Below are 57,671 nucleotides of genomic sequence, written 5' to 3'. Positions count from 1 at the left end.
AGAATACGGCCGTTTTCAATGAACAGCGTCAGGTGCCAGTTTTTGTCGATCCCTTTCACCCAGCCAATGCGATCACCACGACTGGTAAATTCGTATGGACGGATTGGTTCAAATTTGATCCCCGCGCGGCGCTCTACTTCAGCTTTGAAGGTGTCGACGCCAACGCGCTCAAGCGTGTACTTCGTCTTGGCATTTTTACGGTCGGTACGGTTACCCCAATCACGCTGGGTGGTCACCACCGCTTCCGCCACCGCCAGGGTGTGTTCCAGCGGCAGGAAGCCAAACTCACTCGCCGTGCGGGCGTAGGTTTTCTTGTTGCCGTGTTCGATAGATAAACCGCCGCCTACCAGCAGGTTAAAGCCTATCAGCTTGCCGTTTTCCGCGATTGCCACGAAGTTCATGTCGTTGGCGTGGAGATCGATGTCGTTCTGCGGCGGGATCACCACGGTAGTTTTAAACTTACGCGGCAGATAGGTTGCACCGAGGATCGGCTCTTCATCGGTCGTCGCCACTTTCTTTTGATCGAGCCAGATCTCCGCATAAGCGCGAGTGCGCGGCAGCAGATGTTCAGAAATCTTCTTCGCCCACTCGTAGGCTTCGGCGTGCAGCTGCGACTCGTACGGGTTGGAAGTACACAGCACGTTTCGGTTCATGTCGTTCGCGGTCGCCAACGCATCAAGACCGACCGAATGCAGCATTTGGTGCACCGGCTTAACGTTCTTTTTCAGAATCCCGTGGAACTGGAACGTCTGACGGTTAGTCAGGCGGATGCTGCCGTAGATGGTGTTATCAGCGGCAAATTTATCGATCGCTTTCCACTGCGTAGGGGTGATAACCCCACCCGGCAGACGGCAGCGCAGCAGCATCGCGTGGCGCGGCTCCAGCTTCTGCGCGGCACGTTCAGCGCGGATATCGCGGTCATCCTGCTGGTACATGCCGTGAAAACGGATCAGCAGGAAGTTATCGCCGTGGAAGCCGCCGGTCAGGCCGTCGTTGAGATCTTCCGCGATGGTACCGCGCAGGAAGTTACTCTCACGCTTCATACGCTCGGCGTCAGTCAGTTTGCCTTCGACCACTAAAGGCCCTGGGTGTTTTTCGCTCATTAGTAGACATCTCGCTGATAACGGCGCTCAACGCGCAGCTCACTTAAAAATTCATCCGCCGCTTCGATGTCCATTGCACCGAATTCAGCAATCACTTCCAGTAATACCTGCTCGACGTCTTTCGCCATGCGATTGGCGTCGCCGCAGACATAAATGTGGGCACCGTCATTAATCCAGCGCCACAGTTCTGCGCCCTGTTCGCGCAGTTTGTCTTGTACGTAGACTTTTTCTTTTTGATCTCTGGACCAGGCCATATCAATACGGCTCAGTACGCCTTCTTTTACGTAGCGCTGCCACTCAACCTGATAGAGGAAATCCTCGGTGAAGTGCGGGTTGCCAAAGAACAGCCAGTTTTTACCTTCCGCGCCATCGGCAGCACGCTGCTGCATAAAAGCGCGGAACGGTGCGATACCGGTGCCAGGGCCAATCATAATGACCGGCGTCTGCGGGTTGGCAGGCAGGCGGAAATTATCGTTGTGCTCGATAAACACGCGCACTTCGCCCTCTTCTTCCACGCGATCGGCAAGGAAGCTGGAAGCGCCGCCCGCACGGGCACGGCCTTCAATGTCATAGCGCACCACGCCCACGGTGACATGCACTTCGCTCTCGACCTCCGCCTGTGCAGACGCGATAGAGTACAAGCGCGGCGTGAGGGGTCTCAGCAGGCCGATTAAGGCTTCGGCATCTAGTTGCGCTGGAGAAAAACGAACCATATCAACGATTGGCGTCGTTGCCGCATACTTTTGTAATTGCGCCTTATCGCCCACCAGCGGCAGCAAAGATTCGCTGCGGGTCAGCGTGGCGTAATTTTCAACAATATTGGCGGTGTTGACCGTCAGTTCGAAGTGCCACTGTAGCGCTTCGGCCAGCGGCAGAGTTTTACCTTCCACGGTGACAGGCTCATCACCTTTCAGCCACAGCAGCTCAACCAGCTCTTTCACCAGCTCTGGGTCGTTTTGATACCACACGCCCAGCGCATCGCCAGGCTGATAGCGTAGGCCAGAATCACCGAGGTCAATTTCAATATGGCGAACGTCTTTTTCTGAATCGCGGCCGGTAATTTTCTGGTTAACTGATAAGGATGCGGTCAACGGGGCTTCTTTGGTATACGGGCTGCTATGAATATCATTTACCGCCCCACTCGCCGCGACGGCAACCGATGTTGCCACCGGAGCGCGGGCTTTCAGCACCTCAACCAAACGCGCACGCCATTCGGCTGCCGCCGGCTGGAATTCCACATCGGCATCCACACGGTCAAGAAGGCGCTCACCGCCTAACTCGGCCAGCTTGCTGTCGAAATCTTTCCCAGCCTGGCAGAAGAATTCATAAGACGTGTCGCCAAGACCCAGCACCGCAAAAGCGGTATCGTTGAGTTTCGGCGCTTTTTTCGAGAACAGGAACTTATGCAGCGCAACGGCTTCTTCCGGCGCTTCCCCTTCACCCTGTGTGGAAGCCACGATGACCAGCAGTTTTTCTGACGCGATTTGTTTGAATTTATAATCCCCGGCGTTGACCAGGTTCACGTTCAGTTTTTCTGCCAGCAGGTCATCACGCAACGCTTCCGCAACCCGACGAGCGTTGCCCGTTTGCGAGGCGGAAATAAGCGTAATGGCCGGTGCTTCAACGGCGGCCGGCGCCGGCGCTAACGCCGCGGCACCCGGCTGCTGATTCAGCACGCCCCAAAAATAGCCGGAAACCCAGGCAAGCTGGGTTGGTGTTAAATCAGTGGTTGCCGCCTGTAGGCGAGCCAGCTGTTCCGTGTTGAGCGGAAGCAAAGCTGAAGGGGGAGACTGTGTTGTCATGCGTTGTTATGTTCCAGTAGCAAAGCTGTTTTCTAAACAGGAAAAACAAAACTGAATGTAAGGTTAACGACGACGATAATAACAATTAAAGAAGGGATAGAAATATCAAATAACCAAATGGACTAACCTGTTTTCCTGGTAGTTTATAGCGATAAAACAGGTTGAATAACCCATTGATATAATTAAATAATAAATATATCAACGGCTGATTTTTGTACTCATTGCCTATTTGGCCGTTTTAGTTAATGCAGAAAAATGTGCTTTCCGGTACTATGCGGCGTTTTTTTCCGCAAGACTGAGAGTTCATGATGTCCACTACACTGTTTAAAGATTTCACCTTCGAAGCCGCCCACCACCTACCGCACGTACCGGAAGGACATAAGTGCGGGCGCTTGCACGGGCACTCGTTTATGGTGCGTCTTGAGATTACCGGTGAAGTCGATCCGCATACTGGCTGGATCATGGATTTCGCCGAACTGAAGGCGGCGTTCAAGCCGACCTACGATCGTCTGGATCACTATTACCTGAATGATATCCCGGGCCTTGAGAATCCAACCAGCGAAGTGCTGTCCCGCTGGATTTGGGAACAGGTAAAACCGGTTGTGCCGCTGCTGAGCGCGGTGATGGTAAAAGAAACCTGTACTGCAGGCTGTGTTTATCGCGGCGAATAAATTCGCCCGCTCGCGGGGAGCCCATTCGTGACTCCCCCCGCTCCTTCCAGAAATTCGCTATCACATTCATTTCCCTTATTTTTCATTATGCGGCACGTAACCCGGAAAAAGGGTGAAGTTGTGCCAGACTCATTGGGTTGGTCAATACATAATGAGGAAATAGGGATGAAGAAAACGTTTCTTGCCGCGGTTCTGCCCGCACTGTTTTTCGTTTCGGCCGCAGCTCAGGCACAGACCCCACCGGATGGGTATCAGCTCCAGCAGGTTCTCATGATGAGTCGTCATAACCTTCGCGCGCCGCTAGCCACCAACGGCAGCGTGCTTCAGCAGTCAACGCCGAAAAGCTGGCCTGAATGGGAAGTTCCCGGTGGTCAGCTAACCACCAAAGGTGGCGTGCTGGAAGTGTATATGGGCCACTATATGCGTGAGTGGCTGGCGCAGCAGGGACTGGTCACCAGCGGTGAATGCCCGGCACCCGAGACGGTTTATACCTACGCCAATAGCCTGCAGCGTACCGTTGCCACCGCCCAGTTCTTTATCAATGGTGCTTTCCCGGGCTGCGATTTCGTCGTCCATCACCAGGACAAAATGGGCACGATGGACCCAACCTTTAATCCGGTGATTACCGATGAGTCCACGGCTTTCCGCGACCGCGCAGTCCAGGCGATGGAAAAAGAGCGCCAAAGTCTGAAGCTTGATGAGAGCTACAAGCTACTGTCGCAGATGACTGACTATCAGAACTCGCCGGCCTGCAAAGAAAAGCAGGAGTGCTCATTGAGTGAGGCGAAAGACAGTTTTAGCGCCAACTACCAAAAAGAGCCCGGAGTAAAAGGACCGTTGGCTATCGGTAACTCGCTGGTTGATGCCTTTACGCTGCAATATTATGAAGGCTTCCCGCTCGATCAGGTGGCGTGGGGGGAAATCAAAACTGACCAGCAGTGGCGCGTACTGTCACAGTTGAAAAATGGTTATCAGGATAGCCTGTTCACTTCCGCAGACGTCGCACGCAACGTAGCGAAACCGCTGGTGAAATACATTGATAACGCGCTGGTTACCGATGCGGCGAAGACGCCAAAAATCACCGTGCTGGTTGGGCATGACTCCAATATAGCCTCAATGCTGAAAGCCCTGGATTTTGATACCTATACGCTGCCGGGCCAGTATGAACGCACGCCGATTGGTGGGAAAATTGTATTCCAGCGCTGGCACGATACGAAAGCTAATCGTGAATTGATGAAAATTGAATATGTCTATCAAAGCACAGAGCAGCTGCGTAACGCCGATAAACTGACGCTGGAAACCCCACCGCAGCGCGTCACGCTGGCGCTGAAGGGCTGCCCGGTTGATGCCGACGGATTCTGCCCGATGGATACCTTCGCAAAAGTCATGAATACTGCGGCGAAGTAACGTGTGATTGCAGCGTTTCCCGAAGTCGGCACAGGCTGCCGGCTTCGGGCTACGATTCATTTGGGCAGACGGAACACATTGAGCGACGCCGGAACTCCCGGCGTCAGTATCATCAGGCAATATTCAGATACTTGTGCGTCTGCATCGACAGACGCCAGTTGCGCGCAATGCAGGTTTCAATGCACAGACGCGTAGCATCATCTTTCTGGCTGATGGGCTGCAGCGCAATGATACGCGGCTTATCGTCAGAGAGGGTTTCCAGCAGCTCGTCCAGTGCTTCAATATCGCGCACGCGGCCCACTGGGTGCTTGATTTCATCAGCGCGGAGCAGCGCCTGTGACAGCACATCATAACCACCGCGCATATTCACCTTCGGTGATACGGTCACCCAGGTATTGTGGCTGCAGCGCACTTCATGGGTGCCGCTGGTTTCAATCTGGCAGCTGTAGCCGTTTTGCTCAAGCAATTCCGTTAGCGGGATTAAATCGTGGATGCAGGGCTCTCCGCCGGTGATCACCACGTGGCGCGCGGTCCAGCCCTGACGGCCAATAATCGCCAGCAGATCTTCACTGCTCGCCGCGCCCCATTTGTCGCTCTCTTTGGTTTTCGCCAGGATACTGAACAGAGACACTTCCCGATCGCTAAGCTTTTCCCAGGTATGTTTGGTATCACACCAGGCACAGCCCACTGGGCATCCCTGAAGACGAATAAAAATGGCGGGGACGCCGGTAAAATAGCCTTCACCCTGCAGGGTCTGGAACATTTCGTTAATCGGGTACTGCATCATCGACTCTTCAGTAATAGTAAACCGTTATTATTGCATACTTCGTGCTAACGATCCCGCGCACTTCTTGCGCAACTTGCAATCCATCCCTGGCATCTCGTTCTTGAAAACAGAGCGCTCGCGCGACGTTCTGTGATGAACGTGGTTTTTTTGATGAAAAGTAACATTTTAATTACACAAACTTTTGCAGCTTTTCACTGTTCAGCAAGTTCAGATGTTAATCAAATTGGTATGACACATTTGCAAATGTAATATCCACGACCGGCTACATATCATACCAATTATAATTTTTGACAAGGAAAAAGGATGAACGCGTTCGCTGAAGCTCTGCCGGTGATCTGGGTCGCCCTGGGCGTTGTACTGCTACTTATTCTCAATATGAGATTTAAAATCAATGGCATGCTAGCACTGCTGCTTGCCGCTATTTTTGTCGGCGTCTGTGAAGGGCTACCGCTGGAGGCCATCGGCAAATCCATAGAAACAGGCATTGGCAGCACCCTGGGCCATTTGGCGTTGATTATTCTCTTCGGCGCCATTTTGGGCAAACTGATGGTTGATTCCGGCGCCGCACAGCGCGTTTCTTCCACGCTGCTGCAAAGCTTTGGTCCGAAAAAGGTGCAGTGGGCCATTATGGTCATTGGTCTGATTTTCGGCCTGGCTATGTTCTATGAGGTCGCTTTCCTAATTCTGGCGCCTTTGGTTATCAGTATCGCTCGCGAGGCCAAAATTCCGTTCCTGAAGTTAGGCATCACTATGGTTGCGGCAGCAACCACTGCTCATAGCTTATTCCCACCACAGCCAGGCCCCACAGCACTGGTCGCGGCGTTCCATGCTGATATGGGTATGGTCTATATCTACGGTATTATTGTTGCCATTCCAACAGTCATCTGCTCCGGCATTCTGCTGCCTAAACTGCTAGGTAATCTGGATCGCCCAGTTCCACAGCTGCTGGAGTCACAAAAGGTGTTTCGGGATGATGAAATGCCATCTTTCGCTACTAGCCTACTGGTACCGCTGATCCCGGCTGTCATTATTACTGGTGTGACCATCATTAAGCTGTTTGTTCCTGCAACAGCCAGCATTACATCATTCCTTAATTTTATTGGCAGTGCGCAAATCAGTATGCTGATAGCCGTGCTGGTGGCGCTATATGCCTTCGGTACTGCGCGTGGTAGATCCATGAGCGAGGTGATGAGCTCCTACTCCACAGCTATAGAGAAAGTCGCACTGGTGGTTTTTATCATCGGTGCGGGCGGCGCGTTCAAGCAGATAATTATGGATACTGGGGTGGGTGATTACATTGCCGATATGATGCGAACCTCTTCAGTTTCGCCCCTCATCATGGCGTGGTTTATTACCGTACTGCTACGTCTGGCAACCGGTGCTGGCACCGTCTCTGCGATTACCGCTGCTGGGATCGTCGGCCCGATGATCACCACTTTTAACGTTGACCCTGCCCTTATGGTGCTGGCAACCGCGTCAGGGAGCAACACGCTGACTCACGTTAACGATGCCGCATTCTGGCTGTTTAAAGAGTATTTTGGTCTGTCAATTAAAGACACCTTTAAAACCTGGGGTCTTTTAGAATTAACTAACTCCGTTGTCGGTCTATTGATTGTTTTATTGCTCAATTTAATTATCTAGATAAATATAATTTATATCACCGCCTCTAACCCGTAGTTTTTTGCTACGGGTTATCTATATTAAACCTTCTAAACATTCATATTTGATGTAACAAAAAATGTTGTTTTTTACAGTTAAGAAATAACAATTAAGAATTAAAATCATTCAAAAACAATACGTTAATAATTAACTGAATCTTTTCATTCAATTCAATGTCGAATACAATCCATATTAACACTCAACCTTAAAATTATCTTAAGACACCTCTTCATCTCACTACCAGTTATTTAATCGCCGTTTACTTTTCTCATCCTAGAATCCGAAAAACCAACCATGATGAGAAAATACTCATGAACACATTATTAATCACAGGCGTTACCGGTTTTCTGGGTGGCGCGGCACTGGAAGCTATCTTTAATAGCCAGCGGCACTTTACTTTATTGCTGTTAGTGCGTGCGCGGGACGCGGAGGCGGGCCTGGATCGTGTTAGGGAAAACATGCGGAAATTCAACGTCAGTGAACGTGAATTGGCACTATTAAACGTAGAGAATATCCTGCTCGGTGACCTCGCCACACCTGAAGCCTTTCTTAACGACTCGCGGCTAGAGCGAGTCACCCATGTGTTGAACTGCGCGGCGGTCGCCTCATTTGGCAACAATCCACTCATCTGGAAAGTGAACGTCGAAGGAACACTGCTGTTTGCCCAGCGCATGTCGCAGGTTGAGGGGTTGAAGCGATTTCTGCACGTGGGTACTGCAATGTCCTGCTCACCGCAGCCTGACACACTGGTGGCGGAAAATGCTGTGCTGCGTGAACGTGCGGAACACCTCGTTGAATATACGCATTCTAAATCCACGATTGAGCAGTTAATGCGAGAACGCTGCCCGTCGCTACCGCTGGTTATTGCTCGTCCTTCCATTGTGGTCGGCCACACTCACCACGGCTGTCAGCCCTCCAGCAGCATTTTTTGGGTATTTAGCATGGGGCTCATGCTGCAAAAGTTCATGTGTTCTATGGAAGACAGAATTGACGTTATTCCGGTGGATTATTGTGCCAGAGCGCTATTGATGCTGCTGAGTGCCCCTATTGCCCAGGGCGAAGTGGTGCATATTTCGGCCGGGGAAGAAAATAGCGTCAGGTTTGCTGAAATTGATAATGCCATGGCGATTGCGCAGGAGAAGGCACCGGTTGGCGATAACTATGCGCAGGTAAGCTATGAAACGCTGGTCAAAATGCGCCGCGAGCTGAAAACCATCTTTGGCCCCTGCAACGAACGCTTGATGCTTAAGGCCATGCGTCTGTACGGCGCGTTTGCCACCCTCAACGTCCGCTTTAGCAATGATAAGCTGCTGAGCATGGGAATGCCGAAACCGCCCCGCTTTACCGACTACATCGGCCGCTGCGTCCAGACCACTCGCGGGCTGTCGATTCCACAGCAGATGGCCGTCGATTTTAAATAAAAAAAATGCCAGCCCGAAGGCTGGCATTTTCACATCAGAGAAAGAGCAGGCTTATGCCTGACCTTTGATCTCTTTGCGACCGTTGTACGGAGCGTGTTCACCCAGAGCTTCTTCGATACGAATCAGCTGGTTGTATTTAGCAACACGGTCAGAACGGCTCATAGAACCAGTTTTGATCTGGCCTGCAGCGGTACCAACAGCCAGGTCAGCGATGGTAGCGTCTTCAGTTTCGCCAGAACGGTGAGAGATGACAGCAGTGTAGCCAGCGTCTTTCGCCATTTTGATCGCAGCCAGAGTTTCGGTCAGGGAACCGATCTGGTTGAATTTGATCAGGATGGAGTTAACGATGCCTTTTTCGATGCCTTCTTTCAGGATCTTGGTGTTGGTTACGAACAGATCGTCACCAACCAGCTGGATTTTGTCGCCCAGTACTTTGGTCTGGTATGCGAAACCAGCCCAGTCAGATTCGTCCAGGCCATCTTCGATGGAGACGATTGGGTACTGTTTGGTCAGATCTTCCAGGAAGTGAGTGAATTCTTCGGAGGTGAATGCTTTGTTGCCTTCGCCAGCCAGAACGTATTTACCGTCTTTGTAGAATTCAGATGCTGCACAGTCCATCGCCAGAGTGATGTCGGTGCCCAGGGTGTAGCCAGCAGCTTTAACCGCTTCAGCGATAACAGCCAGAGCTTCAGCGTTGGAACCCAGGTTTGGCGCATAGCCACCTTCGTCACCAACTGCAGTGTTCATACCTTTAGCTTTCAGAACTTTAGCCAGGTTGTGGAACACTTCGGAACCCATACGTACGGCTTCTTTCAGGGATTTAGCGCCAACTGGCTGAATCATAAATTCCTGGATGTCGACGTTGTTGTCAGCGTGCTCACCACCGTTGATGATGTTCATCATCGGAACCGGCATGGAGTATTTGCCCGGAGTACCGTTCAGTTCAGCGATGTGCGCGTACAGTGGCAGGCCTTTGGCAGCTGCTGCTGCTTTGGCGTTAGCCAGGGACACAGCCAGAATGGCGTTAGCACCGAAGTTGGATTTATTTTCAGTACCGTCCAGATCGATCATGATCTTGTCGATGCCAGCCTGATCTTTAGCATCTTTACCCAGCAGAGCCTGAGCAATTGGGCCGTTTACCGCGCCAACAGCTTTCAGTACGCCTTTACCCATGAAACGGGATTTGTCACCATCGCGCAGTTCCAGTGCTTCACGGGAACCAGTAGAAGCACCTGACGGGGCTGCTGCCATACCGACGAAACCACCTTCCAGGTGAACTTCTGCTTCAACAGTCGGGTTACCACGGGAGTCGATGATTTCACGACCGATGATTTTAACGATTTTGGACATTAGGTTTTCCTCAGTACAAGTTAAACTAAAACTCCAGACAAACAACGCCCCTCGTGGGGCGCTGCCGTTCTAACTTTTCTTACTTCGCTTGACGCTTCTGGTACTCGGCCGCGGCTTTCACAAAGCCAGCAAACAGCGGGTGCCCATCACGCGGCGTCGAAGTAAACTCCGGATGGAACTGACAAGCAACGAACCACGGGTGATTCGGTACTTCGATGATCTCGACCAACTGATCATCACCGGAACGGCCCGCAACGCGCAGACCTGCAGCTTCAATAGGTTTCAACAACATGTTGTTGACTTCATAGCGGTGACGGTGACGTTCAACAATGGTTGGTTCGCCGTACAGCTGGCGTACCAGGCTGTCATCGCCAAGCTGGCACTGCTGTGCGCCGAGGCGCATCGTGCCGCCGAGATCGCTCTTCTCAGTACGAACTTCGACATTGCCTTCTTCATCACGCCATTCAGTAATGAGCGCCACAACCGGGTACTTACAGTCTGGCACAAATTCCGTAGAGTTGGCGTTCTCCATCCCCGCAACGTTGCGCGCAAACTCAATCAGCGCAACCTGCATACCCAGGCAGATGCCCAGATAAGGAATTTTGTTTTCACGCGCAAAGCGTGCGGTAGCAATTTTACCTTCAACACCACGATAGCCGAAGCCACCTGGGATCAAAATAGCATCCAAATCTTTCAGAATTTCGACGCCGCGCGTTTCTACATCCTGCGAATCAATCAGCTTGATGTTAACGGTCACGCGGTTTTTCAGGCCACCGTGTTTCAGCGCTTCGATCACTGATTTATAGGCATCTGGCAGTTCAATATACTTGCCAACCATACCAATCGTGACTTCACCTGCCGGGTTAGCTTCTTCGTAGATAACCTGTTCCCATTCTGACAGATTTGCTTCCGGACAGTTCAAGCTGAATCGTTTACAAATATAATCGTCCAGCCCCTGAGATTTCAACAGGCCTGGAATTTTATAAATGGAATCGACATCTTTCATTGAAATAACGGCTTTTTCTGGCACGTTACAGAACAATGCAATTTTTGCACGTTCGTTGGCCGGAATCGCACGGTCAGAGCGGCAAACCAGGATGTCAGGCTGAATACCAATGGACAGCAGTTCTTTTACAGAGTGCTGGGTCGGTTTGGTTTTGACTTCACCGGCCGCGGCCAGATAAGGCACCAGGGTCAGATGCATAAACAGCGCGTGTTCACGACCGATATCCACTGCCAGTTGGCGAATCGCTTCAAGGAACGGTAAGGACTCGATATCACCGACGGTACCGCCGATTTCAACCAGCACCACGTCGTGACCTTCGCCACCTGCCAGAACGCGCTCTTTAATCGCGTTGGTGATGTGTGGAATAACCTGTACGGTTGCGCCCAGATAGTCGCCACGGCGCTCTTTGCGCAGGACGTCTGAGTAAATACGACCGGTAGTGAAGTTATTGCGGCGAGTCATTTTGGTGCGGATGAAGCGCTCATAGTGACCCAGGTCCAGGTCGGTTTCAGCGCCGTCTTCAGTAACGAACACTTCCCCGTGTTGGATCGGGCTCATGGTGCCAGGATCGACGTTAATATACGGATCCAGTTTCATCATGGTCACGTTGAGGCCACGGGCTTCAAGAATGGCTGCCAGGGATGCTGCGGCAATGCCTTTACCCAGAGAGGATACGACCCCGCCGGTCACAAAAATATAGTTCGTTGTCATGCTGGACCTGAGAAGTTAGGGTGAAACGATGGAATAACCAAGACGGGAAAGTAGTATACCCGAACATGGCGAGCGCCACAAACTTTCATTCTCGCTCCTCAATCGCCGCAGAAACAAACATGGGGAGTGAGAAAATAGCCCCTTTTGGGTAAATGTTTTTGACGTAAATCAAGCGCTTGTCATTTAAGATTTCGCACTTTTCGCCCTTCCCCGCAAAAATTCTTTAGAGATCATATTCCTGCCGTTTTACCTGTTGCCAAACTTCTTCCATGACATCCAGATCCACACCGGTCATTTCCAGGCCACGCGAGGCCACAATCCGCTCAACTTCGCGAAAACGACGCTCAAACTTTTCATTGGCCTTTTGGAGTGCGGTCTCCGCTTTCACCCCTAAATGCCGGGATAAATTGACCGTCGCGAACAGCAGGTCGCCAACCTCCTCCTCCAGTTTAGCTTCATCAACCACAGCCTGCCTGGCTTCATCCATGACTTCATCAATTTCTTCGTACACTTTATCGAGTACCGGCCCCAACGTTTTCCAGTCAAACCCCACCGCCGAGCAGCGCTTCTGAATTTTGTGCGCCCGCATCAGCGCCGGGAAAGCACGGGGGATATCGTCCAGCGCCGAATGCAGTGCCTTTTCAGCACGCTCAGCGGTTTTAATTTGCTCCCAGCGGGTTAGCACTTCCTGGCTATTGCTGGCGCTGGCATCACCGAAGATATGCGGATGGCGACGCTCCAGCTTGTCGCTGATGGCAGCGCAGATATCGTTGAAATCAAAGCGCCCTTCTTCCTGTGCCATCTGTGCGTAAAACACCACCTGGAACAGCAGATCGCCCAACTCCCCACGCAGATCGTCGAAATCCTCGCGCGCAATCGCGTCCAGGACTTCATAAGTCTCCTCAAGGGTATACGGCGCAATAGAGCTAAACGTCTGCTCTTTGTCCCACGGGCAGCCATTTTCTGGGTCACGCAGGCGCTGCATAATCCCGAGCAGTCGGTCGATTTGGTTCATGGTGGATCCTTGCTAAATAAAAGTATTTACCCTCTCCCGGCAGGGAGAGGGTGAAGGGAGTATTAACCGCCGTGCAGACGACGCGCGTCGATAACGTCAGGGACCTGATTGAGCTTACCGAGCACCCGGCCCAATACCTGCAGGTTGTAGATCTCGATGGTCATGTCGATAGTCGCCATCTGCTGCTTGGTATCGCTACGGCTGGCAACGCCCAAAACGTTCACCTTCTCGTTGGCGAGAATGGTGGTGATATCGCGCAGCAAGCCGCTGCGATCGTTCGCCTGGACGCGTACCACCAGCGAGTAGCCCGCCGAATAGCTTTCGCCCCATACCGCATCCACGATACGTTCCGGCGCATGCGATTGCAGCTCTGCAAGCTGGTCGCAGTCTGCCCGGTGTACGGAAATACCGCGGCCCTGGGTGATAAAGCCAACAATCTCATCACCCGGAATCGGCTGACAGCAGCGCGCAATATGGTGCATCAGGTTACCAACCCCCTCTACCACCACGCGGCCGTTATCTTTGCTGCGATTGTTCTGCGGCGTGTAGCTTTTCTGCTGTAGCTGCTTCAGCGCCGCGGCATCCTGTTCGGCGGCGCTTGGCTTGTTAAACTGCGCCTGCAGGAAGTTAACCATCTGGTTGAGACGAATATCACCGCCGCCGATGGCCGCCAGTAGCTCTTCCACTTCGTTGAAGTTGTAGCGTGGCAGCAGATATTTTTCCGCTTCCTTAAGACTGATTCCCAGATGCTCCAGCTCGTCGTCAAGGATTTGACGCCCTGCCAGCACATTCTTGTCTTTATCCTGCTTGCGGAACCAGGCGTGGATTTTCGAGCGTCCACGGCTGGTTGTCACATAGCCAAGATTCGGGTTTAACCAATCGCGGCTTGGGTTCGGCTGTTTCTGGGTGATAATTTCAATCTGATCGCCCATTTGTAACTGGTAGGTGAACGGCACGATACGACCGCCGATCTTCGCCCCAATGCAACGGTGCCCAACGTCGCTGTGAATGTGGTAGGCAAAATCCAGCGGCGTGGAGCCGGCCGGCAGATCGACGACATCCCCTTTTGGCGTAAACACATACACCCGATCGTCAAAGACCTGGCTACGCACCTCATCCAGCATTTCGCCAGAATCTGCCATCTCTTCCTGCCACGCAATCAGCTTACGCAGCCAGGCGATACGGTCTTCATAGCCCGAACGCAGGCCCGTTGCGGTGCCTTCTTTGTATTTCCAGTGCGCGGCGACGCCCAGCTCAGCATCTTCATGCATCTGCTTGGTTCGAATTTGGATTTCAATGGTTTTGCCGTTCGGCCCCAGTACCACGGTGTGAATGGACTGATAGCCGTTGGGTTTTGGATTCGCGACGTAATCATCAAATTCATCAGGCAAGTGACGATAGTGAGTGTGCACTATCCCCAGCGCGGCATAGCAGTCCTGGAGACGTTCAGCGACGATACGCACCGCGCGCACATCAAACAGCTCGTCGAAGGCGAGGTGTTTTTTCTGCATTTTGCGCCAGATGCTGTAGATGTGTTTTGGCCGCCCGTAAACTTCGGCTTTCACCCCTTCGGTCTTCATTTCGCTGCGTAGGTGGCCGACAAAATCGTTAATGTACGATTCCCGGTCGATACGACGTTCGTGCAGCAGTTTGGCAATACGTTTGTACTCTGCCGGATGCAGATAGCGGAAGCAGTAATCCTCCAGCTCCCATTTGAGCTGGCCGATGCCTAAGCGGTTGGCGAGCGGCGCATAGATATTGGTACACTCTTTTGCTGCCAGTACGCGTTCATCTTCCGGCGCATCTTTCACTTCACGCAGGTGGGCGATACGTTCGGCAAGCTTAATCACCACGCAGCGGAAGTCATCGACCATGGCCAACAGCATCCGGCGGACGTTATCGACCTGTTCTGAAGAGACGGCATCAGTATGGGTGGCTTTAAGCTGGCGAATGGCCGCCATGTCGCGCACGCCGTGAATCAGGGCCACCACCGACTGCCCGGCGCTTTCGCTCAGCACCTCTTCGCTGACCACGTTAGCATCGACTAACGGAAACAGCAGCGCCGCGCGCAGCGTGTCGTTATCCATGCTCAGCGTCGACAGAATTTCAACCATCTCCACGCCGCGCCACAGCATCAGTTCGGCGTCAGCGCGTCCCACGGTTTGGCGACGACAATAATCCCAGGTTTCGGCTAAGCGCTCACACGACTGCTGGCTGGAAATTCCCAGACTGGTGATCCATTTCTGCGGGTCAAATTCCCCAGCTTTGTTTAAATGTGCACTTCTTACCGCAACCATTGTCCTCTCCTTTCAGGGACAGGCCTGCCGAAGTCGGCAAGCCAAGTTATTACTTACGCTCAAACAGCACCATCGATTCCAGGTGCCCAGTGTGCGGGAACATATCAAGCATTGCCAGACGCTGAATTTGGTAACCCGCACTCAGCAATGCCTCGCTGTCACGCGCCAGCGTTGCCGGATTGCAGGACACGTACACCACCCGCGCCGGCGCTAATTTTATAACATGCTGCATCACGCCCGGTGCGCCAGCACGGGCAGGATCGAGTAAAACTTTGTCAAAACCGTGCTTCGCCCACGCCTGCAGCGTAACGTCTTCTTCCAGATTCTCGTGGAAGAAGGTGACATTCTGGAGATGGTTCTGCGCCGCATTCTCCCGGCCTTTTTCGACCAGCGCCGGTACGCCCTCCACTCCAACAACGCTGGCGGCCTGCTTTGCGAGGGGCAGCGTGAAATTGCCCATCCCGCAGAACAGATCCAGCACCCGGTCGGTAGGCTGAATATCCAGCCACGCCAGGGCGGTGGTCACCATCTGCTGATTTACGCCATCGTTGACCTGAATAAAATCGCGAGGACTGAAGGTTAAGCGTAGCCCGTCTGAGGAATACCAGGGAGATTCACCCGTAACGCGTTCAAGTATCTCGCTTTCCGGTGCCAGATAAAGCGCCACGCCCGAAGAATGCGAAAAGCGTTCCAGTTTTTCTTTATCCTCAGCGATTAATGCAGCAGTGTGGCGTAATACCATCAACGGACCGTTGTCGGCGCTGACGAGCTCTACATGACCTAACTGCCGCTTCCCTTTCAGGCCGGATAAACATTCGCGCACCGCAGGCAAAAGCGCCTCAAGAGCGGGCACCAAAACAGGGCATTGCACCACGTCGATGATTTCATTCGAATTCGCTTTACGAAAACCCATCTGCAATTGTTGGGTCTTTGGCTGATAATTCAAGCTCAGCCGCGCGCGGCGACGGTAGCCCCAAGGCTCTCCGGCAATCACGGCATCAACATCGCGCTTCATTAAACGATGTAACGCCGCGCGCTTGCTGCGCTGTTGTAGTGCAACCGACGCATGCTGCTGCTGGCAACCACCGCAAATGCCAAAATGTGGGCAACGCGGGGTTTCACGCTCTGGGCTGCTGCTCAGACGACGTTTTACCTGCCCGCGCGCATACTGTTTTTTATCTTCCGTAACGGTGATTTCGGCACTTTCTTCCGGAAGTAACCCATTGATGAATAATGCTTTACCGTTGTGGCGCGCCACACCTTGCCCAAAGGGATCAAGATCGTTGACTGTCACGGTTATGATCTGGCGCGTCGTCACGCGCCGTTTTGCAGAGTAGAATTGCGCCATCGTAGAGATTTTTCTCAATCAAAAATATTGCTCTGATTCTCCCACAACGGACCTCCATGACCAACTACAGCCTTCGTGCAAGAATGATGATTTTGATCCTGGCACCGACCGTCTTGATCGGTTTATTGCTCAGCATCTTCTTCGTCGTACACCGCTATAACGACCTGCAGCGTCAACTGGAAGACGCCGGCGCCAGCATCATCGAACCGCTTGCCGTCTCCAGCGAATACGGTATGAATTTGCAAAACCGTGAATCGATCGGTCAGTTGATAAGCGTACTTCACCGCCGGCACTCCGATATTGTGCGCGCCATCTCCGTTTACGATGAACATAACAAACTGTTCGTAACCTCCAACTACCAGTTAGATCCCGGTGATTTACAGCTGCCGCGCGGAATGCCGTTCCCAAGACGCCTTAGCGTAACGCGGCATGGCGATATCATGATCCTGCGCACGCCGATCATTTCGGAACACTATTCGCCGGATGAATCCCCACAGTCAGATGCAAAAACGCCGGTCAATATGCTGGGCTACGTCGCACTGGAACTGGATCTCAAGTCGGTGCGCTTGCAGCAGTACAAAGAGATTTTCATTTCTAGCGTCATGATGTTGTTCTGTATTGGCATTGCGCTGATCTTTGGCTGGCGACTGATGCGGGACGTCACCGGGCCGATACGCAATATGGTGAACACCGTCGACCGAATTCGACGCGGTCAGTTAGATAGCCGCGTTGAGGGCTTCATGCTCGGTGAACTGGATATGTTGAAAAACGGCATTAACTCGATGGCGATGTCGCTTGCCGCCTATCACGAAGAGATGCAGCACAACGTCGATCAGGCGACGTCGGATTTACGCGAAACGCTGGAACAGATGGAAATCCAAAACGTCGAGCTGGATCTGGCCAAAAAACGCGCCCAGGAAGCGGCGCGAATCAAATCAGAATTCCTGGCTAATATGTCGCACGAGCTGCGTACTCCGCTCAACGGCGTGATTGGCTTTACCCGTTTGACGCTGAAAACTGAACTCAACCCGACCCAGCGCGACCATCTCAGCACCATTGAACGCTCAGCAAACAATTTGCTGGCGATCATCAACGACGTCCTCGATTTCTCGAAACTGGAAGCCGGCAAGCTGTTGCTGGAAAGCATTCCTTTCCCGCTGCGTAATTCACTTGATGAAGTGGTCACCCTGCTGGCGCATTCAGCCCACGATAAGGGACTGGAACTGACGCTCAGCATTAAAAATGACGTCCCGGATAACGTCATTGGCGACCCGCTGCGTCTGCAGCAGGTCATCACCAATTTGGTCGGTAACGCTATCAAATTCACCGAAAACGGTAACATTGATGTGCTGGTTGAACAGCGCGCCATCAGTAATAACAAAGTGCAAATTGAAGTGCAGATCCGCGATACCGGGATCGGTATTCCTGAACGCGATCAGTCGCGTCTGTTCCAGGCATTTCGTCAGGCCGATGCCAGCATCTCCCGCCGCCATGGCGGTACCGGTCTGGGGCTGGTGATTACCCAAAAACTGGTGCGTGAGATGGGCGGTGATATCTCCTTCCATAGCCAGCCAAACCGAGGGTCAACCTTCTGGTTTAACATCAATCTCGATCTGAATCCTAACGTGGTTTCAGATGGCCCGGACACCAGTAGCCTGAAAGGGAAGCGTATCGCCTATGTGGAAGCCAATGCCGCGGCGGCGCAGGCCACGCTGGATATGCTGGCTTCTACGCCGCTGGAAGTGGTTTACGCAGTGAGCATCGCCGCGCTACCGGTCGAGTTTTACGATATCCTGCTGGTTGCCGTCCCGGTCTCCGTTCGCGATCTCAGCATGCATCAGGAAAAACTTAACACGGCATTAGGGATGACCGAATTGCTGGTGCTGGCGCTCCCCTGCCACGCCCACGTTGATGCCGAAGCATTGAAGAAAAATGGTGCGGCAGCCTGTCTGTTGAAACCGTTAACCGCGACCCGCCTATTGCCTGTGCTGTTGGAGTTCAGCCGAAGCGCACCTTCGTTGATAGAACTGCCTAACACCGAACATCGTCTGCCAATGACGGTCATGGCGGTTGACGACAACCCCGCTAACCTGAAGCTCATTGGTGCGCTTCTGGACGACCAGGTGCAGCACGTTGAGCTATGTGAGAGTGGGCAGCAGGCGATAGAGTGCGCCAAACAGATGAAGTTCGATCTGATTTTAATGGATATTCAGATGCCGGATATCGATGGTATCCGCGCCTGCGAGCTGATTCGCCAGTTGCCGCACCAGCAGCAAACGCCGGTGATTGCCGTGACCGCTCACGCCCTCGCCGGACAAAAAGAGAAACTGCGCGCTGCCGGTATGAACGACTATCTGGCGAAACCGATTGAAGAGAATCGGCTGCACGACCTGCTGCTGCGCTACAAACCGGGCTTCAATACCCCACCGCGCCCTCTGCAGAGTGAAACAACGGTAGAGCCGCCAATTGATCTCAACGCCACGCTCGACTGGCAGCTGGCGCTACGTCAAGCCGCTTATAAGCCCGATCTTGCACGCGAAATGCTGCAAATGCTGGTCGCTTTCTTACCGGAAATCCGCAACAAAGTGGAAGAACAGTTAGTGGGAGAAGAGCCAGAGAATCTGGTCGATGCTATTCATAAACTGCACGGAAGCTGCGGCTACAGCGGCGTACCGCGGCTGAAGCACCTATGCCAGTTGATTGAAGGCCAGCTGCGTAGCGGGACGCCTGCAGAAGACCTGGAACCCGAGCTGCTTGAGCTGTTAGATGAGATGGATAATGTCACCCGGGAAACCCGGAAGATATTGGGATAACGTTGTGCCCGGCAGCCTCTGGCCGGGCAATCAATTCCGTTTAAAATGCTATCCGGTAAGCCGCTGTTGACGGCCAAATAGGGCAATCGTTATCCGGCCAGGTCAAGCGCCTGCAGCGCTTGCCCAATCTTGATCGCCGCCGCAATATTGCGCGCAGCCATCCGCACGTTATCTCCGGCTTGCGCCAGGGCGTCATCCAATGAACAAACCCGATAAAGAATGCTGAAAACCGCATCCACTCCGTGTTGATGCACCACGCCGACGTCCGCCGTCAGGCTGCCGGCGATACCAATAACCGGGATATGATGTCGTTTAGCTACGCGCGCCACGCCCACCGGCACTTTGCCGTGAACGGTTTGGCTGTCCATGCGCCCCTCGCCGGTTATCACCAGATCGGCATCCGCCACCAATGCATCCAGATGGAGCGCTTCCGTCACGATATCAATACCGTGGCGCAAATTCGCACCGCAGAATGCATGCAGCGCCGCCCCCAAACCGCCGGCCGCACCGCCGCCTTCCAGCGTCAGTACATCAATCGCTAAATCCTGTTTAATCCGCTGCGCAAAATGCCCCAGCGCCCGGTCAAGCTGTGCCACCATCTCTGGTGTCGCCCCTTTCTGTGGACCAAACACCGTAGAAGCCCCTTCCTTGCCGGTCAGCGGGTTAGTCACGTCGCAGGCCACATCAATCTGACAATCCGCCAGACGGCTGTCCAGCGCGCTGATATCGATCTTTGCCAACGAGCCCAGACTGGCGCCACCGTAGGCGAGTGGCTGATTATCCGCCGTCAGCAGCTTCGCGCCCAGCGCCTGAACCATTCCCGCGCCGCCATCATTGGTGGCGCTACCGCCCAAACCGATGATGATGCGCTTCACGCCCAGATCTAAGGCATGACGAATCAGCTCACCGGTGCCCCACGAGGTGGTTTTTAGCGGATTACGCTTTTCCGGGGATAAGAGTTCAAGGCCGCTGGCCGCCGCCATCTCGATAAACGCACACTGCTCGTCGCCCGACACCCCGTAAAATCCGGCAACCGGCTCGCCCAATGGGCCGGTGACCTCAACGGAAATCACGCGTCCCTGGGTCGCCGCCACCATCGCTTCTACCGTTCCTTCCCCACCGTCAGCCACCGGCAGCTTTACGTATTCAGCATCGGGATAAATCTCCCGAAATCCCGATTCAATGGCGCTGGCAACATCGAGCGCACTCAGGCTTTCCTTGTAAGAGTCCGGGGCTATCACAATTTTCATAGGCTGTCCTTATGCGGTTGGCGGCAGTGTTCTACACACCTTCATGCGTAGAACACTGCCGGCTCCTGGTGGAGCCGGCATTAATCTTAGCGCACCATACATGGACGTTTGTTATCAAAGGTCCAGTTTGGGATCAGATACTGCATTCCCATCGCATCATCACGCGCACCAAGACCGTGTTTTTTATAGCGTTCATTAGCTTGCATAACCTGGTCCATGTCCAGCTCAACACCCAGGCCCGGCTTATTCGGCACCTGAACCCTCCCGCCTTTAATTTCCAACGGCTCTTTGGTCAGACGCTGATTTCCCTCCTGCCAGATCCAGTGGGTATCGATAGCGGTAATATTCCCCGGTGCGGCGGCCGCGACGTGGGTAAACATCGCAAGCGAAATATCAAAGTGGTTGTTGGAGTGCGAGCCCCAGGTCAGGCCAAATTCATGGCACATCTGCGCCACGCGTACCGAGCCCTGCATCGTCCAGAAATGCGGGTCGGCGAGCGGAATGTCCACTGACTGCAGCGCCAGCGTATGCCCCATCTGCCGCCAGTCGGTAGCAATCATATTGGTGGCGGTCGGTAGCCCCGTCGCACGGCGAAACTCCGCCATCACCTCACGCCCGGAGAACCCCTGCTCCGCACCGCACGGATCTTCAGCGTAGGCCAGCGTGCCCTTGAGGTATTTGCCGATTTTAATCGCTTCATCGAGCGACCACGCGCCATTCGGATCCAGCGTTACGCGCGCCTGCGGGAAGCGTTTCGCCAGCGCCACAATCGACTCGGCTTCTTCTTCCCCTGCCAGCACCCCGCCTTTCAGTTTGAAGTCGTTGAAGCCATATTTTTCATACGCGGCTTCCGCCAGGCGTACCACCGCCTCCGGCGTCATTGCCTCTTCATGGCGCAGGCGATACCAGTCGCAGCGTTCGTCCGGCTGGCTCTGATACGGCAGCGGCGTCGCACGGCGGTTGCCAACAAAGAACAGATAGCCGAGCATGTCCACTTCATTACGCTGCTGCCCTTCGCCCAGCAAAGAGGCCACGTTGACGCCCAAATGCTGGCCGAGCAAATCGAGCATTGCCGCTTCAATCCCGGTGACGACGTGAATGGTTGTGCGCAGATCGAACGTTTGCAGCCCGCGACCGCTGGCATCTCTGTCGGCAAACGCCGTGCGTATCGTATTCAGCACGTTTTTATAATGACCGAGCGATTGGCCGACCACAAAGGGAACGGCCTCTTCAAGCGTGGCGCGTATTTTCTCTCCGCCGGGAATTTCCCCCACGCCCGTATGACCCGCATTATCTTTAATAATCACAATATTACGGGTGAAAAAAGGCGCATGGGCTCCGCTTAAGTTCATCAGCATACTGTCACGTCCGGCGACCGGAATAACCTGCATGGCCGTCACGACGGGCGTTGAAGAGTGAATAGTCATCGCGTGATCCTTATTAACTGAAACGATTACCGCAGGCGGGCGAACGTCTTCAGTACCCTGGCCCGTCGGCTAGAAGCAGTATAAGAAGCAATGGAGGGCAGCTCATCGTGCACATGCACAATATTGAAATAGATTATTGTTGATGGATATGGCTAACGAACAAATAGCAACCGGTACAAACCTGTTGTACCGGTGACAGGCGGATAATTTTTATTGAAGCAGCGTCGCCCACTGCTCAACCCACGGATTGGAAACGCTTTCCGGTTCCGGGTCTTCTGAAGCGTCAATCATCAGCATCTCGCCGACGCGCTGTGCGCTTTGTTCTTGTAACAACGCATCAAACCGTTTACCGCCGCCGCAGAAGTTGGCATAAGTGCTGTCACCCAGCGCAATGATGCCGTAGCGTAGATGCGGCTGGTACATATCCTGGAGATCGTTAAACAGCGGCACAATGCTGTCAGGTAAGTCACCCTGTCCAGTTGTCGAGGTGACGACCAGAACGTATTTTCCGGTGTAGCTTTCCCAATCAGCGACCATCGGGTCTTCAAAAACTTTTGCTTGATGGCCGAGACCGGTCAGGATCGTTTCCGCCTCTTCTGCCACCAGCAGTGAATTGCCGTACATGGTACCTACAAAAATCCCGACTTCTGCCATGATTTAACTCCCTGTTTACTTCTGGATAGCTTCATCCTGACCGCAGTCGGCAACAAACTCAACCCTTTCATTCTCAGGGAGAAGTCCGCGCCAGCCGAAATGTGATAAAGCCTGCATCCAGACATCGTCCAGCCCGGCACGAATGACCAGCGGTTCACCGGTGAACGGATGGGTTAACGATAGCTGGCTCGCATGCAGCATCAACCGACTGCAGCCAAAATGCTCAAGCGCGCTGCGGTTCTGGCGCAGATCGCCGTGCTTGCTATCACCGATCATCGGATGACGAAGATGAGACATATGCCGACGCAGTTGGTGCTTACGGCCCGTTTTCGGGTCCAGCTCAACCAATCCATAGCGCGTCGTTGGATAACGGCCGGTGGCAACCGGCATTTCAACCGTTGCCAAACCGCGGTAGTGGGTCACCGCCGGCTGGGGTTCCTTATTCTCGCGGGCAAATTTGTCGGCAATTTTGTCGAGTTCTTCCACCAGCGGATAGTCGAGGACCGCATCGTCTGTAAGCCAGCCGCGGACAATCGCGTGGTAACGCTTTTGAATCAGGTGCTGCTCAAACTGTTGAGACAAACGGCGACCCGCTTCGCTGGAAAGCCCCATCAGCAGGACGCCAGAAGTCGGCCGGTCAAGGCGGTGGGCGGTGAAGACATGTTGGCCAATTTGGTCACGTACCGTCTGCATCACCACCACTTTCTCATCACGATCGAGCCAGCTGCGATGAACCAGCCAGCCTGACGGTTTGTTGACCGCCACCAGCCATTCATCCTGGTAAATAATTTCCAGCATCAGCGCGCGTCGTCCGCGAAGAAGGCATCCAGTTCGCTCAGCGGAGGCAGGATAATCTCGCGCAGCGGATGGGCCGCATCGAGGGCCATCTCATAATATGGCGTGATGGCAAAATCTTTCGGCAGCGGCATTCCGCTGTCCAGCAGTTGGTGCATACGTGGGATCAAAACCCATTGCAGCCACTCAAGCGGCTGCAGCGTATCCATGCAAAAAGGTTGATCGCTGGCGAAAGCGCTGTCGTGCGGAGCGGTCTCTTGCCAATGCTGATGCTGGCGAAGCAGAGTTTCAATAAGCAAAAGTTGGTCGCGTAGGCTGTCGTGGCGTGTCATGGAAACCTCAGAGGAAACAAAATCGGGCGCAGGATACCATTACTGGTCGGCGAGAAACAAAAAAAGGGAGCACTGTAAAAACAGTGCTCCCGGTTCGTTTCGCAGCAATCCAGCTACTTTTGGTGCTCCCTGCTCGTCCGTGACAACTTTTCCTATGGCCTCCTGACCTGTTCATCCTTAAACGACTGCTTCCTGCATCACACCACCCCGATGTGATTTCACCCAATCCTTGAGTGTGTCCCGATCTTCCTGATCCACCAGATATCCTGTCTGGCTCTCATTCTCCGTCCTGGAGGTGTCCTTTAACGCGTTCCTGCGTGATCCTGTGCTTCGTCCTGAAGCCTATCCTTGTCTCACCATCCCGGTGTGTCCTATGAAGCGTCATCATCCTGATGTTCACTTCATTGTGCGACTCCCTGTCGACGTAGATAGAATCCGCTATTCCGCCTCGTCTTACAAGTGTCTCACAGGCAAACACTTAAGGCTTACACTATAGGAAAATAACCGGATTACACATTATCTCATTGATATAAAAAGAAATAATAAAAACACCGTGCCGAGTATCCTACTTATATTCTGGCGATCTCCTACAGTGCGTGTAAGAGATCTCTCACAAGGTGACGGGCAAACTGTCTTACAGAAGTGGATTAAGTTGAGTCAGGAAACTCGCAAGGGAGGAGGCTAGCGGTAATCGGTTACGCGTTCCGAGGGTCTCTTTGACCACTTCACCGGTCACGTTACACACGGAAATGACATCCAGTTCGCTATCCAGCGTAGCAATAAACAGCGTCGGCGAAAGTTTTAAACGCTTTTGCGTCACCAGGTGGCCAATCAGGTTTTCCTGTACGCGCAGGAAATCTTCCGGACTCCATGCTTGCAGCAGCGTTAGGGATTCCCCCATGAACAGCGCTTGCATGTCACCTGCATACTGGGTGGTATAATAACTGTGAATGGGTTGTTGTACCACAATACCCATCGCGCGCTCAACGCCATTTACATTCTGCTCGCCATCAAACGGCTGCGGCTGCCAAAACACGGCATCGTCCGTGGTCGATACCTGACACGGAGACGGGATGCCGTAAAGCTCTTCGCTACGCGGTAGGCTATGGTGGTCGCGCTGCCAGGCATCGCAATAGCGTTGAGTAAAGGCATGTAATGCTGCTGCAGTCTGCTGATCCACGAATTTCTCTCTTCAGGTTAGCCAGGATACACTAGAGACAATAGTGTACCTGCTTTATAACGGTGAAACATGTCTTCTTATGAGAACCATCAGGCGCTCTCGGGCCTGACGCTGGGTAAAACCACAGATTACCGCGATACCTACGATGCCAACCTGCTTCAGGGTGTTCCTCGTAGTTTGAATCGCGACCCGCTTGGCCTGCACGCCGATTCGCTGCCTTTTCACGGTGCCGATATCTGGACCCTGTACGAACTCTCCTGGCTCAACGCCAAAGGGCTACCGCAGGTGGCTGTCGGTCACGTCGAGCTAAGCCACGAAACGGTTAATTTGGTCGAGTCCAAAAGCTTTAAGCTCTATCTCAACAGCTTCAACCAGACCCGTTTTGCTAACTGGGAAGCCGTGCAGGAGACTCTGGAACGCGATCTTAGCGCCTGCGCCCAAGGCAACGTGACCGTCGCGCTGTATCGCCTTGATGAAGTGGAAGGCCAGCCCATCGCCCACTTCCATGGAAACTGCATTGACGATCAGGATATTGAAATTGAGAGCTATCAGTTCAACGCTGAGTATCTCAAAGGCGCTGCCGGGCATAAAGTGGTGCAGGAGACGCTGGTTAGCCACCTGCTCAAATCCAACTGCCTTATCACCCACCAGCCGGATTGGGGATCGGTGCAAATTCAGTATCGTGGCCCGCAGATCGACCGCGAAAAGCTGCTGCGCTATTTGGTCTCTTTCCGCCATCACAACGAATTCCACGAACAGTGCGTTGAGCGTATTTTTAACGACATCCTGCGTTTCTGCGCACCAGAAAGCCTGAGCGTTTATGCGCGCTATACCCGTCGCGGCGGGCTGGACATCAACCCGTGGCGTTCGAATTCTGATTTTGCTCCCGCGATTGGCCGTCTGGTACGCCAGTAATCTGAACAATTTCTCAATACTGCGCACATTGTTCTGCGCATGAGGTTGTCGTAACCGGGCCGGCGAGGCTATTGTAATCACTAAGGAAGACGATATTCGTCCCATAAGGAGTTCCCTTGATTACACATATTAGCCCGCTAGGCTCGATGGATATGTTGTCACAGCTGGAAGTGGACATGCTTAAGCGCACGGCCAGCAGCGACTTGTACCAATTGTTCCGCAACTGTTCACTGGCCGTACTGAACTCAGGAAGCCTGACCGATAACAGCAAAGAGCTGCTATCCCGCTTTGAGAATTTCGACATCAACGTGCTGCGCCGCGAGCGCGGCGTCAAACTTGAGCTCATCAATCCACCGGAAGAGGCTTTTGTTGACGGGCGCATTATTCGCTCGCTTCAGGCCAACCTGTTTGCCGTCCTGCGCGATATTTTGTTTGTTTACGGACAAATTCATAACGCGGTTCGTTTTCCGAATCTCGATTTAGAAAGCTCTACGCATATTACCAACCTCGTTTTCTCGATTCTGCGAAACGCCCGCGCGCTGCATGTCGGCGAAGCGCCAAGCATGGTGGTGTGCTGGGGCGGTCACTCGATCAACGAAAATGAATACCTCTACGCCCGTCGCGTCGGTAATCAGTTAGGTCTGCGTGAGCTGAATATCTGCACCGGCTGTGGTCCAGGGGCGATGGAAGCGCCAATGAAAGGCGCTGCGGTAGGTCACGCACAGCAGCGCTATAAAGAAGGCCGTTTTATCGGTATGACCGAGCCATCAATCATTGCCGCTGAGCCGCCGAATCCGCTGGTGAACGAGCTGATTATCATGCCAGACATCGAAAAACGTCTAGAGGCATTCGTTCGTATTGCTCACGGTATCATTATCTTCCCAGGCGGCGTAGGCACCGCGGAAGAGCTCCTGTATTTGCTGGGTATTTTGATGAACCCGGCCAACAAAGATCAGGTGCTGCCGCTGATCCTCACCGGGCCGAAAGAAAGCGCCGACTACTTCCGCGTACTGGACGAATTTGTCGTGCACACGCTGGGCGAAGGCGCACGTCGTCACTACAAAATCATCATTGATGATGAAGTCGAAGTCGCACGGCAGATGAAAAAAGCGATGCCGTTGGTCAAAGAGAACCGCCGCGACACCGGCGATGCGTACAGCTTCAACTGGTCGATTCGAATTGCGCCTGACCTGCAGATGCCGTTTGAGCCGTCGCACGAGAATATGGCCAATCTGAAGCTCTACCCCGATCAGCCGGTCGAGGTGCTGGCCGCCGATCTGCGCCGCGCCTTCTCTGGCATTGTGGCAGGTAACGTGAAAGAAGTCGGTATTCGCGCTATTGAAGAATTTGGGCCTTACAAAATTCACGGCGATAAAGAGATGATGCGCCGGATGGACGAACTGCTGCAGGGCTTCGTCGCCCAGCATCGCATGAAATTACCGGGCTCTGCCTATATTCCTTGCTACGAAATCTGTGCCTAAGCATCACGCTTAGCGTTTTTCACTCCCCTCCCGGCGATATTCTTCGCCGGGATTTCCAAAACATACCGAAAAAAATCCACTTTAATATACCGTAGCCAATCGTTTGCGCTTGAGGTCTGACCATACATTATTAGCGATAGTTATGATTGGACGCTAAAAAACGCCGCTTTCTCTATTTTTATCAGCAAAAACATCGTATTTACCCCCACCACCATTTACCACTCATACTGCAAATGCTAGCCTTCGCGCCCATAAATTTTCGCATAAAAGCTAATCACAGGGTAAAGACCTGCAATAACCTACATCAAAAGTGGATTATTACATTTGCGATCATGATCACTGATACATTTACCAGTTAAATGTACATTTGCGCTCGCCAAAAACGGCGTTGGGTAAAAATCATAAAAAAACCAGCGCGGATAAAATTTAATGTTGTGTTTATCGTTATTTTTACTTTATTTGACTAAAAAATTAGCACTTTTCCTTCCTCCAGGAGATACAGATGGAAAACACTCAAACCAGCACTGTCGTCACAGCAGAATCTGCTAGCGGATGGCGCAAGACAGATACAATGTGGATGCTGGGTCTTTACGGCACTGCAATCGGCGCGGGCGTACTGTTCCTGCCGATTAACGCCGGCGTAGGCGGTATGATCCCGCTGATCATTATGGCTATTCTCGCTTTCCCGATGACTTTCTTCGCTCACCGCGGCCTGACTCGTTTCGTGCTGTCCGGTAAAAACCCTGGCGAAGACATCACTGAAGTTGTTGAAGAACACTTTGGCGTTGGCGCAGGTAAACTGATTACCCTGCTCTACTTCTTCGCTATCTACCCAATTCTGTTGGTTTACAGCGTCGCTATCACCAACACCGTTGAAAGCTTCCTGGCGCACCAGCTGCACATGACGCCGCCACCGCGCGCCATCTTGTCGCTGATTCTGATCGTCGGCATGATGACCATCGTTCGCTTCGGTGAGCAGATGATCGTGAAAGCGATGAGCATCCTGGTATTCCCGTTTGTTGCTGCACTGATGGTGCTAGCTCTGTACCTGATTCCTCAGTGGAGCGGTGCGGCGCTGGAAACGCTGTCCTTCAGCAGCGCAGCGTCTACCGGTAATGGCCTGTGGATGACCCTGTGGCTGGCAATCCCAGTGATGGTGTTCTCTTTCAACCACTCACCGATCATCTCTTCCTTCGCAGTGGCTAAGCGTGAAGAGTACGGCCAGGGCGCAGAGAAAAAATGTTCCTCTATTCTGGCTCGCGCTCACATCATGATGGTGCTGACCGTAATGTTCTTCGTCTTCAGCTGCGTACTGAGCCTGTCCCCAGCGGACCTGGCTGCAGCGAAAGAGCAGAACATCTCTATCCTGTCTTACCTGGCAAACCACTTTAACGCGCCGGTTATCGCATGGATGGCACCAATCATCGCGATTATCGCTATCACCAAATCCTTCCTCGGCCACTACCTGGGCGCACGTGAAGGCTTTAACGGGATGGTGATTAAGTCTCTGCGCGGCAAAGGCAAAACTATCGAAATCAGCAAACTGAACAAAATCACTGCAGCGTTCATGCTGGTTACCACCTGGATTGTGGCAACCCTGAACCCAAGCATCCTCGGTATGATTGAGACCCTGGGCGGCCCAATCATCGCGATGATTCTGTTCCTGATGCCGATGTATGCCATTCAGAAAGTACCGGCAATGCGTAAGTACAGCGGTCACATCAGCAACGTCTTCGTTGTCCTGATGGGTCTTATCGCTATCTCCGCAATCTCCTACTCTCTGTTCAGTTAATCCCCTGCGCCGCCTTCGGGCGGCGCACCTCGTTACACAATGGACGCCTCATGATTAGCGTATTCGATATTTTTAAAATCGGCATTGGTCCTTCCAGCTCACACACCGTCGGGCCAATGAAAGCAGGCAAACAATTCACGGACGACTTGATTGCGCGTGGGATCCTTACTGATATCACTCGCGTGGTCGTCGATGTTTACGGCTCTCTCTCACTGACCGGTAAAGGTCACCACACCGATATCGCCATTATTATGGGCCTGGCAGGAAATCTGCCGGACACCGTCGATATCGATGCCATCCCGGCATTTATCCAGGATGTGAACACCCACGGTCGCCTGCTGCTGGCTCATGGTCAGCATGAAGTTGAGTTCCCGGTTGATCAGTGCATGAACTTCCACACCGACAACCTCTCTCTGCACGAAAATGGCATGCGCATCACCGCACTGGCGGGTGATAAAGCGGTTTACAGCAAAACCTATTATTCCATCGGCGGTGGTTTTATCGTCGATGAAGAGCACTTTGGTCAGGAAGCGCAAGCCCCTGCTGCGGTCCCTTATCCTTACAGCAGCGCCGCCGATCTGCAGCGCCACTGCAAAGAGACCGGTCTGTCGCTGTCCGGGCTGATGATGCAAAACGAACTGGCGTTGCACAGCAAAGAAGAGCTGGAAAAACACTTTGCTGACGTCTGGGCGGTAATGAAAGGCGGTATCGAACACGGTATCACCACCGAAGGTGTACTGCCGGGTAAACTGCGCGTTCCGCGTCGTGCCGCCGCACTGCGCCGCATGCTGGTGAGCCAGGATAAAGTCAACAGCGACCCGATGGCCGTGGTGGATTGGATCAACATGTTCGCTCTGGCGGTCAACGAAGAAAACGCCGCGGGCGGACGTGTGGTAACAGCGCCAACCAACGGTGCCTGCGGTATCGTTCCGGCGGTTCTGGCTTACTACGACAAGTTTATCCGTGAAGTGAACGCCAACTCTCTGGCGCGCTATATGCTTGTCGCCAGCGCGATTGGTTCACTGTACAAGATGAACGCCTCTATCTCTGGCGCTGAAGTGGGTTGTCAGGGTGAAGTGGGCGTGGCCTGTTCTATGGCCGCAGCCGGTCTGGCAGAGCTTCTGGGCGCGAGCCCGGCGCAGGTTTGTATCGCTGCGGAAATCGGCATGGAACACAACCTCGGTCTGACCTGTGACCCGGTCGCGGGGCAGGTTCAGGTGCCGTGTATCGAACGTAACGCGATTGCCTCCGTCAAGGCGGTCAACGCTGCACGTATGGCGCTACGCCGCACCAGCGAGCCGCGCGTCTGCCTCGATAAAGTCATCGAAACCATGTACGAAACGGGTAAAGACATGAACGCGAAATACCGCGAAACGTCGCGCGGTGGTTTAGCGATGAAAGTCTCCTGCGATTAAGCTTTCCCAGAGGCCTCGATTTGCGAGGCCTCTTCGCGTTTTTCCCGCCGCTAATAGCCTCTCCAGGCCTTGAATGTTACCCTTAGCGCCACCTCAGTTAAGGAGAACACCGCGTGGCCGTCCATTTGCTTATCGTTGACGCACTCAACTTAATCCGCCGCATTCATGCCGTTCAGGGGTCGCCCTGCGTGGAAACCTGCCAACATGCGTTAGATTTGCTGATCGTTCACAGCCAGCCGACCCACGCGGTAGCAGTCTTCGATGACGAGGCCCGCAACAGCGGCTGGCGACACCAGCGTCTTCCGGATTATAAAGCCGGGCGAGCGCCTATGCCTGATGAACTGCACGCGGAAATGCCCGCCCTGCGCGCGGCATTCGAGCAACGCGGCGTGCAATGCTGGGTCTCCACCGGCAACGAAGCCGACGATTTAGCCGCCACGCTGGCAGTGAAAGTCACCCAAGCGGGGCATCAGGCGACGATCGTTTCCACCGACAAAGGCTACTGCCAGCTGCTTTCACCCACGCTGCAAATTCGCGATTATTTTCAAAAGCGCTGGCTGGATTCTCCGTTTATCGAAAAAGAGTTTGGCGTGCTCCCCCAGCAGCTTCCCGACTTCTGGGGGCTGGCGGGAATAAGCAGCTCCAAAGTGCCTGGCGTCGCGGGTATTGGTCCCAAAAGTGCCACTCAACTGCTGGTGCAGTTTGGCACGCTGGAAGCGTTGTATGAGCATCTGGATGAAGTACCCGAGAAATGGCGTAAGAAGCTTGATGAGCATCGGGACATGGCGTTTTTATGCCGGGATATTGCCCGTCTGCAAACCGATCTGCATATCGATGGCAATTTACAACAGCTAAGGCTGTCTCGCCCGGCCTGATAGAGAAGCGCCATCAGACACGCTGATGGCGTTGAGAACCGGATAAAAGACTACCAGGCGGTATGATACAGCTCGACAATATCAGGAATGGTAGCCTCGCGCGGATTCCCCCCAGTACACACATCGTCAAACGCTGCCTGTGCCAATGCCGGGATATCCTCCTTGCTGACGCCGACATCACGCAGGTGCAGCGGAATACCGACATCATGGTTTAACGCAAAGACCGCGTCGACTGCCGCGCTGCGCGCTGCCGCAAGGCTCAGTCCCTCCACCTTAATCCCCATTGCTCGGGCAATATCACGAAACTTCTCGCCGGTAGACTCCGCGTTATACCGCATGATGTGCGGTAGCAAAATGGCATTCGCCACGCCATGCGGGGTGTTATAAAACGCCCCCAGCGGGTGCGCCATACCGTGGACCAGCCCCAGTCCCACGTTGGAAAAGCCCATCCCGGCCACATACTGCCCCAGCGCCATCGCTTCACCGGCATCGCGCTCACCGGCGACGGAACCTCGCAGCGCCCCAGCAATGATCTCAATCGCCTTTAGGTGCAGCGCATCAGTTAGTGCCCAAGCGCCCCGGGTGATATAGCCCTCAATCGCATGAGTCAGCGCATCAACGCCGGTGGCTGCTTTCAGCGAAGGAGGCATTCCATCCATCATGTCGGCATCAATAAAGGCGACCTGCGGTATATCGTGAGGATCGACGCACACAAACTTGCGCCGCTTCTCTTCATCCGTGATCACATAGTTAATGGTCACTTCGGCCGCAGTTCCCGCTGTCGTAGGGATTGCCATGATGGGAACGCTAGGTTTACGCGTGGGGGAAAGCCCCTCAAGACTGCGGACGTCCGCAAACTCAGGATTATGACTGATGATGCCTATCGCCTTGCAGGTATCCTGCGGCGACCCACCGCCAATAGCAATGAGGTAGTCGGCACCGCTATGCCGGAAGACGTTCAGCCCCTCATGCACAACACCGATCGTTGGGTTGGGCATGACTCCGGAATAGATCTCCCACGCAAGCCCCGCCTCATCCATCTTATCGGTCACTCTTGCCACCACACCGCACTGAAGCAACGTTTTATCGGTAACGATTAACGCCTTACGGTAGCCACGACGGTTCACCTCATCGCAAAGTGCCGAGACCGCCCCACGGCCAAACCACGCCGTTTCATTCAGAATCATTCTGTTAGCCATTGCTCTTCTCCCGTCAGTCTCGCGTTATCACTCTTCAATACGCAGCCCGTAGGTTTTGAATTTTTCCAGCACGATGGCGATCGCCTCATCGCTAAGCGCCGGCACCGGATCGGTAATCGCCAACGTGCTGAGATAAAGCTGTGCCAGAACTTCAACCTCATGTGCCAGCCATAAGGCTTTTTCCAGATTTTCCTCGCAGGCGATGAGCCCATGATGCTGCAACAGCGTCGCTTTACGGTTTTTCAGGGCAACGGCGACGTACTCGGACAGTTCGCGCGTGCCAAAGGTGGCATACGGGGCACAGGGGATGGTGTTTCCGCCTGCGGCAGCAATCATGTAATGGATGGCAGGAATAGGCCGATTAAGGATCGAAACGGCGGTACAGTGTACGGCATGGTTATGCACCACGGCATGCGCATCCGGCCGCGTCTGATAGGCAGCCATATGGAAACGCCATTCGCTTGATGGCAGCTTGCCCTGCTCATGATGCCCCTCGGCATCGATATAAACGATGTGTGCTTCAGTCAGCTTCTCATACGGGATCCCCGTAGGGGTAATCAGCATTCCGCCCTGATAACGCACGCTGACGTTACCCGCGGTTCCTTGATTTAATCCCAGACGCGTCATCTCCAGGCAGGTATCAATAATCTGCCGTGCCAGTTTATTTCGTTCCATTTATAACCTCTCTTGATGATTCCAAAGCCCCAACAGAACATTGCTACTTATTCTGTTGAATTAACCGTCTACTTACTCATCATCATCGTATTGAAGAAGCACAATGGAATTCCCTCGGTTTTATTTTGTGACCACCATCAATTAATTCCCTTGAATAAGTTATCGCTTGCAAAAACCACCCTAAAAAAAATGACCGCTCTTCATGATATTTATTTAAACGGGCATTTTTGCCCTTCACCATTAACAAATGACCGTTTCTGCGGCAATAAATTAATTCGGTCACTCAGGCTGTGGGTTTTAATATTTATTTTCTCAAACGGGCATTGTTTATAAGAAATTAAAGTGACAACTATCACATAAAAATACCACCAGTCGTTAAATGTGACCGCCATCATATTAAACAGCCTTTTTTCCCCGAAAATGAATTCATGAGTTCATTCCTAACTGCCCGATAGTCCCAGGAAAACACATGAACTTTTCTGTTTTTACGGTCCGTTCAGCAAAAACGACCACACTCTGACGCTTCTGAATCAATGAGGATGTTATGGGAAATACAACAATACAAACGCAGAGTTTTCGTGCGGTAGATGCCGGACAAACCCAGCGTTACATTATTCCATTTGCACTGCTTTGCTCACTGTTTTTTCTTTGGGCTGTCGCGAACAACCTGAACGACATTTTACTACCCCAGTTTCAGCAGGCCTTTACCTTAACTAACTTCCAGGCCGGGTTGATTCAATCCGCATTTTACTTCGGTTATTTTGTCATTCCTATCCCAGCAGGGATCCTGATGAAAAAACTGAGTTACAAAGCGGGCATTATTACCGGATTATTCTTATATGCTCTCGGCGCTGCATTATTCTGGCCGGCAGCGGAAGTAATGAATTACACATTATTCTTAATTGGCCTATTTATTATTGCTGCTGGCCTCGGCTGCCTCGAAACCGCAGCCAACCCATTTGTGACGGTATTAGGCCCTGAGAGCGGTGGACACTTTCGCCTCAATCTGGCGCAAACATTTAACTCATTTGGCGCTATTATCGCGGTTGTGTTTGGGCAAAGTCTTATTTTGTCTAACGTGCCACATCAATCCCAGGATGTGCTCGATAAAATGTCACCAGAACAGCTAAGTACCTATAAACACAGCCTGGTGTTATCGGTACAGACGCCTTATATGATCATCGTGGCGATTGTCCTGCTGGTCGCCCTGCTGATTATGCTGACTAAATTTCCGGCCCTACAAAGTGACGATCGCGCTGAGAGCACACAGAGTTCATTCTCCGCGTCCCTTTCCCGCCTGGTGCGTATTCGCCACTGGCGCTGGGCGGTGCTGGCACAGTTTTGCTACGTCGGTGCGCAAACGGCCTGCTGGAGCTATCTGATTCGCTATGCCATTGAAGAGATCCCCGGCATGACGCCCGGCTTCGCCGCCAATTATCTGACCGGTACGATGGTATGTTTCTTCATTGGCCGCTTCACCGGCACCTGGCTCATCAGCCGCTTCGCCCCGCATAAAGTGCTCGCCACCTACGCGCTGCTCGCCATGGTTCTGTGTCTGATCTCCGCCTTCAGCGGTGGCCATTTTGGCCTGCTGGCGCTGACGCTGTGTAGCGCATTTATGTCGATTCAGTACCCCACCATCTTTTCCCTGGGGATCAAAAATCTGGGGCAAGACACCAAATATGGCTCCTCTTTCATCGTCATGACCATTATCGGCGGCGGTATCGTGACGCCCGTGATGGGCTTCGTTAGCGATGCCGCAGGCAATATCCCAACTGCAGAATTGGTTCCAGCCCTGTGCTTCGCCGTCATCTTCATTTTTGCCCGTTTCCGTTCACAAACGGCAACGCACTAATCTTTTATCCGAATAACATGAGGGATCTGTAATGAAAAAAATCAGCTTACCGAAAATTGGTATCCGCCCGGTAATTGATGGCCGCCGTATGGGCGTACGTGAATCGCTGGAAGAACAGACCATGAACATGGCAAAGGCGACCGCGGCGCTTATCACCGAGAAACTCCGCCACGCCTGCGGTGCACAAATTGAGTGCGTAATTGCCGATAGCTGCATCGCGGGAATGGCAGAATCAGCGGCCTGCGAGGAGAAATTCAGCGGACTGAATGTCGGCGTCACCATCACCGTCACGCCATGCTGGTGCTACGGTAGCGAAACCATCGATATGGACCCGATGCGTCCGAAAGCCATCTGGGGCTTTAACGGCACCGAACGTCCCGGCGCCGTTTATCTGGCCGCCGCACTTGCCGCGCATAGTCAGAAGGGGATTCCTGCTTTCTCTATTTACGGTCACGATGTTCAGGATGCGGATGACAGCACCATTCCTGCCGACGTTGAAGAAAAATTACTGCGCTTTGCCCGCGCCGGCTTGGCCGTTGCCAGTATGAAAGGCAAAAGCTACCTTTCCGTAGGCGGCGTGTCGATGGGTATTGCCGGCTCTATTGTTGACCATAACTTCTTTGAATCCTGGCTCGGCATGAAGGTACAAGCGGTAGATATGACCGAACTGCGCCGCCGTATCGATCAGAAAATTTATGACGAAGCAGAGCTGGAGATTGCGCTGGCGTGGGCGGACAAAAACTTCCGCTATGGCGAGGATCAAAACGCTCAGCAGTACAAACGCAATGAAGCTCAAAGCCGCACGGTGCTTAAAGAGAGCCTGCTCATGGCGATGTGCATTCGCGACATGATGCAGGGCAACAAAAAGCTGGCGGATAAAGGGCTGGTTGAGGAATCTCTCGGCTATAACGCCATTGCCGCAGGCTTCCAGGGCCAGCGCCACTGGACCGATCAATACCCTAACGGTGATACCGCTGAAGCGCTACTTAACAGCTCCTTTGACTGGAACGGCGTGCGTGAACCGTTTGTTGTCGCTACCGAAAACGACAGCCTCAACGGCGTAGCAATGTTGATGGGCCATCAGCTTACCGGCACGGCGCAAGTCTTCGCCGACGTCCGCACCTATTGGTCACCAGAGGCCGTACAACGCGTCACCGGGAAACCTCTCAGCGGATTGGCCGAACACGGTATTATCCACCTCATCAACTCCGGTTCAGCGGCGTTAGATGGTTCATGTAAACAGCGCGATAGCGATGGCAAGCCTACCATGAAACCGCACTGGGAAATCAGCCAACAGGAAGCCGATGCATGCCTCGCCGCCACCGAGTGGTGCCCGGCGATTCATGAATATTTCCGCGGCGGCGGTTTCTCTTCTCGCTTCCTGACCGAAGGCGGCGTGCCGTTCACCATGACCCGCGTGAATATCATTAAAGGCCTGGGCCCGGTCCTTCAGATTGCCGAAGGCTGGAGCGTTGCGCTACCGAAAGAGATGCATGACCAACTTGATGCGCGTACCAACTCCACCTGGCCTACGACCTGGTTTGCACCGCGTCTGACCGGCAAAGGCCCCTTCACCGATGTTTACTCGGTGATGGCGAACTGGGGGGCTAACCACGGGGTGCTGACGATTGGCCACGTGGGCGCTGACTTTATTACCCTGGCCTCAATGCTGCGAATTCCGGTTTGTATGCACAACGTGGAAGAGTCGCAGATCTATCGCCCTTCCGCCTGGGCGGCACACGGTATGGATAGCGAAGGTCAGGATTATCGCGCCTGCCAGAACTACGGCCCGCTGTACAAACGTTAATGCGCTACGCCCTTCCACAGTGGAAGGGCGTTATTTTGGGCTGCATTGCTAGCTGGACTCTTCAGCAGCGTTTCAGGAGTAGTTATGAAACAAGATGTTATCCTGGTACTCGACTGCGGCGCGACCAACGTCCGGGCGATTGCCGTCAACCGTCAGGGAAAAATTGTCGCCCGTGCCGCTGTCGCCAATGCCAGTGAAATAGCGGCAGAAAACAACGCCTGGCACCAGTGGTCGCTTGATGCCATCATCCAGCGGCTTGCAGACTGCTGCCATACGCTTGCGGCCGAGCTGGCGGGCTGCCGGGTACGAGGTATTACGGTCACCACGTTCGGCGTCGATGGTGCGCTGGTCGATGAGAATGGCCAGCTTCTCTATCCCGTTATCAGTTGGAAATGTCCGCGTACCGCTGAAGTGATGCAAAAAATCGACCGCTTCCTCCCGCAGCAAAGGCTGCAGGAAATATCCGGCGTCGGCGCGTTTGGCTTCAACACGCTCTATAAGCTGGTGTGGATGAAAGAGAATCACCCACAGCTGTTGGAACAGGCGCACGCCTGGTTGTTTATCTCATCGCTGATTAACCACCGCCTGACCGGCGAATTCACCACCGATCTCACCATGGCGGGAACCAGCCAGATGCTGGACATTCATCAACGCGACTTCAGTCCGGAAATATTGCAAGCCACTGGGCTGCCGCGCTGGCTGTTCCCGCGCCTGGTCGAAGCCGGTGAACTCATCGGCACGCTACAGCCAGACGCCGCTGCGCTGCTGGGGATTCCGCCTGGCATCCCGGTGATTTCAGCCGGGCACGATACGCAGTTCGCCCTGTTTGGCGCCGGTGCAGAGCAGGATGAACCAGTCCTCTCTTCCGGTACGTGGGAAATTCTGATGGTCCGCAGCAATCGGGTCAACACCTCGCTGCTCAGCCACTACGCCGGATCTACCTGCGAGCTGGATAGCCAACCGGGGCTTTATAACCCTGGTATGCAATGGCTGGCCTCTGGCGTGCTCGAATGGGTGCGCAAGCTGCTGTGGACGCCGCAGACACCATGGCAAACCCTGATTGAAGAAGCGCGTTTGATTCCCGAAGGAGCTGAGGGCGTGAAAATGCACTGTGAACTCCTTACAAACCAAAATGCCGGATGGCAAGGGGTCACGCTCAACGCGACCCGCGGTCATTTCTATCGTGCCGCGCTGGAAGGGCTCAGCGAACAGTTGGCGCAAAATCTGCAAACGCTGGAGAAAATCGGCCACTTTAAAGCCACAGAGCTTTTAATGGTGGGAGGCGGGAGCCGCAACACGCTGTGGAATCAAATTAAAGCCAACATGCTCGACATTCCCATCAAGGTACTGGATGACGCCGAAACCACGGTCGCTGGAGCCGCCATGTTTGGCTGGTACGGCGTGGGGGAATTTGCTAGCCCGGAACAGGCCAGAGCGCAGGTGCACTATCAGTACCGCTATTTCTACCCGCAAAGCGAACCCGAACTCATTAAGGAAGCCTGAGATGCTAAAAACGATTTCACCATTAATCTCCCCTGACTTGCTAAAGGTGCTGGCCGAAATGGGCCATGGCGATGAGATTATCTTTTCCGATGCCCATTTCCCGGCCCACAGCATGGGGCCACAGGTTATTCGCGCCGATGGTCTGAAAGTCAGCGACCTGCTGCAGGCCATCATTCCGCTGTTTGAACTCGACAGCTATGCCCCCCCTCTGGTGATGATGGCGGCGGTAGAGGGTGACTCTCTGGATCCCAGCGTCGAAGCTCGCTACCGCGAGGCGCTTTCGCTGCAGGCCCCCTGCCCGGAAATATCCCGTATCGATCGCTATGCCTTTTACGATCGGGCGCAAAAAGCCTTTGCGATCGTTATCACAGGTGAGTGTGCTAAGTATGGGAATATTCTTTTAAAAAAAGGAGTAACGCCGTAGTCTCATGCCGGTGCGCCCGCCCGACGCGGGCGCGTATCGAATGATGGGGTGAAAAAAATGAAAGCGGCACGCCAACAAGCGATAGTAGACCTGCTCATTCAGCACAAAAGCCTGACAACCGATGCCTTATCCGCCCAGCTTAATGTCAGCAAAGAGACCATTCGCCGCGATCTCAGCGAACTTCAGGCGCAGGGCAAGGTGCTGCGCAACCACGGGCGAGCGAAGTACATTCATCGGGAAAATCAGGACAGCGGCGATCCTTTCCACATGCGTCTGAAAAGTCACTTCGCACACAAAGCCGATATTGCCCGGGAAGCACTCGCCTGGATAGAGGCCGGAATGGTCATTGCCCTCGACGCCAGCTCCACCTGCTGGTATCTGGCGCGACAACTGCCTGATATCGACCTACAGGTTTTTACCAATAGCCATCCTATCTGCCTTGAGCTGGGAAAACGCGAGCAGATTCAGCTAATTAGCTCCGGCGGCCAGCTTGAACGTAAATATGGCTGCTACGTGAATCCTTCGCTGGTTTCGCAGCTAAAACCGCTGGATATTGACCTGTTTATTTTTTCCTGCGAAGGGATCGACGGCGACGGCGGGCTTTGGGATTCCAATACCGTCAACGCCGACTTTAAGTCTCTGCTGCTGAAGCGCGCATCGCAATCATTGCTGCTGATTGATAAAAGCAAATTCAACCGTTCAGGCGAAGCGCGTATCGGCCACCTTGATGATGTGACCCATATTATCTCCGATGCCCGGATGGACCCCCGACAAACGCCGATCGCCTGAAACAAAAATGGCCCACCGAGGTGGGCCATTTTGCTTAAAGAATAACACTTAACGCTCGTCGCGACGACCGCCTACCGCCGCCCACAGACGACGTACGTGAACGGTCACCTCTTCGCGGTCATGGTACAACTGACGCGCCTGGATCTGCGCGTTAATGCCATTCTCGTCAAGCTTCTCCTGGATGTACGCCAGGTTGTGCGACAGCTCTTCGTAGCGCTTTTTCATCGGCAGCTTCAGGTTAAAGATGGTCTCACGGCACCAGCCGTTGATCAGCCATTCCGCCATCAGCGCGGCAACCTTCGCCGGGCGCTCAACCATATCGCACACCATCCACGAGATGTTATTGCGGGTTGGGCGATAGCGGAAACCATCTTCACGCAGCCAGGTCACCTGCCCGGTGTCCATCAGGCTCTGCGCCATTGGGCCGTTATCCACGGAGGAGACCCACATATTGCGTTTCACCAGCTGATAGGTCCAGCCGCCAGGGCAAGCTCCCAGATCGACCGCGTACATGCCGTTGGCTAAACGTTCGTCCCATTCGTCAGCAGGGATAAAGACGTGGAATGCCTCTTCCAGCTTCAGCGTCGAGCGGCTTGGCGCATCAGACGGGAACTTCAGACGCGGGATCCCCATATAGAACGGCGAATTATTGGTACTATAGGAATAGCCGGTGTAGCAGCAGCCCGGGGCAATAAAGAACACATGCACAACCGGACGCTTCGTCGTCTCATAGGCGGCTAGCACTTTGGCTTCGCGCAGCGCCGAACGCAGCGGCACGGTGAGCTTGCGGCAGAACTTCATCAGTTCTTTGCTTTCGTTGGTATCAGCCACCTCAACGCGCAGATCGCCACCCTTCTCCACTACGCCCTGCAGCATGCCGACGATAGGCGTCACGCGGTCTTCCGGCGGCAAATCTTTTAACAGCTCGCCCACAACAATCATCTGACGGGCAAAAACCAGCGAGCTGAACGGCAGCTCGCGTGCCAGTTTGTCAGCATCGCCTTCCTGATAACATTCGAAAATCACGTAGCCCGAGTTATCTTTGACGCGCGCAAAGCCAAACACTTCGCGACGCCCGGCCTTGTCGGTGATCTCCGCAGCACACTCTTTCTCAAACCCAGGGCGGCAATACAGCACAACCTTATTCATGAACAACACCCTTACGCTTAAGTCGAATTGCACCAATCAACATCAAAATCCAGCCGGCGAGGAAGCTTACGCCACCAACCGGGGTAACAAACGCCCACAGGCGAAGATGGGAGAGCGCCAGGCAGTACAGGCTACCGCTAAATAATACGGTACCCAGCGCCATAAACACGCTGCTCCAGTAGAACCAAATGCTAATGCGGCGCTGCATAGCAACGGCAAGGCCAAAAATCGCCAGCGTATGAAATGCCTGATACTCCAGACCGGTCTGGATCCAGCCCATCTCAACAACGCCTAACGATTTGCTCAGCACGTGGGCGCCAAACGCACCCAGCGCAACGAAAATAAAGCCACTGATTGCGGCAAATATCAGCATAAAACGGCTGGTCATGGTATTACCCTAAAATCATTTATTGGTCATAACGAAAACGGAAAGTTTCTTGCTCATGAGCCGCCTTCGCCAGAATCCACTGACGAAAGGCCGCTATTTTACCCAGTTCTGCCTGACTGTCATGACAAACCAGATAAAAAGCATTCTTGCTAACAAGGACATCGTTAAACGGACAAACCAGGCGGCCTGCTTCAATTTCCGATTGCGCCATGACGTTATTCGCCAGCGCAACGCCCTGTCCATGGATAGCAGCCTGTAGCACCATCGCGCTATGGCTGAAAATAGGCCCCTGCTGGACGTTGATGTGATTTAGACCGAGCTGGCGCGTATACGTTTGCCAGTCGCGACGAGATGCATCGTGCAGCAGCGTGTGTTTTGCCAAATCAGCGGGTGTTTTCAACGCTTTATCGCCGGTGAGCAGCAGCGGAGAACAGACGGGGAGCAGATACTCAGCGTACAGTTTTTCCACTCGAAGCCCCGGCCAGTTGCCGCGACCATAGAAAATGGCGACGTCGACATCGTCCGCAAGCTTGTCTTCCTGACGGTCGACGGCCTGAATTCTGACATCGATTCCCGGATAAGCTGAGTTAAAGCTTGAGAGGCGCGGCACCAACCATTGGATAGCAAAGCTGGGCAATAAACTGACGGTCAGCGCCCCTTTCGCGCTCCGCGCTTGTAGTTTACGCGTAGCCTCAGTTAATTGCGAAAAGATCTCTTTAATATCCTGAAAATAGCTCTGTCCTTCTTCCGTTAACAGCAGGGATCGGTTGCGTCGCCGAAACAGCTTTAGCCCCAAAAAATCCTCAAGGGACTTGATTTGGTGGCTTACTGCGGCCTGCGTCACAAAAAGCTCATCGGCCGCGCGCGTGAAGCTTAAATGGCGTGCGGCTGCATCAAATACACGTAATGCATTAAGAGGTGGCAAACGCTTTGACATAGTCCCAGAACTCAATTGTTAATTGATTTTAACAAATAGGAAACACTAGTTAACCTATTAGTTTTTTTTATCTGAGCCATTATAATTTGTCCGTTGAGCTTCTACCAGCAAATACCTATCATGGCGGCACTTCCTGAGCCGGAACGAAAAGCTTTTTTCGGAATGCGTGTTCTGAACAGCTTTTGGCTTACGGTTGTGATGTTGTGTTGTTGTGTTTGCAATTGGTCTGCAATTCAGATCACGGTAGCAAGGCTACCCTTTTTCACTTCCTGTACATTTACCCTGTCTGTCCATAGTGATTAATGTAGCACCGCCAACTTGCGGTGCTTTTTTTTGCCTCGATTTCCTCTTCATTCATCACCAAAGTTGAAAGCCAACGAAAATTGCGCGACGATCTCCTTATCGACATGAGGAATTCCATGAACGCGTTCTCCCCCGCGCAGTTTCGCGCACAGTTTCCCGCCCTGCACGACGCTGGGGTTTACCTTGATAGCGCCGCCACCGCGTTAAAACCGCAGGCCGTTATCGAGGCGACAAATCACTTTTACTCGCTGAGCGCCGGTAACGTTCATCGCAGCCAGTTCGCCGAAGCGCAGCGCTTAACCGAGCGCTACGAAGCCGCCCGCGACCAGGTCGCGCGCCTGCTGAACGCACCGAGCGGTAAAGATATCGTCTGGACGCGCGGCACCACCGAAGCCATCAATATGGTGGCGCAGTGCTATGCGCGCCCGCGGCTACAGCCGGGTGATGAAATTATCGTCAGCGTCGCCGAACACCACGCCAACCTTGTGCCATGGCTGATGGTCGCCGAACAGACCGGGGCGAAAATCGTCCCGCTGCCGCTCGGCGCGGATCGGCTGCCGGATGTTGCGCAACTCTCCACGCTGATAACCCCACGTAGCCGTATTCTGGCACTCGGGCAAATGTCCAACGTCACCGGTGGATGTCCGGATCTGGAGTACGCCATTGCCCTCGCTCATCAAGCCGGGATGGTGGTCATGGTTGACGGTGCACAAGGGGCGGTCCATTTCCCTGCGGACGTTCAGGCGCTGGATATCGATTTTTACGCTTTCTCCGGCCATAAGCTCTACGGGCCTACCGGCATCGGCGCGCTATACGGTAAAAGCGAACTGCTGGATGCCATGAGCCCGTGGTTAGGCGGCGGGAAGATGATCAGCGAAGTGACGTTTGACGGTTTTACCACCCAGCCGGTACCGTATCGTCTGGAAGCGGGTACACCAAACGTGGCCGGCGTGATTGGCCTGAGTGCGGCGCTGGAGTGGCTGGCAGATATCGATATCCAGCAGGCCGAATCCTGGAGCCGTGGGCTGGCGACGCTGGCAGAAGAAGAGCTGGCGAAACGTCCGGGCTTCCGTTCATTCCGCTGCCAGGACTCCAGTCTGCTGGCCTTCGATTTCGCCGGGGTTCACCACAGCGATATGGTCACGCTGTTGGCCGAGTATGGTATTGCCCTGCGCGCCGGCCAGCACTGCGCGCAGCCGCTGCTTGCCGCATTAGGCGTCAACGGTACGCTACGCGCCTCATTCGCTCCTTATAATACGCAGGACGACGTGCACGCGCTGGTCAGCGCCGTCGATCGGGCGCTCGAACTTCTGGTGGATTAATGACAATAACGTTAAAAACCGCACATCCTTTTGGCACTGAGATAACGCCTGAAGCCTTACGTCAGCAGTTTTCCGCACTGACGCAATGGGAAGATAAGTACCGCCAACTGATCCTGCTCGGTAAAAAGCTGCCCACACTGACGGATGAGCTTAAAGCACAGGCGCAGGAAATCCCAGGCTGTGAAAATCGCGTCTGGCTGGGTTATACCCAGGAAGCCAACGGTGCGTTGCACTTTTTTGGCGATAGCGAAGGAAGAATTGTGCGCGGCCTGCTGGCGGTGCTGCTGACCGCCGTGGAAGGCAAACAGCCGGCGGAGATTCTGGCATCTGAGCCGCTGGCGCTATTTGATGAGCTGGGGCTTCGCGGTCAGCTTAGCGCCTCACGCAGTCAGGGCCTAACGGCCCTGAGCGATGCGATGACGCAAGCCGCCCGTCAGGCGCTGGCCTGACGCTCCGCTTTCGCCAGCATCTTTTTCAATGCATGGGACACCGCGACAAAACCAAAGGTTGCGGTAACCATCGTCGCCGCACCAAAACCAGACGCACAGTCCATACGCTTTGGCCCTTCCGCCGTACTCTTCATCGCACACACCGAACCGTCCGACTGCGGATAGACCAGCGCTTCAGTGGAAAATACGCAATCGACGCCCAGCTTGCCTTTACTGTTCTTCACCACGCCAAATTCGCTTTTCAGCCGCTCACGCAGCTTCGCTGCCAGTGGATCCTGAATGGTTTTCGCCAGATCGCTAACCTGAATCTGCGTCGGGTCAATTTGCCCGCCCGCCCCACCGGTAGTGATCAACGGCACTTTATAGCGACGACAGTAAGCAATGAGCGCCGCTTTCGGTCGCACACTGTCAATCGCGTCGACCACATAGCTGTAGCCCGCGCCCATATATTCCGCCACATTATCAGGCGTGACGAAATCGTCGATCACGGTGACGCGGCACTCGGGGTTAATCAACCGAATACGCTCAGCCATCACCTCAGCTTTCGCCAGCCCAACGTTGCCGCCCAGCGCGTGGATCTGGCGGTTGGTGTTGGTGACGCAGACGTCATCCATGTCGATAAGCGTGATAGCACCAATACCGGTTCGCGCCAGCGCTTCCGCCGCCCAACTGCCGACGCCGCCAATGCCAACCACGCAAACGTGCGCCTCGGCAAAAACCTGAAGGGCTTTTTCGCCATATAAACGCGCGGTGCCACCAAAACGCTGACGCCAGGCGTCACTGATAACAGACATAAAACCTCAAATTTCTTCATTAATGCATCCCCGGCGCTGGCGTCATCGCCCTGGCCGGGGAAATCACGGACTTAGCCACTAAAAACATTGCCCGTGTTGCTTGCCGTCTTCAGCACCCACACGCGACCGTAGTGATTATACCAGCCCGCGCGGTGCCCGGCATCCGCACCGATCCCCTGGTAGATGTCAAAGTGCTGTCCTTTAATCGCACCGCCAACGTCCAGCGCGACCATCAGACGCAGTTCATACTGGCCGTTAAACTTGCCGTTATTATCCAACTGCGGCACTTCCGCTAGCAGCGTGGTCCCTGGTGGAATAATGCTGCGGTCAGAGGCAACCGAGGCGCGACCAATCAGCGGCACCGCGCTCGCCCCTTTCACCGGCGCGAACGACTGTGGTTTAAAGAAGACAAAGGATGGGTTCTGTTCCAGCAGTTCGCGGACTTCCGCTTCACTGTGGGTTTCGCCCCAGTGACGAATCGCCTGCATCGACATATCTTCACGTTTCACTTCGCCGCGATCGATAAGCACTTTACCGATGCTTTTATAGGCCCAACCGTTTTTACCGGCATAGCTAAAGAAGTTCAGCGGTGAACCATCACCAAAATCAATGTATCCGCTGCCCTGCACATCCATGATGAAGTTATCCATCAGCGAGTTGCTGTAGGCCAGCACGTAGTTATCACTCAGCTCCCCGGCATAAATTCCGGCGCGGGATGGCAGTTTGCCGCGCTTCGGCGGCATGCGGTACAGCGGATACTGGAATTCGCCCTGACGCGTATGGCGCGCTTGCACCACTGGCGTGTAGTAGCCGGTGAATTGGACGTTACCGTAGTTATCGGTCCCTTCCATCTGCCAGGCATCAAGGCCGTACTGGCGCATAGTGCGCGTATCGCCACCGGAAAGCAGCCACTGCTGCACTGCGTTATAAAGGTTGCTCTGGTTGCCGTACAGGCGCGGAGAGGCGTTACGAATCTGGTTCACCTGCTCGGCAAAGTCACCCGCATTGATTGGGGCGCCTACGGCATCAGGCTGATTGACCAGTGAGAAAGGCTGGGTAAATTTCCCGTCTTTATACTGTTGACCGCGATCGGTCGGTTTTGACGAACAGGCTGCCAGCATCGCCAGCATTGCCCCTGTTGCTACATACTTAACCCAACGTCCTTTCATGGTGTCTTCTATTGTCCGCATAATCGAAAGTGCCCGAAGAAGATAACAAACCGCCAGGGGTATTGAAATGCGATTACGCCAGCCAGCAATATTTTTGTACAAAAAATAAACCAATCGTGTCGTATACGTACAACCTATAAAAAAATGAGTGATTTATCTCAAAAATGGGTTGCATCAAAAGCTCAGCAGAGTATAGTGCGCATCCACGGACGCGGGGTGGAGCAGCCTGGTAGCTCGTCGGGCTCATAACCCGAAGGTCGTCGGTTCAAATCCGGCCCCCGCAACCAATTAGTACCAGAAGTTAAAATCAGAAGTAACGTTACTCGATGGAAGAGTAATGACGGACGCGGGGTGGAGCAGCCTGGTAGCTCGTCGGGCTCATAACCCGAAGGTCGTCGGTTCAAATCCGGCCCCCGCAACCAATTACAATCTGAAGCAAGTTTACTCGATGGAAGAGTAAAGACGGACGCGGGGTGGAGCAGCCTGGTAGCTCGTCGGGCTCATAACCCGAAGGTCGTCGGTTCAAATCCGGCCCCCGCAACCAACTAAAATGACACCCACTTGGGTGTTTTTTTTTGCCTGTCATAAACCGCTGGCGCCACTCCTGAGAATGGCGCGTCATCGCCGCTACGGCTCCTGATACTCCCGCATAATCGAATAAATCTTTTCAATATCAATATGCTGACGCATAGACTCCGCCAAAATATCAAACTGCTGCGCCTTGTAATGCGCGTAGTGAAAATCACTGTCCAACGCCGTTAGCCCTTTGCGTTCGCGCAGGCCGTTAACCAGGGCGCGGGTAAACGCATCACTATCAAACAGGCCGTGCAGATAGGTGCCAAATACCTGTCCATTATCGCTGACTGCGCCATCTGCGGTGTACTGCCCATTCTTACAAAGCTGCATCAACGGGCGAACGCCGTCCAGCAGCGTTGTCTCCCCCATATGAATTTCATAACCGCGTAACGCCATCCCCGATGCCGCAGCCAGCCAGCCCGGCAGTGCATCAGCCAGCGTTGCCGTCGCCTGGGTGGTGGTTTTATGTGGCGCAAAACGCGTCACGGTATTGAGCAAACCTAAACCGGGTAGCGTCCCTAACCCGGATTCCACTTCATCAATCAGCATATCCCCCAGCATCTGATAGCCGCCGCAAATCCCCAGTACCGGCACGCCCTGCCGCTGGGCCAGCAAAATACCGTGTGCAAAAGCGGTGTCCTGCAACCACAGCAGGTCGCCGAGGGTATTTTTGCTGCCCGGCAGGATAATCATATCGGCCCCGGCCAGATCGTCGGCGTGGCGGACATAGCGGACGCGGACATCCGGCTGCGCGGCTAAAGCATTAAAATCGGTGAAATTGGAAATATGCGGCAGTTGTACCACGGCAATATCAATCTTACGTTGGCTTGCTCCACGATATTTGCCTTTTTGCAGCGCCACGCCGTCCTCATCTTCAAGGTCAACCTCCAGCCACGGCATTACCCCCAGAACCGGCACGCCGGTTAGGGCTTCAATTTGTTCAATGCCGGAATAGAGCAGCGCTACATCGCCGCGAAACTTATTGATGACAACGCCCTTGACCCGCGCCCGCTCATGGTCATGCAGCAGCGCCAGCGTGCCGTAGATTGACGCAAAAACGCCGCCGCGATCGATATCTGCCACCAGAATAACCGGGCACTGCGCCATCTCCGCCATGCCCATATTGACGATATCGCGGTCGCGCAGGTTGATTTCCGCCGGGCTGCCAGCCCCTTCCAGTACCAGCACGTCGTACTCCTGCGCCAGGCTTTGGTAGACCTCCAGGATCTGCTCGCGCAAACGCGGCTTGTAGTCGTGATAGCTGACGGCATCCATGTTGGTAGCCACCTCGCCCATCAACACAATCTGCGCTTTACGGTCGCTGGTCGGCTTGAGCAAAATCGGGTTCATGCGCACATCCGGCGAAATCCCGGCGGCTTCGGCCTGAAAGATTTGCGCCCGCCCCATCTCTTTGCCATCCGGGGTGATCCCGGAATTAAGCGCCATATTCTGCGATTTAAACGGCGCGGTGCGCAGGCCATCCTGATAAAAAATCCGGCACAGCCCCGCCACCAGCATACTTTTGCCGACGTCGGATGCGGTGCCTTGCAACATTATGGCCTGGGTCATACGGTTCCTTTCTCACGCATACGGCGGAAAAACTCCGCCTCGGTTTTACACAGCGGCAGTCCAAGCTCCGCATGCAGCTTAACCAGCCACGGCTGGCTCAATCCCGCCTGTTCAATCAGCTCGCGTTGGGCAAACACCTCGCCCGGCGTCCCCTCCGCCAGCACTTCGCCCCGGCGCAGCACGTAGACCGTGTCGCTGACTTCATAAATCAAATCAATATCGTGGCTGGAAATTACCACATGATTGCCCTGCGCGACGATACGCTTGATGATGTCAATCATCTGCGTCCGCCCTGAAGGATCCAACCCGGCCGTCGGTTCATCCAGCAGCAAATAGCGCGCCCGCAGCACCAGCGCCCCGGCAATCGCCACGCGTTTTTTCTGCCCGTGGCTCAGGCACTGAATCGGCTGCCGACGAAAATGCTGGGCATCGACCAGCGTTAAAGCATCGTCAATACGCCGCGCGATCTCATCCTCGGCCACGCCCAGATTGCGCAGGCTGAAGGCGATATCGCTATCAATATCGGTGTAAAAAATTTGCTGATCCGGATCCTGAAACACCGTGGTCACCTGCTGACGCAGCGCCAACAGCCCGCGTTTGCTGTAGTCCAGCGGTTTCCCCTGCCACAGCACTGCCCCCTGCTGCGGGCGCAGCAGGCCGCTGAGGTTCATAAACAGCGTCGATTTTCCGCAGCCATTTGCTCCCACCAGACCGGTGACGGCCTGGCGGGAGAAATCCAGCGTCAGCCCTTTAAGCGTCGGTTCATCCTGGTAACGAAACCAGAGATCGCGGGTCGCCAGCATGGTATTCCTTACAGGTGAAAATCACCCTGATACAGTTTGATATCAAGCGAAGTGCTCATCTGCTGATAACGAATAAGCACGCGGGTAAACAGCAGCCCAACCAGCATCGACAGCGAACGATAGCCAAGATGGACATTGCGGTAACCAAAACGCAGCGTTTGCGCCCGATGAATGGCCGTCGCCTCATCAAGCAAAATAAAGATAAACCGCCAGGTCAGCAGGATTTGCTCGGTCAACAGACGCGGCACGCGCGCTCGTTTGAGTAACACAATAAGCTGTGGAAACGGCAGATTCAGCACCAGCCAAAAGGTGGCCGACAGCGCCGCCAGGCTGCGCCAGAAGGTCTCATTGGCGGTAGTCAGCCCAACCTGAGTGATGCCCAGGTGAAATCCGCCGAGCGACACGCTCGCCAGCAGCGTCTGCGCATCCCGGCTGACGCTAAACACGATGGTCAGCACGCCCACCAGCAGAAAACCCAGCGGCAGCGCCATCCAGCGACACCAGCGCCACAAAGAGATACGCAGCAGCCAGCAGGTCAGCGCCGCCGTTCCCGCCATCAGCAGAGCCTGCCCCAGCGGCGGCAGGCTGAATGCCAGAATCATCAGCAGCAGCCAGAACAGAAATTTCCGCTCCGGTGCAATATGAAACCAACGGCTCTGGTAGCTGAGTCGATCAAGCCCGGTCATCATTACGCTGACGGCCTTTGTAGTAGCCCAGAATGTAGAAAATCACCGCCGCGCCCAGCGATCCTTGCAGCGTAAACAGCAGGCTTTCAATCTCCCCGCTTGCCGGTTCATACAACGGCTGGAACCACGGTTCATAGTGCGGCGCTACCGCCTGAATCTGACTTTCCGCTTCGCCGTCGGAACCGCCGTATTCACCGCCGTGATTGATAAAGAACGGCAGGATAACCAGCGCTATCACCATTGCCAGCAGGATCAGTGTCTTTTTCATCTTAATGTCCTCGTGCGGGGATCAACTGACGCTTGGTCAACTGGTCATAGATCATTACCGTCAGCAACCCTTCGGCGATGGCGATGGGGATCTGCGTCAGGCAAAAGATGCCCATAAATTTGAGGCTCGATCCGGCAAACCCGCTTTGCGGATCCGGGAACGCGGCCCCCAGCTGAAGCGAAGTGACAAAATAGGTGGCCAGATCCGCCAGCATGGCGCAGAGGAATACCGACACATCGCGACGAAATCCGGCCTTACAGGCCATTTTCCACACCAAATAGCCGACGATAGGCCCAATAACTGCCATCGACATACCGTTAGCGCCTAGCGTCGTTAATCCGCCGTGCGCCAGCAGCAGCGCCTGGAATAACAGTACGATGGCTCCGAGGATCGCCACCACGCCCGGTCCAAACAGAATCACTGCCAGCCCTACGCCCGTCGGATGCGAACAGCTTCCAGTAACAGAGGGGATCTTCAGCGCGGAAAGGACAAAAATAAACGCCCCGCACAGCGCCAGTAGCACCTTCTGGTTGCTGTCGTCCTGCACAATACGCCGCAAACGCACCAGCCCGTACCACAAGCACGGCAGGAACAGCAGCCACCACGCCAGCGCCCACATTGGTGGCAAAAAGCCCTCCATAATGTGCATCGCAAAGGCCTGCTCCGGCACCACCAGCAGAAGCAGCGCCGCCGCCGCGCCGCTCAACGAAAGCTTTTTAAGCTGTTGTTCTACATTCACTGTCCTTGCCTCCACTGTTTATTCACCAGAATGGTTGAGAAATAAGGCAGCGGCTGGTCGTCGCTCACCTCCGCCAGATTCCGCCAGCACTGTTCACCGGGCAGCGTCGCCTCGGCCATCAACACGGCATGTTCCAGCAAGCCTGCGCGGGTCAGCAGCGCTTTGATGCGCGGGAAACGCCCGTAAACCTTCATCAGCACCAGACTGTCGTGCTGCGCCAGCGCGCGTTCAATTTCTGCCTCCGGTGCGGTACAGGCGACGACGGCCAGCGACTGCTGCTCCATGGCCAGCGGCATTTGCGCGCGGGCGGCAATCGCCGCGAACGAAGTCACGCCGGGCACAATCTCCAGCCACTGTGGATGGCCAATACGTTGCAGTAAAAAGACCCAGGTGCTGAAGAGCATGGCATCGCCGAGGGTGATAAATCCTACCTGCTTGCCGGCTTCTACTTCGTGCACCAGCGCGCGGGAAACGTCATCCCACACCGCCTCTTTTTCCGCGCTGTCGGCGCTCATCGGGAAGTGGCAGCAGCGGACTTCGGTGTGCTCGCCTAAATACTCACGCACGATAGAGAGCGCAAGACTGTCGCCACCTTTACGCCCTGCAGGAGCATAAAGAATATCGAGCGAACCCAGAATGCGCGCCGCGCGCACGGTAATCAGATCCGCAGCACCAGGACCGGTGCTCAGCGCATACAGTTTTCCGCTCATGCCACCTCCAGCGATTGTTGCAGATGATCAACAAACATTGCCCGCACCGCCGGATTCTCACCCAGCCCTTGAAGCCACGGCGTGGCGCGGATACCGGCGGCGGTAAACAGCGTTTTCCATGAGTCCTCGTCATCGGAGGCCATATCGTTAATCGCATGGTCCCCCGCCACCAGCATCAGTGGCATCAGATGCACACTGCGCACGCCTTCCTGATTCAGGCTTTCAATCAGCACGTCGACCTCCGGATAACTCTCGACCGCTCCCACCCGCGCCGGGAAGCGCTGGACGCTCATCATATGGTCAAGACAGGCGTAGGCGGCAAACGCATGGTGGCTCGCGCCATGCCCCATAAACACCACCTTTTCGTCGGCATTCAGCGCCGGCATCTGCTGCTCCAGCGCCTGCATCAAACGCACATAGTCGTCATGGCCGCTCAGCAGCGGCGTGCCGATCGTCAGACGACGAAACAGCGGTCGTAGGCTCTGCACTTCGCGCGCAATCTTCTCGTACTCATCACCGTTGATAATGTGCAGCGACTGTACCGCGACGTCTTCGTAGCCCTGCTCAGCTAGCTTCTGCAGTGCCTCCAGTGGCGTGTCGGTTTCAATGCCGTCACGCTGTTTAAGCTTGCGAATAATCATGCCGGACGTGAAGGCGCGAAACAGGTCACGGTCGGGGCAGCTTGTCGCCAGCTCACGTTCGCAGGCGACGATATTTTTTTCACAGGTATCGTGATAGCTGGTGCCGAAGCTCACCACTAACAGTGCTTTTTTCATTGTTGTTTCCTTGATTCTATGGCCTGCCAGCGCGCCAAACGCTCAGCAAACGCAGTCAAACTATCCAGTCGTTCGTCGCCGGTCACCAGCGGTGCCGGACGAGTGATCACCACGCAGGGAATGCCAGCATCGAGGCAAGGCTGAACCTTTTCCCGATAACCGCCCTCCGCACCGGAAGCCTTGGTGACCATCACATCGGCGCGGCAGTGGCGGTAAAACGCCGCGTTAAACTCGGCGCTAAACGGCGCGCAAATCGCAAAGATTTCAGCGACGCCAAAACCTAAATCCGCGCACTGTTGCACCACTTCCGGTACCGGCAGCACGCGGGCCAGCAGCGTTTTTTCCGGCAGCCCTGCGCGCCACAGCGCCAGGTCTTTACTGCCGGTGGTCAGCAGGACGCGATCGCCCATCCCGTGAATTAACGCGCAGGCATCGGCGATGCTGTCAACGTAGTGCAGCAGCGGATGCGTCAGGGAGTCGATCTGGTCCGGGCGCTGATAGCGGCTGAGTAACACGCCGGTCTGCTCGCAGGCCGCCTGCACGTTCCGGCTCACCACTTCGGCGTACGGGTGTGAAGCATCAATCACCCAGCGGGTATGCTGCTCGCGCAGCCAGGCGACCATTTCCGCCAGTTCCAACCGCCCGCAGCGCACCTGGCCTGCGATATCGCCGGCAAGCGCAGCACCGGTGGGCGTTGCCACCGACACGGTGTACGGCACGCCTGCGGCATCCAGTTGCTGACAGATCGCCCGCGCATCGCTGGTCCCCCCCACCACCAGAACGTCACCGTAATTCACAGCACGTAGCCTCGTGGGGTGATCATCAAGCCATCCTGCACGTAGGTGGTTTTGTTGCCGACAATCACCAGGCTTGTCATATCCACCGGCGCAAAATCCATCTCGCCCAGCGTGGTCAACCATTTTTCCTGTTTCTTCCTACCGGCGGATTTCACGACACCCACCGGCGTATCTGCACTTTTGCTGGCGGCGAGTAGTTCAAAGGCGCGCGCCAGATGCCCTTCGCGGCCGCGGCTGCGCGGGTTGTAGAAACAAATAACGAAATCCGCTTCTCCGGCGGCGATAATGCGTTTTTCAATCACCGGCCACGGCGTCAGCAGATCGCTGAGGCTGATATGACAAAAGTCGTGCATCAGCGGCGCGCCCAGAAGTGACGCTGCGGCAATACTCGCGGTCATGCCGGGGATCAGGCGCACTTCGACGTCCAGTTTTTGCTTGCTCACCAGCTCCAGCACCAGCCCCGCCATGCCGTAAATGCCGGCGTCGCCGCTGCTGATAAGCGCGACGTTGTGCCCCGCCTGCGCCAGCTCAATTGCCGCCTGGCAGCGCTCGATCTCTTTGCACATCCCGGTTTTGATGACCTGCTTATCGCCGGTAAAGGCCTTCACCAGATGGGTATACGTTTTGTAGCCGACGACGATTTCCGCCGCCTGGAGGGCCTCAACGGCCTCCATGGTCATCATTGCCTGCGAGCCAGGGCCGATTCCAATTACGCTTAACATCAGTGTGTAACTCCCAAAGTGATAGTGACGCCCTGTTCTCGCAGGTTTTCACCAATAAGATGCCCGTTGCTCAGCAGCCACGCCGCCGGGCCAGATACGCTACCCACGCCCACCGTCTGCTTCACAAACAGTGAGGAGGGAAAGCGGTGTTCGTGCTCGCCAAGCTCAGCCACGCTAAAAATTTCAAACGGCACGTCGAAGTCGCTCGCCAGTTGGATAAGCCCCAGCTCATCCTGCTTTACCACGATGCTGCCGATGGCTTTCAGGGCTAACGGATCCAGCCGCTGAGACGCCATCTGGCGCAGCAGCAAATCAGTGATCACCCCGCAGCAGGTGCCGCGTCGACAGCCGATACCGGCGACAATGCGCCGCGGTACCAGCTTCCAGTGAGGAAGCGGCAGTTCGGGCAGCGTGTCGCGCAAGCTGATACAGACCAGCGCATCCAGTTCGGGCAGTTGCTGCAGGTCGGTGACGGTAATAAACCCGCGACGGTCGCAGCGGCTCACCTCAACGGTCAACGACTCGTCCCACCACAACCCGACCCGCTTCTGGCTGACCAGCATCTGGTTGACGGTTTTCACCGCCGTGCGGAAATCGCGCATTCGCGCGTTAAGCTGACAGGCAAGGGTATCCAGCGCCGCCACCTCGTTAACGTCGGTGGCGGTCGTGATCACCGGATCAACGCCGAGAAGGCCCGCCAAATGGGCTGCCAGCGCGTTAGCGCCACCTATATGGCCGGAGAGCAGGCTAATAACGTGCTGGCCGCGCTCGTCGATCACCACCACCGCCGGGTCGTGGAATTTATCCACCAGAAGCGGTGCCAATACCCGAACGGCAATCCCGGTCGCACCGATGAAAATAAGCGCTGAGTGACGCGTAAACGCCTGTTGCACGCTGTGGGCAAAGCTACCGTCAAACGGCACAAAACCCTCCTCGACCAGCGCATCGCGGGTCATGCAGGTCATTGGCAGCGCGGCGCTTAATCGTTTGGCCAGCACCACGCCACCGGGCGTCAGGCAAAACAGCGCAATGTCGTCAGGCTTTACGGTATTCATGACTGAAGTCCGCCGCGTACAGTCGCGAGTAGTGGTATTCATCGCCCAGGAAATTGCCGACCAGAATCAGCGCCGTTTTGCGAATACCGGCGTCGCGCACTTTGTCGGCGATGTCCGCCAGCGTGCCGCGAACCGTCTGGCTTTCCGGCCAGGTGGCCTTATACACCACCGCCACCGGCGTCGTGGCGGGATAGCCGCCGTCAATCAGTCGCTCCGCGACTTTATGGATACGCTGTACCGACAGGTAAATCGCCATTGAGGTTTGGTGCTGGGCAAAAGACTCCAGCTGTTCGCGCTCCGGCACCGGCGTACGTCCTTCCAGACGGGTAATAATGAGACTTTGCGACACTTCCGGAACGGTGTACTCCACGCCCAGTTCCGCCGCCGCGCCCAGAAATGCGCTGACGCCCGGAACCACCTGATAGGGAATACCGCGACGGGTCAGCTCTTCCCCCTGCTCGCGTACCGAACCGTACAGCGAAACATCACCCGTTTGCAGGCGCACCACCGTTTTCCCCGCCTTCACCCCCTCTTCCATCAGCGTGAGGATCTGCTCCAGATGCAGCTCGGCGCTATCGTGGCATTCCGCCTCCGCCGGGCAATATTCCAGCAGTTCGGTATTGATTAACGACCCGGCGTAAATCACCACCTGCGCCTGTTGCAACAGGCGATAGCCCTTGAGGGTAATCAGGTCACGGTCACCGGGCCCGGCGCCAACAAACCAGACGCAGCGAGAGTCAAAGGCTTCAGCCATGGTTTTCTTCCTTCTGACAGGCAATAACAAAAACGGGGTTATGCGGTTTGAAATAGTGGCCGCTGCCAAGCGCAGTCAGCGCCGAGACGTTGAGCTGCTGGCAGTCCACGGAGGTCATGCCCGACTGACGCAAATGGTCGAGGGCACAATAAAGGTTTTCCTGCAGGATAAAGGTCATCACCAGCCGCCCACCGGGACGCAACTGGCGCAAAGACCAGTCAATCAGTTCACACAGATGGCCGCCGCTGCCGCCCATAAATACCGCGTCAGCGGCCTCTTCAACGGCCAGCGGGGCCACGCCTTCGACGATACGCACGTTATCGCAGGCAAAATGCCGGCAGTTTTCTGCCAACAGCCGCAGCGCCGCCGGATTACGCTCAATGGCGGTCACCCTAAGCGTCGGGTTTTGCAGCGCCGCCTCAATCGAGACGCTGCCGGTTCCGGCACCGATATCAATCAGGTGGCGCGCCTGGTGCAGTTCCAGCTTCGACAGCGCCAGCGCCCGCACGGCCTCTTTGGTCATCGGCACCTTTTCGCCGCGCAAAAACAGATCATCTTTCATCGAGGATCACCACCGTGTTCATCTCATAGTCCTGCTCCACCGCGCTGACCGGCAGCCAGTGGATGCGTTCGTCGTCCTGCGCCAGATTCTCGCCAATCACCATCCAGCGATGCCCCTTACCGCGCGCGATCAGTGCGGCAGCGATGGCTTTCGGCCCGCAGCGTTTGTCAGTGACCATCGCCACTTTGCGATGCGCGGCGAGGACGTCAAAATCAACTTCACGCCCGTGGCTGCTGGTCAGCCACATGTCGTTCATGTCGATCCCTGCACGCGCGCACAGATATTGCACGGCGCTGACGCCGGGGATCACCTGCACGTTGTCACGGCCAAAATGGGCGATAAGCCGCGTGCCGATGCCGTAAAATAGCGGGTCGCCGGACGCCAGCACCACCACGTTTTGCCCCTGACGCTCGCCAATCCACGCCAGCACTTCGGCAATGTTGGCGCCCAGCGCACAGCGTTCGCCGGTAAACTCCGCAAACTGCGCCAGATGTCGCGCGCCACCCACCAGCGCATCGGCGCGTTGTACCGCTTCTTTGGCCAGCGGCGTCATCAGCTGTACGCCCGCCGGGCCCATCCCCACCACGGTCAGCATTGCATCGCCTCCACAATCTCACTCACCGGGCGGTTACTGCCGAGGATCTGGTTCTCAAACGAGAACATGATGGCGTCGCAGATCGGCGGCGTTTTGGTGAAGCGCAGGCGCTGCATCACGCGCTGGCAGATACGTTCGGCGAGGTGGTTGTAAATACGCTGGAAGCCAAACGCGTCGATGTGTTCCATCGCCGCTTCGGTGGTGTCGCAGTCGCTGACTAGCCTTAACAATTCCAGCGGTGCGCCAAGCAGCGCCAAATGGGCGACCAGCGTTTCCATACGCGCATCGGCGATATGGCTATGGGTATGAAAGATCCCGGCGGCGATTTTAATCAGCTTGCCTGGATGCCCAATCAGCACAATCTGGCGGAAACCAAGGCGCACGGCCTCTTCAATCATGTAGCCCACGAAATTACTCATGGTGACCACCACCTGGGAGTCGATGCCCATCTGTTCGCGCACAAAGCGTTCACCGTGGTTACCAGGAACCAGCACTACGCGCTCCAGCCCCGCCGCGCGTTTCATCTCCAGCTCCAACGCCAGCGAGCGTTTCCAGCTCTCTTCCGACATCGGTGTGACGATACCGGTGGTGCCGATTATCGAAATGCCGCCAACAATACCGAGCCGCGAGTTATAGGTTTTCTGCGCCCGCTCTTCGCCTTCCGGGGCAAAGATTTCCACCTCCGCGCCGCGCGCCGGGCCAATGGCCTCGCGAACCGCGGTTTCGATGGTATGGCGCGGAGTGCGGTTTATCGCCGCGCTGCCAATCGGCAAGCCGATGCCTTTGCGGG

The 57,671-nt window shown here is 54.8% G+C and carries 52 protein-coding genes and 3 tRNA genes (2 of these 55 cut by a window edge); 20 read left to right on the top strand and 35 right to left on the bottom strand.

What is annotated here, in order from left to right:
• On the bottom strand, window positions 1-1,103 hold the 5' portion of the coding sequence (gene cysI, locus KCR01S_RS13210; RefSeq protein ID WP_061283189.1) for an assimilatory sulfite reductase (NADPH) hemoprotein subunit. 610 nt of this gene lie to the left of the window's left edge; the window shows 1,103 of its 1,713 coding nt (coding positions 1-1,103); the start codon lies at window positions 1,101-1,103; the stop codon falls past the left edge of the window.
• Window positions 1,103-2,905 (bottom strand): NADPH-dependent assimilatory sulfite reductase flavoprotein subunit, encoded by a 1,803-nt coding sequence (gene cysJ / locus KCR01S_RS13205; protein WP_061283188.1) that lies wholly within the window; start codon window positions 2,903-2,905, stop codon window positions 1,103-1,105. The genes cysI and cysJ overlap by 1 nt, the downstream gene beginning before the upstream one ends.
• A 305-nt stretch (window positions 2,906-3,210) precedes the next feature.
• On the opposite strand from cysJ, the gene queD reads away from it, so the two are divergent.
• Both queD and agp read left to right on the top strand, forming a co-directional pair.
• Window positions 3,211-3,576, top strand: a complete 366-nt coding sequence (queD, locus tag KCR01S_RS13200; protein WP_163446301.1) for a 6-carboxytetrahydropterin synthase QueD — start codon at window positions 3,211-3,213, stop codon at window positions 3,574-3,576.
• Between the two features lie 165 nt (window positions 3,577-3,741).
• Window positions 3,742-4,983, top strand: coding sequence for a bifunctional glucose-1-phosphatase/inositol phosphatase (gene agp / locus KCR01S_RS13195; protein ID WP_061283187.1), 1,242 nt, complete (start codon window positions 3,742-3,744; stop codon window positions 4,981-4,983).
• Between the two features lie 112 nt (window positions 4,984-5,095).
• Here the strand turns inward: agp and queE are convergent, their stop codons facing one another.
• A complete protein-coding gene (gene queE / locus KCR01S_RS13190; protein WP_061283206.1) occupies window positions 5,096-5,767 on the bottom strand; it encodes a 7-carboxy-7-deazaguanine synthase QueE in 672 nt (223 codons plus the stop codon).
• Between the two features lie 306 nt (window positions 5,768-6,073).
• Between queE and KCR01S_RS13185 the strand changes: the two genes are divergently transcribed.
• On the top strand, window positions 6,074-7,411 hold the full coding sequence (locus KCR01S_RS13185) for a gluconate:H+ symporter (protein WP_061283186.1): 1,338 nt from the start codon (window positions 6,074-6,076) through the stop codon (window positions 7,409-7,411).
• A gap of 329 nt (window positions 7,412-7,740) precedes the next feature.
• Window positions 7,741-8,850, top strand: coding sequence for an SDR family oxidoreductase (locus KCR01S_RS13180; protein ID WP_061283185.1), 1,110 nt, complete (start codon window positions 7,741-7,743; stop codon window positions 8,848-8,850).
• A 51-nt stretch (window positions 8,851-8,901) separates the two neighbouring features.
• Here KCR01S_RS13180 and eno read toward each other — a convergent pair whose 3' ends face one another.
• The 5 genes from eno to rlmD all read right to left on the bottom strand — a co-directional run bounded on the left by eno (window position 8,902) and on the right by rlmD (window position 16,577).
• On the bottom strand, window positions 8,902-10,200 hold the full coding sequence (gene eno, locus KCR01S_RS13175) for a phosphopyruvate hydratase (RefSeq protein WP_061283184.1): 1,299 nt from the start codon (window positions 10,198-10,200) through the stop codon (window positions 8,902-8,904).
• A 79-nt stretch (window positions 10,201-10,279) separates the two neighbouring features.
• Window positions 10,280-11,917, bottom strand: a complete 1,638-nt coding sequence (gene pyrG, locus KCR01S_RS13170; protein ID WP_061283183.1) for a glutamine hydrolyzing CTP synthase — start codon at window positions 11,915-11,917, stop codon at window positions 10,280-10,282.
• Between the two features lie 223 nt (window positions 11,918-12,140).
• A complete protein-coding gene (gene mazG, locus KCR01S_RS13165) occupies window positions 12,141-12,932 on the bottom strand; it encodes a nucleoside triphosphate pyrophosphohydrolase (protein ID WP_061283182.1) in 792 nt (263 codons plus the stop codon).
• A 62-nt stretch (window positions 12,933-12,994) separates the two neighbouring features.
• Window positions 12,995-15,229 carry a GTP diphosphokinase gene (relA, locus tag KCR01S_RS13160; protein WP_061283181.1) on the bottom strand — a complete coding sequence of 745 codons (2,235 nt, stop codon included), beginning with the start codon at window positions 15,227-15,229 and terminating at the stop codon, window positions 12,995-12,997.
• Between the two features lie 49 nt (window positions 15,230-15,278).
• Entirely contained in the window at window positions 15,279-16,577 is a 1,299-nt protein-coding gene (gene rlmD / locus KCR01S_RS13155) for a 23S rRNA (uracil(1939)-C(5))-methyltransferase RlmD (protein ID WP_061283180.1), read from the bottom strand.
• 56 nt (window positions 16,578-16,633) lie between these two features.
• Here rlmD and barA point away from each other — a divergent pair, with 56 nt between their 5' ends.
• The gene (gene barA / locus KCR01S_RS13150; protein WP_061283179.1) at window positions 16,634-19,390 is read left to right on the top strand and encodes a two-component sensor histidine kinase BarA; all 2,757 of its coding nucleotides are present in this window, start codon (window positions 16,634-16,636) and stop codon (window positions 19,388-19,390) included.
• A gap of 89 nt (window positions 19,391-19,479) precedes the next feature.
• Here barA and KCR01S_RS13145 read toward each other — a convergent pair whose 3' ends face one another.
• From KCR01S_RS13145 to syd, 6 genes are all read right to left on the bottom strand, one after another.
• Window positions 19,480-20,640 (bottom strand): glycerate kinase, encoded by a 1,161-nt coding sequence (locus KCR01S_RS13145; RefSeq protein WP_061283178.1) that lies wholly within the window; start codon window positions 20,638-20,640, stop codon window positions 19,480-19,482.
• A gap of 86 nt (window positions 20,641-20,726) precedes the next feature.
• On the bottom strand, window positions 20,727-22,067 hold the full coding sequence (gene gudD / locus KCR01S_RS13140; protein ID WP_061283177.1) for a glucarate dehydratase: 1,341 nt from the start codon (window positions 22,065-22,067) through the stop codon (window positions 20,727-20,729).
• A gap of 210 nt (window positions 22,068-22,277) precedes the next feature.
• A complete protein-coding gene (locus KCR01S_RS13135) occupies window positions 22,278-22,721 on the bottom strand; it encodes a flavodoxin (protein WP_061283176.1) in 444 nt (147 codons plus the stop codon).
• A 15-nt stretch (window positions 22,722-22,736) separates the two neighbouring features.
• Window positions 22,737-23,519 carry a tRNA pseudouridine(65) synthase TruC gene (truC, locus tag KCR01S_RS13130; protein WP_061283175.1) on the bottom strand — a complete coding sequence of 261 codons (783 nt, stop codon included), beginning with the start codon at window positions 23,517-23,519 and terminating at the stop codon, window positions 22,737-22,739.
• The gene (locus KCR01S_RS13125) at window positions 23,519-23,848 is read right to left on the bottom strand and encodes a YqcC family protein (protein WP_061283174.1); all 330 of its coding nucleotides are present in this window, start codon (window positions 23,846-23,848) and stop codon (window positions 23,519-23,521) included. Before KCR01S_RS13125 ends, truC begins: the two co-directional genes overlap by 1 nt.
• A gap of 634 nt (window positions 23,849-24,482) precedes the next feature.
• On the bottom strand, window positions 24,483-25,028 hold the full coding sequence (gene syd, locus KCR01S_RS13120) for a SecY-interacting protein (RefSeq protein ID WP_061283173.1): 546 nt from the start codon (window positions 25,026-25,028) through the stop codon (window positions 24,483-24,485).
• 69 nt (window positions 25,029-25,097) lie between these two features.
• Here syd and queF point away from each other — a divergent pair, with 69 nt between their 5' ends.
• From queF to xni, 5 genes are all read left to right on the top strand, one after another.
• Window positions 25,098-25,943, top strand: a complete 846-nt coding sequence (queF, locus tag KCR01S_RS13115) for an NADPH-dependent 7-cyano-7-deazaguanine reductase QueF (protein ID WP_061283172.1) — start codon at window positions 25,098-25,100, stop codon at window positions 25,941-25,943.
• A gap of 116 nt (window positions 25,944-26,059) precedes the next feature.
• A complete protein-coding gene (ppnN, locus tag KCR01S_RS13110) occupies window positions 26,060-27,424 on the top strand; it encodes a nucleotide 5'-monophosphate nucleosidase PpnN (protein ID WP_061283171.1) in 1,365 nt (454 codons plus the stop codon).
• Window positions 27,425-27,926: 502 nt separating this feature from the next.
• The gene (locus tag KCR01S_RS13105) at window positions 27,927-29,216 is read left to right on the top strand and encodes an HAAAP family serine/threonine permease (RefSeq protein WP_061283170.1); all 1,290 of its coding nucleotides are present in this window, start codon (window positions 27,927-27,929) and stop codon (window positions 29,214-29,216) included.
• 50 nt (window positions 29,217-29,266) lie between these two features.
• Window positions 29,267-30,631: an L-serine ammonia-lyase gene (locus KCR01S_RS13100; RefSeq protein ID WP_061283169.1), complete on the top strand. Its 1,365-nt coding sequence runs from the start codon at window positions 29,267-29,269 to the stop codon at window positions 30,629-30,631.
• 113 nt (window positions 30,632-30,744) lie between these two features.
• Complete coding sequence (gene xni / locus KCR01S_RS13095) at window positions 30,745-31,506, top strand: flap endonuclease Xni (RefSeq protein WP_061283168.1); 762 nt, start codon at window positions 30,745-30,747, stop codon at window positions 31,504-31,506.
• 50 nt (window positions 31,507-31,556) lie between these two features.
• Here the strand turns inward: xni and fucO are convergent, their stop codons facing one another.
• Window positions 31,557-32,705 (bottom strand): lactaldehyde reductase, encoded by a 1,149-nt coding sequence (fucO, locus tag KCR01S_RS13090; RefSeq protein WP_061283167.1) that lies wholly within the window; start codon window positions 32,703-32,705, stop codon window positions 31,557-31,559.
• Between the two features lie 27 nt (window positions 32,706-32,732).
• Entirely contained in the window at window positions 32,733-33,380 is a 648-nt protein-coding gene (gene fucA, locus KCR01S_RS13085; RefSeq protein ID WP_061283166.1) for an L-fuculose-phosphate aldolase, read from the bottom strand.
• Between the two features lie 544 nt (window positions 33,381-33,924).
• Between fucA and fucP the strand changes: the two genes are divergently transcribed.
• The 5 genes from fucP (at window position 33,925) to fucR (ending at window position 39,758) form a co-directional block, all read left to right on the top strand.
• Window positions 33,925-35,235 carry an L-fucose:H+ symporter permease gene (fucP, locus tag KCR01S_RS13080; protein WP_061283165.1) on the top strand — a complete coding sequence of 437 codons (1,311 nt, stop codon included), beginning with the start codon at window positions 33,925-33,927 and terminating at the stop codon, window positions 35,233-35,235.
• 31 nt (window positions 35,236-35,266) lie between these two features.
• A complete protein-coding gene (gene fucI / locus KCR01S_RS13075) occupies window positions 35,267-37,042 on the top strand; it encodes an L-fucose isomerase (protein WP_061283164.1) in 1,776 nt (591 codons plus the stop codon).
• A gap of 84 nt (window positions 37,043-37,126) precedes the next feature.
• Window positions 37,127-38,545 carry an L-fuculokinase gene (fucK, locus tag KCR01S_RS13070; protein ID WP_061283163.1) on the top strand — a complete coding sequence of 473 codons (1,419 nt, stop codon included), beginning with the start codon at window positions 37,127-37,129 and terminating at the stop codon, window positions 38,543-38,545.
• 1 nt (window position 38,546) lies between these two features.
• Entirely contained in the window at window positions 38,547-38,969 is a 423-nt protein-coding gene (fucU, locus tag KCR01S_RS13065; RefSeq protein ID WP_061283162.1) for an L-fucose mutarotase, read from the top strand.
• A 57-nt stretch (window positions 38,970-39,026) separates the two neighbouring features.
• Window positions 39,027-39,758 (top strand): L-fucose operon activator, encoded by a 732-nt coding sequence (gene fucR, locus KCR01S_RS13060; RefSeq protein ID WP_061283161.1) that lies wholly within the window; start codon window positions 39,027-39,029, stop codon window positions 39,756-39,758.
• 48 nt (window positions 39,759-39,806) lie between these two features.
• Here the strand turns inward: fucR and rlmM are convergent, their stop codons facing one another.
• From rlmM to gcvA, 3 genes are read right to left on the bottom strand one after another with little or no spacing between them, the layout of a single operon-like run.
• Entirely contained in the window at window positions 39,807-40,907 is a 1,101-nt protein-coding gene (rlmM, locus tag KCR01S_RS13055; RefSeq protein WP_061283160.1) for a 23S rRNA (cytidine(2498)-2'-O)-methyltransferase RlmM, read from the bottom strand.
• On the bottom strand, window positions 40,900-41,295 hold the full coding sequence (locus KCR01S_RS13050; RefSeq protein ID WP_061283159.1) for a DUF423 domain-containing protein: 396 nt from the start codon (window positions 41,293-41,295) through the stop codon (window positions 40,900-40,902). Before KCR01S_RS13050 ends, rlmM begins: the two co-directional genes overlap by 8 nt.
• A 19-nt stretch (window positions 41,296-41,314) precedes the next feature.
• The gene (gcvA, locus tag KCR01S_RS13045; protein ID WP_052282102.1) at window positions 41,315-42,232 is read right to left on the bottom strand and encodes a glycine cleavage system transcriptional regulator GcvA; all 918 of its coding nucleotides are present in this window, start codon (window positions 42,230-42,232) and stop codon (window positions 41,315-41,317) included.
• Between the two features lie 419 nt (window positions 42,233-42,651).
• Between gcvA and csdA the strand changes: the two genes are divergently transcribed.
• Together csdA and csdE are read left to right on the top strand one after the other, a co-directional pair.
• Window positions 42,652-43,857 carry a cysteine desulfurase CsdA gene (csdA, locus tag KCR01S_RS13040; RefSeq protein WP_061283158.1) on the top strand — a complete coding sequence of 402 codons (1,206 nt, stop codon included), beginning with the start codon at window positions 42,652-42,654 and terminating at the stop codon, window positions 43,855-43,857.
• Window positions 43,857-44,306: a cysteine desulfurase sulfur acceptor subunit CsdE gene (csdE, locus tag KCR01S_RS13035; protein ID WP_061283157.1), complete on the top strand. Its 450-nt coding sequence runs from the start codon at window positions 43,857-43,859 to the stop codon at window positions 44,304-44,306. Before csdA ends, csdE begins: the two co-directional genes overlap by 1 nt.
• Here csdE and tcdA read toward each other — a convergent pair.
• Both tcdA and mltA read right to left on the bottom strand, forming a co-directional pair.
• The gene (gene tcdA / locus KCR01S_RS13030; RefSeq protein ID WP_061283156.1) at window positions 44,291-45,100 is read right to left on the bottom strand and encodes a tRNA cyclic N6-threonylcarbamoyladenosine(37) synthase TcdA; all 810 of its coding nucleotides are present in this window, start codon (window positions 45,098-45,100) and stop codon (window positions 44,291-44,293) included. The genes csdE and tcdA overlap by 16 nt on opposite strands.
• A gap of 71 nt (window positions 45,101-45,171) precedes the next feature.
• Window positions 45,172-46,269, bottom strand: a complete 1,098-nt coding sequence (gene mltA, locus KCR01S_RS13025; RefSeq protein WP_061283155.1) for a murein transglycosylase A — start codon at window positions 46,267-46,269, stop codon at window positions 45,172-45,174.
• Between the two features lie 210 nt (window positions 46,270-46,479).
• On the opposite strand from mltA, the gene KCR01S_RS13020 reads away from it, so the two are divergent.
• The 3 genes from KCR01S_RS13020 (at window position 46,480) to KCR01S_RS13010 (ending at window position 46,813) form a co-directional block, all read left to right on the top strand.
• A tRNA-Met gene (locus KCR01S_RS13020) sits at window positions 46,480-46,556 on the top strand.
• Between the two features lie 58 nt (window positions 46,557-46,614).
• Window positions 46,615-46,691, top strand: a tRNA-Met gene (locus tag KCR01S_RS13015).
• A gap of 45 nt (window positions 46,692-46,736) precedes the next feature.
• Window positions 46,737-46,813 (top strand) — tRNA-Met (locus KCR01S_RS13010).
• Between the two features lie 83 nt (window positions 46,814-46,896).
• Here the strand turns inward: KCR01S_RS13010 and KCR01S_RS13005 are convergent.
• The 14 genes in view from KCR01S_RS13005 to cbiD are tightly spaced (at most 8 nt apart) and all read right to left on the bottom strand, a layout consistent with a single transcriptional unit that may run on beyond the window.
• Window positions 46,897-48,414, bottom strand: coding sequence for a cobyric acid synthase (locus tag KCR01S_RS13005; protein ID WP_061283154.1), 1,518 nt, complete (start codon window positions 48,412-48,414; stop codon window positions 46,897-46,899).
• A complete protein-coding gene (locus KCR01S_RS13000; protein WP_061283153.1) occupies window positions 48,411-49,217 on the bottom strand; it encodes an energy-coupling factor ABC transporter ATP-binding protein in 807 nt (268 codons plus the stop codon). Before KCR01S_RS13000 ends, KCR01S_RS13005 begins: the two co-directional genes overlap by 4 nt.
• A gap of 8 nt (window positions 49,218-49,225) precedes the next feature.
• The gene (locus KCR01S_RS12995; protein ID WP_061283205.1) at window positions 49,226-49,903 is read right to left on the bottom strand and encodes an energy-coupling factor ABC transporter transmembrane protein; all 678 of its coding nucleotides are present in this window, start codon (window positions 49,901-49,903) and stop codon (window positions 49,226-49,228) included.
• Complete coding sequence (locus KCR01S_RS12990; RefSeq protein ID WP_061283152.1) at window positions 49,890-50,171, bottom strand: energy-coupling factor ABC transporter substrate-binding protein; 282 nt, start codon at window positions 50,169-50,171, stop codon at window positions 49,890-49,892. The genes KCR01S_RS12995 and KCR01S_RS12990 overlap by 14 nt, the downstream gene beginning before the upstream one ends.
• 1 nt (window position 50,172) lies before the next feature.
• On the bottom strand, window positions 50,173-50,910 hold the full coding sequence (gene cbiM / locus KCR01S_RS12985) for a cobalt ECF transporter S component CbiM (RefSeq protein ID WP_061283151.1): 738 nt from the start codon (window positions 50,908-50,910) through the stop codon (window positions 50,173-50,175).
• A complete protein-coding gene (locus KCR01S_RS12980; protein WP_061283150.1) occupies window positions 50,907-51,620 on the bottom strand; it encodes a cobalt-factor II C(20)-methyltransferase in 714 nt (237 codons plus the stop codon). Before KCR01S_RS12980 ends, cbiM begins: the two co-directional genes overlap by 4 nt.
• Window positions 51,617-52,396, bottom strand: coding sequence for a sirohydrochlorin cobaltochelatase (gene cbiK / locus KCR01S_RS12975; protein ID WP_061283149.1), 780 nt, complete (start codon window positions 52,394-52,396; stop codon window positions 51,617-51,619). The genes KCR01S_RS12980 and cbiK overlap by 4 nt, the downstream gene beginning before the upstream one ends.
• Window positions 52,393-53,193: a cobalt-precorrin-6A reductase gene (locus KCR01S_RS12970; RefSeq protein ID WP_061283148.1), complete on the bottom strand. Its 801-nt coding sequence runs from the start codon at window positions 53,191-53,193 to the stop codon at window positions 52,393-52,395. The genes cbiK and KCR01S_RS12970 overlap by 4 nt, the downstream gene beginning before the upstream one ends.
• Entirely contained in the window at window positions 53,190-53,915 is a 726-nt protein-coding gene (locus tag KCR01S_RS12965; protein WP_061283147.1) for a precorrin-3B C(17)-methyltransferase, read from the bottom strand. Before KCR01S_RS12965 ends, KCR01S_RS12970 begins: the two co-directional genes overlap by 4 nt.
• Entirely contained in the window at window positions 53,915-54,970 is a 1,056-nt protein-coding gene (cbiG, locus tag KCR01S_RS12960; protein WP_061283146.1) for a cobalt-precorrin 5A hydrolase, read from the bottom strand. Before cbiG ends, KCR01S_RS12965 begins: the two co-directional genes overlap by 1 nt.
• Window positions 54,951-55,724, bottom strand: coding sequence for a cobalt-precorrin-4 methyltransferase (locus tag KCR01S_RS12955; RefSeq protein WP_061283145.1), 774 nt, complete (start codon window positions 55,722-55,724; stop codon window positions 54,951-54,953). The genes cbiG and KCR01S_RS12955 overlap by 20 nt, the downstream gene beginning before the upstream one ends.
• Window positions 55,717-56,286: a decarboxylating cobalt-precorrin-6B (C(15))-methyltransferase gene (locus KCR01S_RS12950; protein WP_061283144.1), complete on the bottom strand. Its 570-nt coding sequence runs from the start codon at window positions 56,284-56,286 to the stop codon at window positions 55,717-55,719. Before KCR01S_RS12950 ends, KCR01S_RS12955 begins: the two co-directional genes overlap by 8 nt.
• A complete protein-coding gene (locus tag KCR01S_RS12945) occupies window positions 56,276-56,881 on the bottom strand; it encodes a cobalt-precorrin-7 (C(5))-methyltransferase (protein WP_061283143.1) in 606 nt (201 codons plus the stop codon). Before KCR01S_RS12945 ends, KCR01S_RS12950 begins: the two co-directional genes overlap by 11 nt.
• On the bottom strand, window positions 56,875-57,671 hold the 3' portion of the coding sequence (gene cbiD, locus KCR01S_RS12940; protein WP_061283142.1) for a cobalt-precorrin-5B (C(1))-methyltransferase CbiD. 343 nt of this gene lie beyond the right edge of the window; the window shows 797 of its 1,140 coding nt (coding positions 344-1,140); the start codon falls outside the window, past its right edge; it ends in the stop codon at window positions 56,875-56,877. Before cbiD ends, KCR01S_RS12945 begins: the two co-directional genes overlap by 7 nt.

The organism is Kluyvera cryocrescens NBRC 102467, assembly GCF_001571285.1.
Classification (GTDB): Bacteria; Pseudomonadota; Gammaproteobacteria; order Enterobacterales; family Enterobacteriaceae; genus Kluyvera; species Kluyvera cryocrescens.
Note: the sequence above shows the minus strand (reverse complement) of the source record. Positions and strands in the feature narration are given on the sequence as shown.

Coding starts and splice junctions, on each gene's coding strand:
- cysJ (WP_061283188.1), bottom strand. CDS start 2,905: ATGACAACACAGTCTCCCCCTTCAGCTTTGCTTCCGCTCAACACGGAA.
- queD (WP_163446301.1), top strand. CDS start 3,211: ATGATGTCCACTACACTGTTTAAAGATTTCACCTTCGAAGCCGCCCAC.
- agp (WP_061283187.1), top strand. CDS start 3,742: ATGAAGAAAACGTTTCTTGCCGCGGTTCTGCCCGCACTGTTTTTCGTT.
- queE (WP_061283206.1), bottom strand. CDS start 5,767: ATGCAGTACCCGATTAACGAAATGTTCCAGACCCTGCAGGGTGAAGGC.
- KCR01S_RS13185 (WP_061283186.1), top strand. CDS start 6,074: ATGAACGCGTTCGCTGAAGCTCTGCCGGTGATCTGGGTCGCCCTGGGC.
- KCR01S_RS13180 (WP_061283185.1), top strand. CDS start 7,741: ATGAACACATTATTAATCACAGGCGTTACCGGTTTTCTGGGTGGCGCG.
- eno (WP_061283184.1), bottom strand. CDS start 10,200: ATGTCCAAAATCGTTAAAATCATCGGTCGTGAAATCATCGACTCCCGT.
- pyrG (WP_061283183.1), bottom strand. CDS start 11,917: ATGACAACGAACTATATTTTTGTGACCGGCGGGGTCGTATCCTCTCTG.
- mazG (WP_061283182.1), bottom strand. CDS start 12,932: ATGAACCAAATCGACCGACTGCTCGGGATTATGCAGCGCCTGCGTGAC.
- relA (WP_061283181.1), bottom strand. CDS start 15,229: ATGGTTGCGGTAAGAAGTGCACATTTAAACAAAGCTGGGGAATTTGAC.
- rlmD (WP_061283180.1), bottom strand. CDS start 16,577: ATGGCGCAATTCTACTCTGCAAAACGGCGCGTGACGACGCGCCAGATC.
- barA (WP_061283179.1), top strand. CDS start 16,634: ATGACCAACTACAGCCTTCGTGCAAGAATGATGATTTTGATCCTGGCA.
- KCR01S_RS13145 (WP_061283178.1), bottom strand. CDS start 20,640: ATGAAAATTGTGATAGCCCCGGACTCTTACAAGGAAAGCCTGAGTGCG.
- gudD (WP_061283177.1), bottom strand. CDS start 22,067: ATGACTATTCACTCTTCAACGCCCGTCGTGACGGCCATGCAGGTTATT.
- KCR01S_RS13135 (WP_061283176.1), bottom strand. CDS start 22,721: ATGGCAGAAGTCGGGATTTTTGTAGGTACCATGTACGGCAATTCACTG.
- truC (WP_061283175.1), bottom strand. CDS start 23,519: ATGCTGGAAATTATTTACCAGGATGAATGGCTGGTGGCGGTCAACAAA.
- KCR01S_RS13125 (WP_061283174.1), bottom strand. CDS start 23,848: ATGACACGCCACGACAGCCTACGCGACCAACTTTTGCTTATTGAAACT.
- queF (WP_061283172.1), top strand. CDS start 25,098: ATGTCTTCTTATGAGAACCATCAGGCGCTCTCGGGCCTGACGCTGGGT.
- KCR01S_RS13105 (WP_061283170.1), top strand. CDS start 27,927: ATGGAAAACACTCAAACCAGCACTGTCGTCACAGCAGAATCTGCTAGC.
- KCR01S_RS13100 (WP_061283169.1), top strand. CDS start 29,267: ATGATTAGCGTATTCGATATTTTTAAAATCGGCATTGGTCCTTCCAGC.
- fucO (WP_061283167.1), bottom strand. CDS start 32,705: ATGGCTAACAGAATGATTCTGAATGAAACGGCGTGGTTTGGCCGTGGG.
- fucA (WP_061283166.1), bottom strand. CDS start 33,380: ATGGAACGAAATAAACTGGCACGGCAGATTATTGATACCTGCCTGGAG.
- fucP (WP_061283165.1), top strand. CDS start 33,925: ATGGGAAATACAACAATACAAACGCAGAGTTTTCGTGCGGTAGATGCC.
- fucI (WP_061283164.1), top strand. CDS start 35,267: ATGAAAAAAATCAGCTTACCGAAAATTGGTATCCGCCCGGTAATTGAT.
- fucK (WP_061283163.1), top strand. CDS start 37,127: ATGAAACAAGATGTTATCCTGGTACTCGACTGCGGCGCGACCAACGTC.
- fucU (WP_061283162.1), top strand. CDS start 38,547: ATGCTAAAAACGATTTCACCATTAATCTCCCCTGACTTGCTAAAGGTG.
- fucR (WP_061283161.1), top strand. CDS start 39,027: ATGAAAGCGGCACGCCAACAAGCGATAGTAGACCTGCTCATTCAGCAC.
- rlmM (WP_061283160.1), bottom strand. CDS start 40,907: ATGAATAAGGTTGTGCTGTATTGCCGCCCTGGGTTTGAGAAAGAGTGT.
- KCR01S_RS13050 (WP_061283159.1), bottom strand. CDS start 41,295: ATGACCAGCCGTTTTATGCTGATATTTGCCGCAATCAGTGGCTTTATT.
- gcvA (WP_052282102.1), bottom strand. CDS start 42,232: ATGTCAAAGCGTTTGCCACCTCTTAATGCATTACGTGTATTTGATGCA.
- csdA (WP_061283158.1), top strand. CDS start 42,652: ATGAACGCGTTCTCCCCCGCGCAGTTTCGCGCACAGTTTCCCGCCCTG.
- csdE (WP_061283157.1), top strand. CDS start 43,857: ATGACAATAACGTTAAAAACCGCACATCCTTTTGGCACTGAGATAACG.
- tcdA (WP_061283156.1), bottom strand. CDS start 45,100: ATGTCTGTTATCAGTGACGCCTGGCGTCAGCGTTTTGGTGGCACCGCG.
- mltA (WP_061283155.1), bottom strand. CDS start 46,269: ATGAAAGGACGTTGGGTTAAGTATGTAGCAACAGGGGCAATGCTGGCG.
- KCR01S_RS13005 (WP_061283154.1), bottom strand. CDS start 48,414: ATGACCCAGGCCATAATGTTGCAAGGCACCGCATCCGACGTCGGCAAA.
- KCR01S_RS13000 (WP_061283153.1), bottom strand. CDS start 49,217: ATGCTGGCGACCCGCGATCTCTGGTTTCGTTACCAGGATGAACCGACG.
- KCR01S_RS12995 (WP_061283205.1), bottom strand. CDS start 49,903: ATGACCGGGCTTGATCGACTCAGCTACCAGAGCCGTTGGTTTCATATT.
- KCR01S_RS12990 (WP_061283152.1), bottom strand. CDS start 50,171: ATGAAAAAGACACTGATCCTGCTGGCAATGGTGATAGCGCTGGTTATC.
- KCR01S_RS12980 (WP_061283150.1), bottom strand. CDS start 51,620: ATGAGCGGAAAACTGTATGCGCTGAGCACCGGTCCTGGTGCTGCGGAT.
- cbiK (WP_061283149.1), bottom strand. CDS start 52,396: ATGAAAAAAGCACTGTTAGTGGTGAGCTTCGGCACCAGCTATCACGAT.
- KCR01S_RS12965 (WP_061283147.1), bottom strand. CDS start 53,915: ATGTTAAGCGTAATTGGAATCGGCCCTGGCTCGCAGGCAATGATGACC.
- cbiG (WP_061283146.1), bottom strand. CDS start 54,970: ATGAATACCGTAAAGCCTGACGACATTGCGCTGTTTTGCCTGACGCCC.
- KCR01S_RS12955 (WP_061283145.1), bottom strand. CDS start 55,724: ATGGCTGAAGCCTTTGACTCTCGCTGCGTCTGGTTTGTTGGCGCCGGG.
- KCR01S_RS12950 (WP_061283144.1), bottom strand. CDS start 56,286: ATGAAAGATGATCTGTTTTTGCGCGGCGAAAAGGTGCCGATGACCAAA.
- KCR01S_RS12945 (WP_061283143.1), bottom strand. CDS start 56,881: ATGCTGACCGTGGTGGGGATGGGCCCGGCGGGCGTACAGCTGATGACG.